Source organism: Shewanella sp. MF05913 (assembly GCF_059758095.1).
The window spans coordinates 1-57,671 of sequence record NZ_JCAYNT010000008.1; the positions used below are offsets into that span (position 1 = coordinate 1).

Below are 57,671 nucleotides of genomic sequence, written 5' to 3' on the forward strand. Positions count from 1 at the left end.
AGTAGTTAGCTAATTGCATTAGGGCTGCGGGTATATAAAACACCCGATTTACAAGCCGGATATATGAAGGCAATGAATTTGTTTATTAACGCTTCGAGATCACTTGCAAAACGGGTGGGTCCATATATGACGGAGTAGGTGGTGTTACTTTTGGCCTTTAGCCGTCATCTTTTTATTCGTCATCCCTGAGTGCTTGTATCAGGGATCCAGGTGTTTCTTTTGAGTATCAAGATTACTCCACCCACACGTCATCTCTTGCGTAAATGCGTATCAATTTTTGTTGAAATCGAGAATATTCAGGTTGATTGGGGGTAAGTTTGAAAGTAGGGCGCTATCATGCCATTTACTTATCTATTCATTAGAGTCGGCAAGAGTGCCTATATCCAATTTCATAATGGTGCAAATTGGTATAAACTTCGCGCCATTAATGAGTAGAGGAAATTGTTATGCGGGTTGCGTTAGGTATTGAATATGATGGAAGTGGTTTTTTCGGTTGGCAACGCCAGGCGGATGTCGATTCAGTGCAAGCTCAGCTTGAAAAAGCGTTAACTTATGTGGCAAATGAACCCATAGAGGTTTTTTGTGCAGGCCGAACCGATTCGGGTGTGCATGGCACAGGCCAGGTAGTGCATTTTGACACTACAGCAGACCGGCCATTAACGGCCTGGACATTGGGTATTAACGCCAATTTACCCGACAGCATTGCCGTGCGCTGGGCAAAAGAAGTCGACGACAGTTTTCATGCACGTTTTAGTGCAACCGCACGCCGTTATCGTTATGTGATTTACAATCACCAACTGCGCCCGGGTATTTTACGCTCAGGTGTGAGTCATTATCACGGCGATATTGATGAAACATTAATGCATCAAGCAGCACAATTACTCTTGGGTGAGCACGACTTTACCAGTTTTCGTGCGGTGCAATGCCAGTCAAATACTCCGTTTCGTAACGTTCACAAAGTCAATGTCACGCGCCAAGGCATGTATGTGATGGTTGATATTCAAGCCAATGCATTTTTACATCATATGGTACGCAATATTGTTGGGTCGTTACTCGAGATTGGTTTAGGTAATCAACCTATCAACTGGATAAGTGAATTATTGGCATTAAAAGATCGTAATCAAGCAGCGGCAACCGCAAAGCCCAATGGTTTGTATTTAGTTGATGTGACATATCCAGAGCAATATCAAATCCCTAAACTGGCTCTTGGGCCATTGTTTATGTTGGATTAAGTTAAGCGTCAGTCAAACAAAGTGAGATGTTATATGTCGGCTATTAATGAAATGCATGTTCCTAACCTGCAATCGAGTTTAGACCAATGGCTAGACTATTTATTGGCTATCCACCCAAGTGAAATTGACATGGGGCTGACTCGTGTTGAACAAGTGGCTAAGCGTTTAGCATTATTAGCATTAGCGCCAACAAAAGTGATTACTGTGGCGGGCACAAACGGCAAGGGCACCAGTTGCGCTATGCTTGAGTCTATTTTGCGCCAATCGGGCTTAACTGTAGGCGTGTATAGCTCGCCACATTTATTGCGTTACAACGAGCGAGTGCGGATTAATCAGCAAGACGCCAGTGATGCATCTCTTATTGAGGCATTTTGTGCCATTGAAGCCGCTAGAGCAGAGATTTCACTGACTTTTTTTGAATACGCGACCTTAGCGGGCTTATATTTATTTAAGGCTGCCAACGTGGATGTGGCCATTCTTGAGGTTGGATTAGGTGGTCGTTTAGACGCAACCAATATTATTGATTCAAATGCTGTAATACTGACCTCAATTGACCTTGATCATCAAGAGTATCTTGGCGACACCCGTGAATTAGTCGGCCGTGAAAAAGCCGGGGTTTTTAGGCCGCATTGCATTGCGGTAGTGGGTGAGCCTGAGTTACCTCAATCAGTTAAAGATTACGCTGAATACATGCAAACGGAACTGTATCGGGTGGGTTTTGAATTTGATTATCATGTTTCTCCAACGGATGCGGCAACATGGCATTTTAAGTCGAAACAACATCATTATGACAACTTACCGGTACCGCGTTTACCGTTACCGAATGCTGCTAGTGTTGTTGCTTTAGTGAGCCAGGTTTGGCCCACTATTACTCAGCAACAAATTAGTGATGGTTTGGTCAATGCGCAACTTGCTGGGCGCTTAGAGCAAGTGAGTCAGCAACCTTTGGTGTTGCTTGACGTTGCCCATAATCCCCACGCAGCTCGGTATTTAGCAAAGCAATTACAGGCTTATCAAGGCCGACGTATTGTGGCATTGTGTGGCATGTTAAAAGACAAAGACATCAAGGCTGTACTGGCACAATTAGCACCACAGATTAACCAGTGGCACTTAGTTGGGTTAGACAACCCTCGTGGTGCGTCAGCTGAGCAGCTATATCAAGCATTACCAGATGATGATAGCCGTGCAACTGCCGTACAATATAACGATATCGCTAGCGCTTGGCAGGGAATACATCAGTCAATATCCAAAGACGATGTGGTTATTGTGTTTGGTTCTTTTTATACTGTTGCAGGTTTTAAGGCTGTGTAAGTCTTTTTAGCTCATTATTGTCAGTTACTGATTAGTGACTACTGACTAGTGAGTTTAAGTTCGATAGAGCATTATTTTAAAAGGGAATTCGCTTTGAATCGTCAATTTCAAAATCGTTTGGTGGGCACCATTGTGCTTGTCGCGTTAGGGGTGATTTTTTTACCCGACTTATTGGATGGTAAAAAAACTCAAGTGGTTGAGGAATTTACTGAAATTCCATTACGGCCATTAGCCAAAAGTCACAATAATTCAAATAACACTCAAGCAACTAAACTGGCCGAAGACACGGTTGAAGAGTTTCAGGTGCTAACCATAGCTGAGCCGCAAGACTTGGGCAGTGATGTGGTTGAGCTCGGTACTGAAGAGCCTGTAGCGGTCGCTAAAAAGGTTGAAAGTAAACCTGTTCAAGCAGTGCCGGCTAAAACTCAACCTAAAACTGAGCCCGTTAAAGTGGTTGCTCAAGCTAAAGCGCCGGTAAAAACCGCCATTACAGCCGGCTTTACTCTACAGCTCGGTGGATTTAACAACGCTGCCAATGTCAGTGCATTGATTGCTCAGTTGCGTAAAGCGGGGTTCACGGCCTACACATTGCCAGCCAAACCTGTCGATGGCAGGTTAACCCGAGTGTTTGTTGGCCCTGAAGTTTCTGAGTCGAAGCTTAAAGCACGCCAAGACCCCATTTTCAAATTAACTGGGTTAAAGGGCAAGATCATTGCCTACAATCCTCAAGAACAATAACTCGTTCAGACGGCAGTAGAGTTGTGTGGTTGAAATTAGCAAATTGATTGTTCGCAATCACGCATGAATAATTTGAACAATCAGGGGTGAGAAACATCTCAGTCTCTGTTAGAATCGCGCCGTCTTGAACCCTATACCGGATCCCCATTTTCATGGTTTGGATTGATTACGCAATTATTATCATTATCGGGTTATCAACTATTATTAGTTTGATCCGCGGATTCGCAAAAGAAGCCATGTCACTTGTGGTTTGGTTTGCCGCTTTCTTTATCGCTAGCCAGTTTTATCTCGATCTTGCCGCGCATTTAACTCAAATGCAGGACGAGTTAGTTAGAAACGGTGTCGCGATTGCCATTCTGTTTGTCGTTACCCTGATCCTAGGGGCATTAGTCAATTATTTATTAGGTCAGTTGGTGTCTAAAACTGGCTTGTCAGGCACAGACCGAATATTAGGTTTGTGCTTTGGTGCCATACGTGGCGCCTTGATAGTTAGTGCATTACTGTTCTTTATGGATGCATTTACTGCATTTCCAGACACCGTTTGGTGGAAAGACTCAGTACTTGTACCCGAATTTGGCGTGGTTATTCAGTGGTTTTTTGACTATCTCGAAAACACCTCAAGCTTTGTACCCAAAATATAATTATAAACATAGAACACCTTACAGTGAGGAACCTTACCCATGTGTGGTATCGTCGGAATAGTAGGAAAATCAACAGTTAACCAAACCATTTATGATGCGCTGACTGTGCTTCAACATCGTGGACAAGATGCTGCAGGTATTGTGACTGTAGACATCAATGCGTTTCGTTTACGTAAAGCGAATGGCTTGGTTAAAGATGTGTTTGAACCTAAACACATGCAACGTTTACAAGGCAATGCTGGCATTGGTCATGTGCGTTATCCTACCGCGGGTAGCTCTAGTGCTTCTGAAGCTCAGCCGTTTTATGTTAACTCGCCGTTTGGTATCTCGTTAGCGCATAACGGTAACTTAACCAACACGATTGAGTTAGCTGAAAGCCTAGTTACAAAACGCCGTCATGTGAACACCACATCTGACTCAGAAATCTTACTCAACTTATTAGCAGACGAACTACAAGAGACGCGTAGCTTGTCATTAAGTGCTGACGAAGTGTTTGATGCCGTAGCCAAAGTCCACGCCCAAACCCGTGGTGCTTATGCGGTAGTCGCAATGATTATTGGCCAGGGCCTAGTTGCGTTTCGTGACCCATTTGGTATTCGTCCTTTAGTGTTGGGTAAACACGAAACGGCGACGGGTACTGAGTACATGGTCGCGTCTGAAAGTGTTGCTTTAGACGCCGTTGGCTTTGAAGTGATGCGCGATGTTGCACCTGGTGAAGCGATTTACATTTCACTTGATGGTCAGTTATTTACTCGCCAATGTGCTGTCGACCCAAGTTATGCACCGTGTATTTTTGAATTTGTGTACTTTGCCCGTCCAGATTCAAGCATCGACAAAGTGTCAGTTTATGCTAGCCGCGTAAACATGGGTGCTAAGTTAGGTGAAAAGATTAAGAAAGAATGGGAAGATCATGATATTGATGTGGTTATTCCTATTCCAGAAACCTCGTGCGATATCGCATTAGAAATCGCACGTTGTATGGACTTGCCGTACCGTCAAGGTTTTGTTAAAAACCGCTATATTGGCCGTACGTTTATTATGCCGGGTCAGCAAGAGCGTAAAAAGTCTGTACGTCGTAAGCTCAACGCGATTAATACCGAATTTAAAGGTAAAAACGTGTTATTAGTCGATGATTCTATTGTGCGTGGTACCACGTCAGAACAGATTATCGAAATGGCACGTGAAGCAGGCGCGAAGAAAGTATACTTTGCATCAGCGGCACCTGAAATTCGTTTCCCGAACGTGTACGGTATCGACATGCCGACTTCTAATGAGCTTATTGCTCATGGTCGTGACGCAGATGAAATTGCTAAAATCATTGGTGCCGACGGCATTATTTTCCAAGACTTAAGCGACTTAATTGAAGCGGTAAGAATGGAGAATCCTGAAATTAAGCGTTTCGAAACGTCAGTATTTGACGGTCACTATATTACCAACGACGTGAATCAAGAATATTTAGACCACTTGACTCAGTTACGTAATGACGACGCCAAAGCCAACCGCAGCAAAGATATCGGCACTAACTTAGAAATGCACAACGAGTGTCATCCATAAGTTAACCCAGATTTTGTGAGCGAACAAACCAGCATGAAAATGCTGGTTTTTTTATGGGTGTTAAAAATTTTAAGTGCTAGAAAGCTAGAAAGCTAGAAAGCTAGAAACCTAAAATGCTAAAACCAAAACCAAAACCAAAACCAAAACCAAAACCAAAACCAAAACCAAAACCAAAACCTAAATCAATAGCAACACCTGGATCCCTGATAAAAGATCTCAGGGATGACGGCATAAAAATACGTCGTCACGGCAGTGCTGTTGAGCCGCGACCAAGATGCTAGTTTCTTTACGTCGTCCCGGCAATGCTGTTGAGCCGGGATCCAGGTGTTGGTTTTTGACTGTTAAGTGAAATCAATAGCAACACCTGGAGCCCTGATAAAAGATCTCAGGGATGACGGCATAAAAATACGTCGTTCCTGCAATGATGAGCCGCAGCCAAGATGCTAGTTTCTTTACGTCGTCCCGGCAATGCTGTTGAGCCGGGATCCAGGTGTTGCTTTTTGGCTGTTAAGTGAAATCAATAGCAACACCTGGATCCCTGATAACAGATCTCAGGGATGACGGCATAAAAATACGTCATTCCTGCAATGATGTTGAGCCGCGGCCAAGATGTTGCTTTTCTACGTCGTCCCGGTAATGCTGTTGAGCCGGGATCCAGGTGTTGCTTTTTGGCTGTTAAGTGAAATCAATAGCAACACTGGATCCCTGATAACAGATCTCAGGGATGACGGCATAAAAATACGTCATTCTTGCAATGATGTTTAGCCGCGACCAAGATGCTAGTTTCTTTACGTCGTCCCGGCAGTGCTGTTGAGCCGGGATCCAGGTGTTGCTTTTCTTTATGTCGCCCCAGTAACAAAGTTGATCAGGACACTTGTGTTAGTTTTAGACTTTTAAGCTACATCAACTCGAATATTTACAAACAAATCGTTTGATAATCATGTAGCGCTTGTGCTGCTTTTTGCGGATTAGACAGACTTATCTTTTGATAATGTGTCAGCACTTTATTTAAATAACGCTGAGCAATATCGCGTTGCGCTTCGGAGCTGCATTGCCACATTTTCCCGCCCACCGGGTTTATTGGCGAGGTTGCCAGGGGCGTTGCTATTGCCGAGTCTATTTTGTTGCGAGATACGTACAATATTTCATAAAAGCGGCGATTTTCTTCAAGCAATTTCTCATCAATTAAGTGGCATTCAAGCTTGATAAGCTGCTGGCGTAATTCGTACTGGTGGTGCACTGGGCAGAGCATAAAATCAATTTGCAGTTCAAGGTTATTTCGGCAAATTGAATTAACAAGCTCGATCATCAAATCTCCACCCACGCCTGCGATAACAACCAGTGGCGTTTCTGGCAGTGGCGTTTCTGAATAATCTGATAAAGGGATCTGTGCGACATCGATACAATGTACATGCCATTGAGGAATGAATTGGCGCGGATAAAAGCGCTGCAACTTGTCTTCTAATTGTTGCATTAAACTTGGCACAATATCGACAAAATGAATCGTCGGTGCCGCCTGTCTTGATAATAACGCCGCACCCAATAAACCATGGTCACAGCAACAATCCCAAATGTGCGCATAGCCTGCTGGGATCATGTCATTGAGCTGAGTTAAGCGCTGGCCAAGTTTCATTATATTATACCAATTCCATTAATTATGTGACCAATCAGAGTCACTCAGATTGTTCAGTTTGAGGCGCATTGTTGAAATAATGGTTATTCCCTTCTAAGACAATGCAACAAAGAAATGAACGGTCTGAGTGTCTCCTGCAAGGCGGGTTTCTGTGCCTTCTATGCTGCTTAATAACATTTTGTCGTACGACTGCATGGATGCAGAAGGTAGAGCAACGCAGGAGCAGTTGCCGAGAGCAACTATGTCTTCAATCCTATTACTTGCCTAGAAGGCACAGAATTCCCGCTGAATGACCAGATAATTAGTGGAATTGGTATTATTCGTTTAGGCAAATAAAACCCGCATTGTAATGATTTTTACGCTCAATACTATGCAATTTGCAGCACGTTAAATTTACAGGTAATCTATACTGTAATTTTATACAGTTAACTGGCGCGATTTATGGTTGTGCTTACTGAATCTTTGCGACCTGATAATGGATTATGATTTTATATATTGCTGAAAAACCCAGTCTGGGCCGAGCTATTGCCGATGTATTGCCAAAACCTCATAAAAAAGGTGATGGTTTTATTACTGCTGCCAACGGGGATTGTGTGTCCTGGTGTATTGGCCATTTGCTCGAACAAGCTGAGCCAGATGCCTATGATGATGCGTTCAAGTCATGGAAACTTGAACATTTACCCATAGTGCCACAAACCTGGAAGCTACAGCCAAAGCCTAAAACCCGTAGCCAATTGACCGTGCTGCGTAAACTAGTCAAGCAAGCATCATCAATCATAAATGCGGGCGATCCAGACAGAGAAGGGCAACTTTTAGTCGATGAAGTGATTTCATATCTAGGCGTAAAAGGCGACAAACTCAATCAAGTTCAGCGATTATTGATTAGCGATTTAAACCCGCAAGCCGTAAAACGCGCGCTAGGGCAGTTACGCAGTAACCGTGAATTTGTGCCGTTATCAACCTCGGCATTAGCACGCAGCCGCGCCGATTGGTTATACGGCATGAACATGACGCGCGCGTATACTATTCAAGGGCGCAAAGTCGGCTATCAAGGTGTGTTGTCGGTTGGCCGAGTTCAAACGCCTTTACTCGGCTTAGTGGTGCGCCGTGATGATGAAATTGCTGATTTTATTCCTAAAGCATTTTATGAAGTGTTAGCCCACTTATTGACCGACCAACAACACGCTTTTACGGCCAAATGGCAACCGAGCGATGCATGCCAACCTTATATGGACGAAGATGGTAGGGTATTAGCCAAAGGGTTAGCCGAAAATGTGGTTGCTCGTATTAATGGCAAACCGGCTGAAGTGACTAAATTAGAAGCCAAAGACAAGCGTCAAAATCCGCCATTGCCTTACAGTTTATCTGCACTGCAAATCGATGCAGCTAAACGTTTCGGCTTGTCAGCTAAAGAAGTGCTAGACACTTGTCAAAGTTTGTATGAGCGCCATAAGCTCATTACTTACCCACGTTCAGACAGCCGTTATTTGCCCAAAGATCAACTTGCATTAGCCCCCAAAGTATTAGATGCCGTGCTTAAAGGGGCTTCTGGGTTAGTTGAAGGCTGCGATGTGCCAAATGCTAAGCTTAAATCTAAAGCCTGGGATGAATCTAAAGTCGATGCTCACCATGCAATCGTGCCTACCGAAAAAGTCGCTAACTTATCAGCATTATCAAGTAACGAAGCTAAGTTGTATCAGCACGTGGCTCGCCAATATCTCGCACAATTTTATCCCGCTTATGTGTATGCAGAAACCGCCGTTGAAGTGACCATTGCTGGCGGCTTATTTACTACCAAAGCGCGCCAAGATAAAACGTTAGGTTGGAAACAATTGTTCAAGCGAACAACTGCAAACCAAAGCAGTAGTCATTCAAACAACAATGACGATGACGACGATAATGTACAGTCGCTACCGCCGCTGGTAAAAGGCCAAATACTCCAATGTGAGCGTGGTGAATTATTAGAAAAAATGACTCAAGCGCCAAAGCATTTTACCGATGCCACCTTATTAGGCGCCATGACGGGCATTAGCCGTTATGTCACAGATAGCAACATTAAAAAAATCCTTAAAGAAACCGATGGTTTAGGCACAGAGGCCACCCGTGCAGGCATAATTGAATTACTGTTTAAGCGCGGGTATTTAGTTCGTCAGGGCAAAGCCATTAAAGCGACGCCAGTGGGCGTTGGCTTAATACGTAGTTTGCCAGACTCGGCCACCACACCCGACATGACCGCATTATGGGAAAACAGCCTCGATGCTATCAGCCAAAAACGCTTAAAGTACGATGCCTTTATGCAGCCATTACTCAGTCAGTTAGATGGTTTAATAACCCAGGCATCGAGCCAGTTACCTTCGGCATTACAAGGTGTCGCGAGTGCGGCACCAAAACGGAGTTTTAAAAAACCGTATAAAAAGAAGACCAAAGCAAAAGCGAAATAATTTAGGGTGTTAATTGGTATGATAAAAGGATTGCACAGTGTCAATGCCAGAGTGAACTTTTATTTCATTAATTACATACTGTAAGTATACAAATATAGATATAGATACAAATTAAAGGAGGGTGTATGAAAAGCACATTATTGTTAACCATCTTGGCCACAAGTTTATTGTCTTATGCGTCTAATGCCACCGCAGATAAAGCCATTTTGGCTGGTGGATGTTTCTGGTGTATGGAGTCTGATTTTGAAAAACTTGATGGTGTTACTGATGTGATTTCAGGATTTACCGGCGGAAACATTAAAGACCCTATCTATAACGGTAACCACCGAGGTCATTATGAAGCAGTTGAGATCACTTATGACCCTAACAAAGTCAGCTACGAACAATTGTTAGCACATTACTGGGTTAACATTGACCCTTTTGATGCACAAGGACAATTTTGCGATAAAGGCTCGAGCTATTTAAGTGCCATTTTTGTGGCAAACGACACTGAAAGAGCGATTGCACAGCAGTCTAAAAGCAAAGTCGAAAAGCAGTTTCCTAATAATAAAGTGGTCACGCCTATTTTAAATGCGTCGATATTTTATCCGATAAAAGGCGATGAGAGTTACCATCAGGATTACTATAAAAACAACCCTATTAGATATAATGCTTACCGCTGGAACTGCGGCAGAGACAAAAGGTTAGCAGAGATTTGGGGTGATAAAGCGACACATTAGGTTTTTTGATGGTCTGTGACTGTTGACCTTTATAGCCACAGACCATGCTGATTGGGTATAAAGATTAATCCAACACGCTTTTATCTAAAATGCCTTTAGCGATTAATTTTTGTAACACCGCGCGGGTTTGCTGCTTGAGCATGTCGCGTAATAATCGAGTGGCAGGGGTGATGGACTGTCTGCTTGGAAATATTAACCACAATTCAGTGGATTTGACCTGGTAGTCTGACATGATGCTAACAAGGTTATTGGCCAGTAAATCATGTGCTAAATCTAAGCATGATTTTGCGGCGATGCCTTTGCCGCTGACACACCAACGCCTGACTAAGTCAGCATCATTGGCGACTCGATTGCCCGATACTTTCACTTTAATACTGTCTTCGCCCTGGTTAAATTCCCATATGTCGTGGGTTAAGTTTTGTAGTTGATACAGTAGTGCATTATGTTCGGCTAAATCTTGCGGGTGTTTAGGTGTGCCATATTGGTCTAAATACGTTTGTGAAGCGCAGATTAACCTTGGCACATTGCAAATTTTAAACCCATATAAATTTGCATCATTAGGTGAACCGTAACGAAGCGCTAAGTCGACAGAATCGCGATAAAAATCAACGTTAGTATCACTAATGCTGACACGTAAGCTCACTTTTGAGTGAGTGTCCATAAAGTCGTCAATCCAGGGGATAACCACATTACGGCCCAAATCGGATGACACCGATAACCGTAAGTCGCCGTCAACAATGTCTAGCTCACCTTTCATATTCTGTTTGGCTTGATCAAGCATCAACATGGCTTGTTCGCATTGCGGAATGTACTTTTCACCAGCACTCGATAAGCGTAACTGACGCGTGGTGCGAATAAACAACTCCGCGCCTAAATGGGCTTCAACTCGCTTTAAAGCCGCACTGGCAGTGGCTGTTCGCATGTCTAAATTGGTTGCAGCAGCGGTAATACTGCGAAACTCAGCCACTTTTATCACCACTTGTAAGTCTTCTAAAAGCATGATTGACCATTTTTAATTGATAATGTTTCAATTATTATGCTGTTTATGTGAGATAAAACAAGCGCTAATATAGTTCCATTCAGTTTGAACATCATTTACCGATTTGTACAACAGGAACCACATTATGAAAGCCATTGGATATAAGCAGTCTTTACCTATCACAAACCCTGAATCATTAATCGATGTCACGTTAGCGCAACCTATTGCTACAGGTTATGACTTATTGGTTAAAGTGAGCGCCATAGCAGTCAATCCTGCCGATTATAAAGTGCGCTTAAACATGCCTCCAGCGGATGGTGAAGTTAAAGTGATTGGTTGGGACGCGGTTGGCGAAGTGATTGCTACAGGTGACAAGACAAGTCAATTTAAACCCGGTGATGTGGTGTATTATGCGGGCGACATTACCCGACCTGGCAGCAATGCTGAATATCAATTAGTTGATGAGCGCTTAGTGGGTATGAAGCCTAAGAGCTTATCAAATGCTGAAGCAGCAGCGTTACCTTTAACAGCTATCACTGCATGGGAGTTATTGTTTGAGCACTTAACCATTAAACAGCAAAGCCCTGGCTTAACTGATAAATCTAACGAAGTAATTTTAGTGGTTGGCGCCGCGGGTGGTGTGGGTTCTATTTTTGTCCAAATTGCGAAAGCCATTACCGGAGCAACTGTTATTGCAACCGCATCACGCCAAAGCTCAAGCGATTGGGTTAAAAAGTTAGGTGCCGATTATGTTGTTGACCACACCAAGCCACTGACGGCGCAAATCGAAGCGTTAAATATTGGGCCAGTTACTCACGTAGCAAGCTTAAACAGCACAGACACTTATTTTGAAAGTTACACTGAAGTGCTTGCACCCTTTGGTAAAATCGCCATGATTGATGATCCTCAAGCGCTGGATGTCACTAAACTTAAGCTTAAGAGTTTGTCATTGCACTGGGAGTTTATGTTTGCTCGTTCAATGTTTAAGGCGGCAGACATGCAAGAGCAAAGTCGTTTACTAAACCGTGTGGCTGATCTTGTTGATCAAGGTTATATTCAAACCACATTAGGCCAACACATGGGCGAAATTAACGCCGCTAACTTACGCGCAGCGCACCAAGCGTTAGAAACAGGCAAATCAATCGGTAAGATTGTACTTGAAGGGTTTTAATTGTTTGCGTTAGATTTGATTGTTTATTTTATATTATTTATTTAAAACAGGATTCAACATGTCTCAGTTAACTGTCGTTGCCAATATTACCGCCAGAGCAGATAAAATCGAGTTAGTGAAAGCCGAATTATTGAAATTGGTTGATGTGACTCGTGCTGAAGAAGGCTGTATTAACTACGATTTACATCAAGATAATGCAAACCCAGCGCATTTTATGTTTTATGAAAACTGGCAGAGCCGTGAATTATGGCAAGTTCACATGGGCAATCAGCATATCGCTAATTTTGTGGCAGCCACTAAAGATTGTATTGTTGAGTCTATGCTTAACGAAATGAGTGTTATCAGTTAGTTTTTTATGTTTGTCCTTTAGCCTCTCTTAGCAGAACGTAAAATGTTCTGCTTTTTTTGTCGATTTTTTTCAGCAACTTGTGAGACACTCAAGTGATGTAAAGTGCAGGTAGCTAGTTTTACACTGCGTTGCATGACTTCGAAAGAGAATAACTATTCATTCAGTCATTCGCCTTGTTTAAGCCCTTTTAAATTCTCGCTGAGAGATCACTTACTAACGCGGAATGGTATTAAGATGGACATTAGATTTACACAACTGCAATGCCGTTCATCGAGTGTCACTCTGGCGATTGATGAATGGCTAATTGCATCACAACAATCGTGGGGTGCATTTAGCACCGAAGGCGATGTTGGGGCAATATTAGGCCAACTATTAACCCACACGCCTCACCATCAACCACTCGATTATTCAGGCAATATTACCGGTGTAGACCCGTCGCAGGTCGCTGTGGTGTCTTTGCTGGCACAACAAGCGCTGCTTGAAGATATTCTTGAGCAAGATGACAGTGAGTCTCTCGGCTACACAGACCCTAAAACCACGGTGTTTGGAGTGATTTATGGCCAGTGCCATGATAACGCCATGACGCACAAGTTGTTACAAGAGCTTGATTTAACCCATTTAAGCCAAAGCAGTTTTACTCAATTATCGACAGGTGAAGGGCGCAGAGTCATGCTGGCTCGCGCCGTTGCCATCCAAGTGCCTTTTTTAGTGCTAGACGAACCTTATGCTGGGCTCGATGTTAATCACCGACACACCTTAACTGAATATTTACGACAGTTGTCGCACAGCATGCAAATCTTAATAGTGGTGTCTCGGGAAGAAGATTTGCCTCAGTGGATTGAGCATGTTGCCTTGTTTAGTCACGGTAAGTTAGACAGTGTGATGAGCAAGCCTGAGTGGGATAACCACCCCGTTATTAACCAGTTAACCGCACAGTCTGGGCAGCAAAGTGAAGAATTATTAGCACTTATTCGACGTCATCGTCACAGTGCCAAGTTTGCCGACCCGGTATTTGAACTGCACAATGGCCGAGTGGCATACAGCGATAAAGTGATTTTCTCTGGGGTGAATTGGCGTATCGATAATGGCGTACACTGGCAAGTAAAAGGCCCTAATGGCTGTGGTAAAAGTACCTTGTTAGGGCTTATTTTTGGTGATCATCCTCAGTGTTACAGCAACGATATCGATATTTTTGGTAAAAAGAGAGGCTCGGGCGAGAGCATTTGGGAAATCAAACAACATATTGGCATGGTGTCGTCAGCATTGCATATGCAATATCGGGTTAATTGCAGTGCGCTAGATGTGATTGTGTCGGGCTTTTATGACTCAATCGGTTTGTACCAAAAGCCTACGCAACAGCAAGTGGCTATCGCAACAGAATGGTTAGCTATGTTACATATGGGACATTTAGCTAAAACCGCATTTAAACAATTAGAGTATGGCCAGCAACGTTTATTGTTAATTGCCAGGGCCATTGTTAAGCAGCCAACCTTGTTGATCCTCGATGAGCCCTACCAGGGTTTAGATTATTTAGGCCGTAGGCTGATTAAAAACTCTCTTGAATTGATAGCCAAAGAACAGTTAAGCCAATTACTTTATGTGTCACATTATCAACAAGATAGCCTTGATAGTATTGAGCACTACATTGAATTTGTGCTAGATGATGCACTGCAAGGCTATCGGGCAGTAGTTAGCGGACCGACGTTAAAATAACCTGATGTGATGGTCACTTAAAAAACAGTCAACTGAGGTTGGCTGTTTTGTTTTGAGCTGTTAATCGGTATGGCTCATATTCTATTATTAATAAAAAATTGAAAATGTTTCAATTTTTACCCTGTATATGCAGATTAAAGATCAGCGTATGATTATGTCATTACAGTATGCCTCGCAGCATAATGTGTTTTATTGGGGTTGTTTTTGTTATTCGGATAGTTCCGAGTACAGTTAAAGGTTAATCGCTATGTTACTTGATACGCCCATTTGTGATTTTGGCTGGAAAGCACCCAACTTCACCTTAAAAACCCCTCTCGGTGACGCGTTTACCATGAGTGAACATTTAGGCGATAAAGGCTTGTTGATTATGTTTATTTGTAATCATTGCCCTTATGTTAAAGCTATTGCGACTCGCTTAGCCGAGGACACCAAACTGTTGATGGCAGAGGGTATTAATGTCCTTGCTGTGATGTCAAATGACTATCATCAAGTTGACTCTGACTCGCCAGAAAACATGCTTCGTTTTGCCGCGCAGCATGGATTTACTTTCCCGTACCTAGTGGATGAAGACCAGCATGTAGGTCAACAATATGGTGCGGTGTGTACTCCGGATTTTTTTGGCTTTAATGCCCAGGGCGAATTGCAATATCGTGGTCGCCTGGATGATGCCAGGTTACAAAATGATCCTAATCGTGTCCCAGAGTTGGTTAATGCCATGCAATTAATTGCTGCCATTGGCAAAGGGCCTAAACAGCAAACCGCCAGTATGGGCTGTTCAATTAAATGGCGTTAATGCCCTTGAAAACACACTGTTAAGCACAATATATGTGAAATACATATCAGCCGAATTTATTGTTAATCATTTAATTTATTGAAAACGTCTTATTTTATCTTTATGGAGCATCACATGACTCACGCTATTATTTCTGATTTAGAAAAACGTTATACCGCAAAACGCTACGATGCGACTAAGCGCGTATCAGCAGCCGACTTAGCTGTTATTTATGATGCAATGGTGTTGTCACCTTCATCAATTAACTCTCAACCATGGAAGTTTATCGTGATTGAAAGTGATGAAGCTAAGCAACGTCTGCATGACTCTTTTGCAAACAAATTTCAGTTTAACCAACCACACGCTAAAGCCGCTTCGCACACAATATTGTTTGCCTATAACCCAAAGTATACTCGTGAAGATTATGCCAAAGTGGTAGATCAGGGTATTACAGATGGCCGTACTAAGCCAGAAGAGCGAGAAGGTGCTTTTGGTGCATATGCGTTTGTTGATTTAAACACTGACGCAGCGGGCAATAACGCTGCCTGGACTAAGTCGCAAACTTATTTAGCACTGGGTAACACCATGCACACGCTAGCACGTCTTGGCATTGACTCTACGCCGATGGAAGGTGTTGATAGTGAAATGTTAGGCCAAATTTTTGCAAAAGAATTAGACGGTTATGTCTGTGATGTGGCGCTAGCCTTTGGCTATCACCACTCAGATGAAGACTATAACGCTAAACTGCCTAAGTCTCGCCTAGCTGCTGAGCTGGTATTGCAAGTATTGTAATGGCTATATCGTTGTAGAGCGATTCGATCCCATTAAAAAAGGGGCATAAGATTTTGTCTTATGCCCCTTTTTTATTCTTTCTTCTTTCTTATTTCTTATCAGATATTAACGCAAACAATGGCCACGATTAAGGCTAATGAGTTTGTCTAACACTCGCTCGCCGTCCATGCGAATACCGTTGTGTTCATACTCTGAGGTGAGCCAATATTTAAGATGGCCCACTTGCTTGGCTGTTTCTAAGCTGTACTGCATTTCGACAAACATATCTTCGCTGTATATCGCCGCGGCAACGGGCACTTTATTGGCGGCAAGTTGCTCCAGGTTGTATAAGGCTGGCCAATCTTTTTTCGCGGCGATTAAATTGGCCGCTTGTTGCAGTGGTTCAAGTTGTTCAAATTGAGAAAACATCCATGGGTACACCATTTCGCCGGTAAAGAATAAGGATTTACCTGGGCTGTAGTTAAATTGGTTGTATTGCGCACGCACTCTATGCGCAGCCCAGGCGGATGCTTGTTGCTGGCAGTAAATTGACTCATGCATTAATGCGAAAATGGGGTTGGTGTTGTAATCAAGAAATTGACTAAATTGATGCAAAAACAACGGGTTTACATCAACACCATGAGGCGTGTCTATTAAGGCCTGTTCCAGTAAATAATAAACAGATTCGGGCCCTTGTTCCATGCCCAGGTTAATGCCTAATAGCTGGAGCATTTCTACGGTTAATAACTCACCCGTATCAAGGTAGACTTTATTGTCGAACAGGTATTTAGCCAGTGTATCGACTAAGACTCTTGCATCGCTAAAACGGGTGAAAAAATCATTGTTTTTGGCGATAACACGCTGATAAGTGGCCTGGTAAACCTCATCTGCAGGACGGGTTAATGAGGGGATCCCCCCTGTGATGTAGGCTTCTTTTAAACCTTCTGGTGCGGCAGATAAATAATGTAATACACAAAAGCCGCCAAAGCTTTGGCCTAAAATACTCCAAGGCTCACCTGGAGATAATTTAGTGCGAATATACTCAGCATCGCGAATAATGTTGTCGGCACGGAAAAAGCTTAAATAGTCGGCCTGATCGGTGGCGCTCATGTAACTTAAACTAGTGGCATTAACGGGAGTCGATAACCCTGTGCCACGTTGGTCTAGTAGCAGTACCCGATATTCTTTTAGTGCGCGTTTAATCCAACCACTATTACTCAGAGGTCTTACTGCGCCAAAGCCCGGGCCTCCCTGGAAAAAGACTAAGTAAGGCAGTTGCTTGTGTTGGTTTTCAACGCTAACTAACTCTCGGGCAAATACGGTAATTTGCTTGCTGGGACTTTGTTGGTAATCAAGTGGCACCGAGAAAAAATGTTTACGAGCTTTGATGTCTGATAAAGTCATATCAATGTGCATACATATCCTACTAAGTCTGTGGGAAGCATTACGAGTCGCTTTGAACTGCGCGATTATTGTTAGTTCGGTTCAGTTAATTAAGTGCTTAGCACTGAGCAAGCGGCTCGTTAATAACCCATGGGTGATTAAATTGGGCGCTATCGCATTTATAGATTGTACATCAACAATGCAAAGCTTGATGGGTATCACATTAAAAAGCTATCTAGATCAATACTGCCTAGGTAAAATTAACGGATAATCAACATATGAGCATAAGCGTGAGGTTGTCGATGAAGTATCAAATTATCCCCGTTACTCCTTTCCAGCAAAACTGTAGTGTTATTTGGTGCGAAAAAACCTTAAAGGCCGCGGTGGTTGATCCTGGTGGTGATATTGAAAGGATAATGGCTGAGATCACTAAGTTGGGTTTGAGCGTGGAGAAAATTTTACTGACTCATGGGCATATCGATCATGTTGGCGGTGCGGCGAGTTTAGCGGCAACATTATCAGTACCAATCATTGGTCCGCATGAAGCCGATAAATTTTGGTTAGATAACCTCGTTAAGCAAAGTCAGAACTTTGGCTTTGCGCGGGCTGAAGCATTTGAACCAACGCAATACCTTAATGAAGGAGATGAGGTGACTATTGGCGAGCAGACCCTCAGAGTGTTGCATTGCCCAGGTCATACTCCCGGGCATATTGTGTTTTATAATGCCCAAGCTAAGTTAGCCTGGGTTGGTGATGTGTTATTTAGAGGCTCTATTGGCCGCACCGACTTTTCGCAGTCTAATCATCAAGACTTACTGCATTCCATTACCACTAAATTGTGGCCTTTAGGGCAAGACGTCAGCTTTATTCCTGGCCATGGGCCGATGTCGACCTTTGCTGATGAGCGCCAGCATAATCCGTTTGTCGCGGATCAGTTATTTGATTGAAAACTGCGTTAACATTATGCCAGTAGTTTGGTTAAGTCATTGTTAAAATTACTTACTTTTTAACCTTTACGTGTATTTATACATAAATTGAAACTAATGATTCTTTGCATTGTAAAGGCAGTCTGTTAGCTTAGTAGGCTGCGTTTATTAAGATGGACAGTTTTCATGGTTCAACACCTTGTTGATTTACTCGATACCTGGTTACCTACATATCAAGAAGATTGGGTTTTAGCGGTTTTAACTCAAGTGCAAGGGTCTTCTTACCGTAAGCCCGGCGCTATCATGTTATTTCATCCCATGGGGAAAAGCCTGGGCATGCTCAGTGGCGGTTGCCTTGAGGCTGATCTTCGCCGCCATGCTCAACGTGCGATTCAAACCCAACAAGTTCTGCAATTAACCTACGATGCCACAGACGAGTCTGATACCAGTTATCAGCTAGGTTGTGGAGGCATTGTCAATATTATGATGGTGTCGCTGAATAAAGCGAATAATTACCTCGGGCTCGTTAAAGTTCATGACGCGCTAATGCGTGGTGATAGTGGTACTTATCAGCTCAATATTGCCGAGGATGGTGCGTCAAGCCACGCGGTGTCGGGATTGTTTGTTGAACAACAAAGTGGCTCGCCAACCGCGATTACCCTAAACACTAAAACTCAAAAAGTGCAGCAACAGCACAATACTGTATTGAATATCCCTCTTAGACCGCCGGTGCATATCGGTATTTTTGGTGGTGGATTAGATGCTCAACCCATAGCGCAAATGGCACAAACTATGGGTTGGAAAGTGTCGGTATTTGATGAGCGCACCGCTTATGCCCGTACTTATGACTTCCCTGGTTGCCAAATTATTAAACATCCAACGCCAAGTATTTCGCAAGATGTACTCAAGGGGTTAGATGCGGCTTTTGTGATGAGCCATAATCTGCAAATTGATGCCAAAACCTTAAAAGCGTTGCAACCGTTGGGATTGGCGTATATTTCGTTATTAGGACCGGTTCATCGGCGCGATAAAGTGCTCGATATCGCTGAGCTAAGTGTTGATTACTTTAGTGGTTATTTCTCTGCACCAGCAGGTTTAGCATTAGGTGGTGAATTACCCGGTTCAGTCGCCTTAAGTATTTTATCTCAGTGTCATGGTGTGTTGTATCACAGCAAATTGACCAGCCTTGATTGCGTGATGCTGTAAGGATGACTATCTCGTCATCGCCTCATATTGTGAGTGTCATTTTAGCCGCAGGTGCGAGCAGTCGCTTTAACGGCAGTAAAATCACCGCTAAAATTCAAGACGATCAAAGCGTGCTATCCCATAGTATCGCCACGCTTAATCAACTCAGTACAACGGCCAATATCGCTGCGCCCGTGGTGATATTGGGCGCGCATATTAGTGATGAGGTGATGGCGATTACCGCCGATACCCCGCGGATAATTAATCCACATTGGCAGTTAGGCTTATCAAGCTCGGTTAAACAAGCTGTGGCCTATGCGATTGAGGCAAAAGCCGATGCATTATTGTTGGTGTTAGCCGACCAGGTTGCCTTAACGGTGGATGATTATATGGGCTTGATTGAGGCTTATCAGCACAATGGCCACACTAGCTGCAGTTTTTATCATCAAGATGTCGGTGTACCGGCTATTTTTATTGCTGACGACTTTACTGGCTTACTGTCGATTGACGGCGATAAGGGCGCTAAGAGCGTGTTAAAACGCCATGCCGAAAAGAATAGTTTAAATATATTGCCCATGGAAAATGCCCAATTTGATATTGATACACCTGCCGATTTAGCCTTGTGGTTGCATCAACAATAATTCGTTTAACTGAACTTGAGCTAGTTCAGTTAAGTTTAATCTAATTCAAGTAACGTTAATAAACCTGTTTATGACGATATCTGCAAGCGGTTGCCACAAATACAAGCTATTTCAATAAATACAAGTAACTGCATTTTTGTTCTTAAGTTTATACCCAATCAACTTGAAGATCCGTGTTTCAGAGCTTCACCGTGTTTTCAATACTAGGCGCGTTAATGCAGTAATGTAGGTACCTTATAAATTAGCGCAACAACGTAGTGGGAACACGGTGAAACTCCCAAAGGGCAAGTTTTACACGCGTTTATGCTGCGTTATTGATTTTGGAAAGGGAACGACCATTACCTGCAATCAATGCCTTGCCTAAACACGTGTAAATTCTTGCTGAAATCGAGCATCTTCAGGCTGATTGGGTATATATCAGTAAGACTTTTGACTAATTAAGGAGTGATTATGACAACCACAACACAAAAACTACTGGTCAACGGTAAAGACTTTACCCTTGATGCCGACCCAAATATGCCCGTTTTATGGGCTTTGCGTGACATCCTAGGTTTTACCGGTACCAAGTTTGGTTGCGGCGCGGGCTTATGTGGTGCGTGTACTATCCACGTAGATGGCAGCCCCATGCGCGGTTGTTTAACCAGTCTTAAGCAAGTACAGGGCAAACAAGTTACCACCATTGAAGGTCTAGAGGCTCAAAAACTCAAGGATGCGTGGTTACAGCACAATGTGCCTCAATGTGGCTTCTGTCAGGCAGGGCAATTAATGTCTGCTGCTGCACTGTTAAAAACCACGGCTAAGCCTACCGACGCACAAATTGATGATGCGATGTCGGGCAATATTTGTCGTTGTGGGACTTATCCTCGCATCAAAGCGGCGATCAAATCAGTGACGGAGGCATAATCATGACGACATTTACCGCAGTTGAAAATATCAGCCGTCGTAACGTGCTTAAATTGTTTGGTGCCGTTGGCGGTGGTTTAGTCCTTGGTAGTACCAGTTTGGCCTGGAGCCCAATGGCGCTAGCGCAAGACAAGCAAGCCACGATGAATTTGTTTGTTGCCATTGGCGAAGACGACAAGGTGTATTTAACATGCCATCGCTCTGAAATGGGCCAGGGTATTCGTACCGGTATTCCACAAGTATTGGCCGATGAATTAGAAGCCGATTGGGACAAAATTGTTGTTGTTCAAGGCTTAGGCGACAAAGCTTACGGCGATCAAAATACTGATGGTAGCCGAAGCATTCGTAAGCAATATCACAAAATGCGTCAAATGGGCGCCATGGCCAGAACCATGCTTGAGCAAGCAGCGGCCAATAAATGGAATGTGCCGTTAACTGAGGTGTATGCTAAGCAAAATCGCGTGTATCACAAAGGTTCTAGCAAAAGCTTACGTTTTGGCGAGTTAGCAGTAGCAGCATCGGCCATTAACGTGCCAGATGTTGAAACACTGACCTTCAAGCCAGACAGTGAATTTAATTTTATTGGTAAGCCCAAAACTATCGTTGATATGGATGACATATTAGCGGGTACAGCTATGTTTGGTTATGACATTAAAGTTGACGGCATGGTGTATGCCAGCATCACTCGCCCGCCTGTACTTGGCAGCGATGTGGCCACTTTAGATGATAGCGCGGCACGTAAAGTCGCGGGCGTGTTGGATATTATTCAATTACCGGTACCTAAAGGCGCACCCTTATTTCAGGCTTTGGGCGGTGTGGCCGTTATTGCCAGCAACACCTGGAGTGCGATGGAAGGGCGTAAAGCGCTGAAAATCACCTGGACAAAATCTGTCAATGATAGCCACGATACCACTCAGTATTTGGCCGATTTAGTTGAACGAGTTAAACAGCCTGGCAAAGTGATGCGCCAGTTAGGTGCTAGCGTTGATTCATGGCCTGCAGAGTCGACAATTAATGCGGTTTATACTGTGCCGTATTTAGCTCATGCCATGATGGAGCCGCCCGTGGCCACCGCGAGTGTGACCGCGGACGGATGCGAAATTTGGGCATCAACTCAAACCCCACAAAGCACTCAGAAAAATGTCGCCGCTGTACTTGGTCTTGCTGAAGAAAAAGTGAAAGTGAATGTGACACTGTTAGGTGGCGGATTTGGACGTAAATCCAAACCCGATTTTAGCGTAGAAGCGGCCATGTTATCCCAAAAGCTTAATAAGCCGGTTAAAGTGTCGTGGACCCGAGAAGATGAAATACAAAATGGTTATTACCATGCGATTAGTGCGCAATTTTATCAGGCTAAGCTCGATAACAGCAATCAACCTCAAGCCATATTAGCCCGTACTGGGTTTCCATCTATTAGTTCTACTTTTGCTGAAGGGGTCGATTTACCCTCTGCTGGTGAACTTGATTTAGGCTTTGTTGATGTGCCATTAGCGTTGCCACAAATACAGCTCGAAGCAGTAAAAGCTACCGCCCATACTCGTATTGGTTGGATGCGTTCGGTGTGTAATATTCAGCACGCGTTTGGCATTGGCAGTTTTGTGGATGAATTGGCCGTTAAAGCCAATAAGCCTTGCCTGCAAATGTGGCGTGAAATGCTCGGTGAAGCCAGAAAAGAAACCTTAGCAGATCAAGGTTTCGAGTACGGTAATTACGGCGAAACACTTGAAGACCATCCTATTGATGTTGGCCGTTATCATAATGTGCTAGATATCATGGAGGCCAAACTGGCTAAGCAAGCTCCACTGTTGAAAAATCAAGGTTGGGGTTTTGCTATTCATCGCAGTTTTACAACTTATGTAGCCGTAGCAACGTTAGTGGAAGTGAAAGATGACAACCTTAAAGTGCTTAAAAGTATCGCCGCGATTGATGCAGGTTTAGTGGTAAATCCAGACCGATTGAAGTCGCAAACAGAAGGGGCGATTATTTTCGGCTTAAGTTTAGCCATGATGGGTGAAATTAGCTTTAAAGATGGCCAGGTGCAGCAATCGAACTTTCATGATTATCCATTACTGCGTTTTCCACAAAGCCCTGAAATAGAAGTCATTCATATCCAGTCTACTGCTAACCCTGCCGGTGTCGGTGAGCCTGGTGTTCCGCCTGTTGCGCCAAGCTTAACCAATGCAATATTTGCCGCTACTGGCAAAAGGTATCGTGATTTACCGCTAAACAAGGTGTTATCGGTATAAGTTTAATCGATAAAAATTGTGAGCGTTAGCACTTAAGTTTTACACGCTTAAGTCGATAATAATAAAGCTAAATGCCTAAGTGTGTTGCACTTAGGCATTTTATTTTTTTAGCCGCTGTTCATCATTGAACAGATTCACTCAGCTATACTATTTATGTTTGATATAAATTGCCTTAGGAAGCGTAAAGATGAAGCAAATCCAGTTTAGAAAGATTGACGCAATCATGATTAAGTTCAGCCTAAACGGCAAATTTTGGATAGTGTGTTCAATGGTCGCTGCGATAACCAGCGTAATTGCACTACTCAATTATCAACAAGCGAACGATTTTATCGCACAGGCATCTCAAGAGAGAGTGAAAGCCAGTGTGCAAAGTTTTGCGACAGTGGCTAATAATCAAAGTTTAGCTGACGCGCAGCTGCAACAATTTGCTTCAGATAACCAATTGCAAGTCTCTGCGCGTGATAATACCGGGCGTAATGGCGATACCGTAATAGCGTCAGCCAATGTCGGTAATCAATATTTAAGCCAAAGCCAGAATGTGACGCCATGGGAGCAAGATGCAAAAGACGATGCTCAGTTTATGTTGATCATTGCATTAGTGGGTTTGTTGCCTTTGTTTCAACTCAGTTACTGGATTTCAACCTCATTAGGTGGCGGCCTGTGGGAAATGTACATGGCCATCAAGCGTTTGGCCGATGGTGACTTAAGCTTTAGGCTTAACTTTTTTGGCACTGATGATTTCAGTTTAATCGCAACCGACATTGACCGCTGCGCTGATAACATGAGTGAAATGGTTAAGGCCATTCGCGATAATGCTCGCACCTTGTCTGCTGCGGCTGATGAGTTTAATAGTCAGGCGAACACCAATAAAGATCTTATCGACCAACAACATCATTTTTTAGATGCGGTATCTCATGCGATGGAGCAAATGACTTCTGCCATTGCTGATGTGTCGCATCATGCCGGTGAAACCTCATCGCATACCCAACAAAATGCTAAGCAAATGGACCAAAGTCAGCACAAAATTGCCGATGCAGTGCAAAGGGTTCGCTATTTATCAGAACGAATTGCAGAATCATTTTCGTCGGTTGAGCAATTGTCTCGTGATGCCACCCAAATTAATGATGCGGTGACCACTATTGAAAGCATATCGCAGCAAACCAATCTGTTAGCACTGAATGCAGCGATTGAAGCGGCAAGGGCAGGCGAACAAGGTCGAGGCTTTGCGGTAGTGGCAGATGAAGTGCGTACGTTAGCGGGCCGAACTCAAGAAGCGACAGTGCAAATTCAAAAAATGATTGAAGGCCTACAAAAAGGCACTAAAAATCTTACCGGCATTACCAATGTGATAGTTGAGCAAGCTGATCAAGGCAGCGCCAGCATTAAAGCCGTGGGTGATGATATTACTCAAATGGCAGGGTCGATTAACTCGGTATTTGATATGAGCAGCCAAATTGCCGCTTCTGCTGAGCAGCAAAGCATGTCTGCTGGGGATATTTCATCGCAAATTAATCATATTCGTCAACAATCTGAAATCATCAGCAACACCGCAAAACAGTCTAGCGTGTTAGCAAAAGAGCTCAATGACTCATCAAAAGGATTAGCTGCAATGCTAAGCCAATATAAAATTTAAGATGGGTGAAATAAAACAGCTTTTGGTGAGGTCTTGTAGAGGTACTTAGGCAATATTGCTGATTAACATGCTAACAATAGGAGTGTAGATGATTGGTGTAAGCCGAAATCGTGACAAGAAAAAGATGAGCTTAAGGTCGCTGCTAAGTCTAACCACTTTGCTGTTATTGACTCAACTCGCCAGTCAATTATTTGCTCAAAGTGTCAGCGCTCAGGAGTTTTTGATACTTAATCAACAAGGCCAGGCTGCGGTCAATGTGGTGGTGTATTTACAACCCAACAACGCGGATAATCGGGTAGTAACAGCGCAGCCTGCCAAAGCTGAAGTGCATCAAAAAGACAAACAGTTTTCACCTTATATTACCGTGGTGCAAAAAGGCCAAGAGGTCGCTTTTGTTAATGAAGATGATATAACCCATCATATTTATTCTGCATTAGGCCCGAAACGATTTTCATTTAAGTTGCGCCACGAACAAGCGCAACAGTTAATCATGTTTGAAACAGCGGGTCATGTGTCGATGGGCTGTAATATTCATGACTGGATGTCGGGACATTTGCTGGTGGTTGATACACCGTTTTATGCCATCACAGATAACCAAGGCAAAGTAGTGTTTAACGCATTACCTGAAGATGACTTTACTGTGAGTGTCTGGCACCCGCAATTAAAGCTTAACGATAACCAGCAATTACAGACGTTTCATTTACCGAATAAGCAGCCAATAGTGATCACTTTAGAGGCTGAATTTGATAGTATTCCTCAACAACAAAGTTTAGATGAATTTGAATTCCTAGAAGGATACTAATATTGGTATTGTTTAATCGTCTGCAGACACGGATTTTTGCGTTTTTTGTACTGGTTATTATTGCGGTACTGGCCTTGTCTTTCTGGCTGTCATATCAATCCAATCAACGCCTCGAACAGCAATATGTCGCTAACCAACTCGAGGTGGCAAGTTTAGTCTTTGAGTCACAATACGATAATCGTAACTATTATTTGGCGGCATTTGCATCTACTGCGGCTAAAGACTTTGCTTTAAAAGATATTTTTATCGATGGTGATAACCGCAGTTTTTTAGTGGCACTCAATAATCATCGTGGCCGTATCAACGCTTCACTCGCGATGGCTGTGTCGGGTGACGGTAAAGTGATTGGCCAATTGGTGGCCTCACAAGATGAACTCGGTCAAGAAGTGGTGGCGCTTGGTTCGGAACAACATGCACCTTTTCGTTATAAACTCGACACTGAGTTTGATCAAATAAGTCCTTTCTATCTGCTCGATGACAAATTATATCAAATTAAGTTTTCCCCGCTAACCAGTGGTGGAAATAGTGTGATTGGCTGGGTGGGTTTTGGTTTTCTCATTGGCGATTCACTAGCAAACTCTCTGCAAAAACTCACCGGATTAAACAGCGGTTTTATGTTGTTAGAAAAAGAGGTGATTACCCCAGTGGGTCACTCTGGTTTTCCGCTCGAGCGCCATGAAACGCAATTAGTGACCCAATATATTGTTGCAGACCAAGCAGACAGCGACTTTATTTTATGGAAACAATTTTTAGGTCATGTAGATGATAAATCCTTGCATGCTTATATGTATAAGTCGCGTTCAGATTTATTAGCATCAATCGAATCTCAGTGGTTACAGCAAGTGGCGGTGTTATTGTTAATGTTACCGGTATCATTGCTGTTGGCATTTTGGATTTCGGGCAGTATTACCCGGCCAATTAAACAATTAATAGAACAAGCCCGCTTTATCGCCAAAGGCAATTACCATTCTCATGTGAGCGTAGATTCAAGCGTTGAGTTACAACAACTCGCCAGTGAATTTACCTCGATGCAACAAGCTATTGTGGCCCGTGAAAAAGCCATTGAACATCAGGCGTTTCATGATCCGCTCACCAATTTAGCCAATCGTAACCATTTACAACGAGTCTGTGAGCCTTGGCTCGTTGAAGGTTCAACCATGGCGATTTGTTTAATCAATATCCGCCGCATGACCGAGGTGAATGTCACGTTAGGCCATGCTGTTGGCGATGAAGTGATTAAAGAGGTGGCTAAGCGGCTTTGTCATATCAACCCGAACGCCTTGGCGTGTCGTTTGTCTGGCGATGAGTTTGTGTTGGCGTTTAAAGAATATGAACATGAATCATTTGAAGTGTTCTTGACTATGTTACAAGCAAAAATTGGCCAAGATTATCACTACCAAGATATTTTACTGCATTTACAATTTACCGCAGGAGTCAGCTTTTATCAGCCGGGTATTGATATTGTGACCTTGTTACGCCAGGCCGATACCGCGTTGCAACACGCTAAAATGAATAAGCGTGATTATCAAATTTATGATGCCAATATAGATAAAAATAGCATTGAGCGTTTTCAATTAATTAACGAATTAAAAGTCGCTATTGAGCAAAATCAATTGGTGCTTTATTACCAGCCGAAACTGAATTTAGCGAAACAAAAAATTACTCACGTTGAAGCATTAGTGCGCTGGAACCATCCTGCTCGAGGGATTATTCCGCCAGATACGTTTATTCCTATTGCTGAAAAAACCATGCAAATGGATGCTTTGACTCGTTGGGTTATTACCGAGGCTATGGCGCAATATCATCGTTGGCAAGCACAAGGTATAGACATGTGCATAGCGGTGAATATTTCAGCCGAAAATTTAAAAGATGAGCAGTTTTGCTACTGGGTGATCGATACCTTGGCACAACATAATGTCCCAGTGTCGGCGATGACGCTTGAGATCACCGAAGATGCCGTGGTGTCAGACCCTGATCTGGCGGTTAAGCAACTGACTTTATTGCGTCAAAATGGCTTAACCTTGTCTATTGATGATTATGGCACGGGCTATTCATCATTAGCGCAATTAAAACAATTACCTGTCGATGAACTCAAAATTGATAAGTCATTTGTGCAAAAGTTACTGCAGACAAATGCAGACCAAATTATTGTGCAATCAACCTTACAATTAGCCCATAACCTTGGCCTTAAAGTCGTTGCAGAAGGTATTGAAGATAAAGAAACCTTACAATGGCTCACTGAGCGCGGCTGTGAAATGGGCCAGGGCTTTTATTTGTCACGGCCGCTGCCAGAGTTTCAGTTTAACGATTGGTTAAGCCAGTCTGCTTATGTATAGGAGTGATGATTATTGACCGTTTAATATTTCGCTGTATCTGTTTATCGGTGTTAACTGTTCACTCAAGCGCCCAGTCGATGGAGTGGAGTGAGGTTGAGCATCATGTCAGTGGCGTAGTTGATACTCGAATAGGGTATGCCGACAGCAGCGATTCATATTTAAGCGGCGGGCTAGGTAAATTTAGTGCCAATAATGGTTCGCAGATAGCGTTGTCGCAATTAGGACTCGGTTATCAGACGCAATGGGGCGACGCGTGGTCTAGTCGTATTGTCGCGAATGGCTATATTGATGGCATCAATAATGGCCTTGGTTTAACCGAGGCACTAGTGCGTTATCGCGACATTCCAAGCGAGTCGGGTATTCGTCTCGATGTTGAATTTGGCTTAATGTATCCCAAAATATCATTAGAAAACGTCGCCACCGCGTGGGCATCGCCTTATAGCTTAACCTATTCGACCATTAACAGTTGGCTTGCTGAAGAAGTCCGGCATATTGGTTTATCAACCACGATAGAGTCTTTAGGCAAATACCGTCAATCGGCGCATGACTTTTCATTAACCGCCGAAGCGTTTATGTTTAATGACACCACGGGAGCCATGCTCGCGTGGCATGGTTGGACGCAAACATCGAGGCAGACTCTTCTACAAGAAACCCTTCCTATTACGACCATACCCGCAATGCAACCTGACGGTATGCTCGCAGAGCAAGCGGCCAACTCAGATCCCTTTACCGAACTTGATGACCGTATTGGTGCCCATGTTGTGGCTAAGTGGACGTGGCGAAATAAAGGTAGCGTACAGGCTGGATACTATGACAATAACGCCAACACGCTTATTGTGAAGCAAGGGCAATATGTGTGGTTAACCCAATTTGGTCATATAGGTGCCAAATGGTTGTTACCCAATGGCGTTAGCTTCATCAGTCAGTATATGCAAGGCAATACCTTAATGACCAATACCGACGGTTTGCCTGTGGTCGATAATGATTTTCACTCGGGTTATGTCATGGTGAGTAAACGTTGGTCGCAGCACCGTGTAAGCTTGCGTGTAGAAGACTTTTCAGTGACAGATAACGACGATACCCCAGAGGATGATAACAACGAGGATGGTCAGTCGTTGACTGTGGCTTATCAATATCAGCTGGATAAACCCTGGTTTATTCAACTTGAATACAATGTCATTGATTCGACTCGCCCAGCCAGGCGTTATATCAATCAACCTATCGATCAGGTTGAGCAGCAATGGCAAGTTTCCAGCCGCTACTTTTTTTAGGTCCAATAAAAAATGCTACACCAATAATGGCGTAGCATTTTTTGTTGAATAAGCTCTAGCTAGACTGTCTGAGTCACAAGACTGCTTAACTTAATGTGGTCCAGATTGGCGCATGATCAGACGGCTTTTCAATACCGCGTAAATCATAATCCACATCAGATTCAACAAGGCGAGCTACCATAGGTTGAGTGACTAAAATAACATCAATGCGCAGACCGCGGTTATCATCAAAACCTTTGCTGCGATAATCAAACCACGAATAACGCTCAGTGCGAGTTGGGTGTAAATGACGGAAACTGTCAACAAATCCCCATTGCTGCAGACGCGCTAACCATTCACGCTCTTCAGGCTGAAAGCTGCATTTACCGCTTTTTAACCAACGCTTTGCATTCACATCGCCAATGCCGATATCTAAATCAGTGGGTGAAATATTAATATCACCAATAATCGCGATGTCTTCATCTGCTTGATGGTGCTTTTCTAGGTGCAGCATCAAATCTTGATAAAACTTACGCTTAGCAGGGTATTTTGTTTCGTGATGAATGCTTTCACCCTGCGGGAAATAACCATTGAACACGGTTAACGTACGGCCATTATCTTGCTTGAATTTACCAATGATTAAGCGGCGCTGGGCATCTTCATCGTCGGTTTCAAAGCCTTTAATAATGTTAAGCGGCTCTGCTTTTGACAACATCGCCACACCATAATGAGCTTTGCCACCATGATAATGCACCTTGTAACCCATGGCTTCAACATCGGCCAGTGGAAAAGCCTCGTCGTGCACTTTGGTTTCTTGTAGGCCAATAATATCAGGCGAGTGACTGTCGATAAGCGCTTGCAATTGATGCAAGCGTGCGCGAAGACCGTTAATGTTAAATGAGACAATCTTCATTAAGGCAATACTCGCTTAAATGGCTTAACGATAACGCTTTTGTAAACACCCGCGGCAATATAAGGATCAACATCGGCCCAGGCTTGTGCTGCTTCTAAAGACGGGAACTCAGCAACCACCAGTGAACCGGTAAAGCCTGCTTCACCTGGGTTTTCATTGTCAATCGCTGGATGCGGTCCAGCCGTTAATAAGCGACCTTCATCAGCTAGAGCTTGTAAGCGAGCTAAATGGTCTGCACGAACTGATAAACGCTTTTCTAGGCTATTTTCTACGTCTTGAGATGAAATCATGTACCACATATTGACGGCTTCCTTGTTGAAATACGAATTGATGATCACTGACCATCTTCTGGTTTAATCGGCTCTTCTTGCATATTTTTATAAAGATATACAACGGTAATGACAGTATTCATTAACGTGAGGGCGGTGAGGCCAAACACTTTGAAGTTCACCCATGTTTCAAGTGGTAAACTAAAGGCAACATAAATATTGGCAATGCCACATAATACAAAAAAACTGACCCAATACCATGTGACCTGAGTCCAGATTTTGTCGTCTACGGTCATTTCTTTTCCTAACATGCTTTTCAGCGCAGGTTTTCCCATGACTTGTGACACAATTAATCCAATCGCAAATAAAGCGTAAACGATGGTGACTTTCCATTTGATGAAGGCGTCATCATGGAAAAATAAGGTTAACGACCCAAATACGGTCACCATTGCAAAGGTGGCTAGGTGCATCTTTTCAATGTGTTTATACAATAAATAGGTGACGACCAATTGAATAGCCGTTGCCGCGATTAATACGCCCGTTGCGGTGTAAATATCGTAAAACTTATACACGGCAAAAAAGATCACTAAAGGTAAAAAATCTAACAGTTGCTTCATAAATATCTCAGGCAAGGAAAAAGGAGAACGATTGTCGCTAGTTTATTAATGGCAGATTGTACATGACGGGCAGATTTTTTTGAACCATTACACAAGGAGGATTAGGTGAATCTCTCTTCATACTCATCTCATGAGGTAACGGTGATGTTCAACGCTCATTATGCCTCGTTAGATCTTGTCTAAATATGACAACATGGATGCATAAGTTAGAGTCAGGTTAGGAGCTCCACTATCAACCTTTCCATTCGCCTCACTATTAATACCAATTCCATTAATTATGTGACCAATCAGAGTCACTCAGACTGTTCAGTTTGAGGCGCATTGTTGTAATAATGGTTATTCCCTTCTAAGACGATGCAACAAAGAAATGAACGGTCTGAGTGCCTCCTGCAAGGCGGGTTTCTGTGCCTTCTATGCTGCATAATAGCATTTTGACGTAGAGCAACTATGCCTACAATTCTATTATTTGCCTAGAAGGCACAGAACTCCCGCTGAATGACCAGATAATTAATGGAATTGGTATAATTTAACTGTTCGTTTCACATCTGCCTTACCGACAGCACGTGGCACGCTAGCTGATAAATCACATTATCGTTATTTGCAGTCTGCATAATAAAAATCAGGAATACCGAGGTACTCCTGATTTTTTAAAACGCGTACAACTGGGCGTAAACGGTTACGTTAAGTTGCCGCTTTCATCGCGTGGGTAAATTCAGCAAGCTTAGCCAACAGTGTGGCCTCGTCATGTTGATGCGCTTCAATGATTTTTACCACAGCAGACCCTGAAATTGCACCAGCAGCACCCGCGCTGATAGCGGCACGCACTTGCTCAGGCTCTGCAATACCAAAACCGAGCAACGGCGGTGGGGCATTAAATTCAGCAAGCTGGGCTAAAATATTTTCAATTGGTTGGCCTGCTTTTGATTCAGTACCCGTTACGCCCGCGCGTGATAGCAAATAGGTGTAACCTTCGCCGCGCTCACTCACCAGTTTTAACGTGTCGGCGTCGGCATTAGGCGGAGCAATAAAAATCGGTGCTATGCCATGTGCTTTAGCCGCTTGACTAAAAGGTGCTGACTCTTCAACGGGCACGTCGGCAATTAATACTGAATCAACGCCAGCAGCTTCTGCTTTGGCGTAAAATGCATCAATACCATTAGCAAATACAAGATTGGCGTACAGTAATAATCCAATAGGTAAATCTGGATGTTGTGCACGGACTTTGGCGATTAGCTCAAAGCAATCATCAGGTTTAGTGCCTGCGGCTAATGAACGTAAATTTGCGCCTTGAATGACGGGCCCGTCAGCAAGTGGGTCTGAAAACGGAAAGCCTAATTCAAGGGCGTCTGCGCCGCTATCTACCAAGGTTTGAATAATTTTTAATGACAACTCAAGGCCAGGGTCGCCAATGGTGACAAACGGAACGAACGCGCCTTTTTGTTGGGCTTTAAGGGCTGCAAATGTTGCCTGATAACGGTTACTCATTGCCGCTCTCCTTTTGTTTGGCTTCTAGAATATCTGCCACGGTGAAAATATCTTTATCACCACGTCCCGATAAGTTAACCACGAGTATCGTTTCTTTGGTGGCTTCTCTTGCCATACGAACGGCATACGCCAGTGCGTGAGCTGATTCTAATGCAGGAATAATCCCTTCGCAGCGTGCCAAAGTTTGGAACATTTCTAGCGCTTCATCATCGGTGGCTGACTCGTAACGAGCACGGCCAATGGCGTTTAAATGCGCATGCTGTGGTCCCACTGACGGGAAATCAAGCCCTGCAGACACTGAATACGATTCTTCAATTTGGCCTGAACTGTCTTGCATTAACGGTGACTTCATACCAAAGAATATACCGGTCTTACCGTGCTTAAGCGGCGCGCCGTGCATTGGGGTGTCGATGCCTTTGCCGGCAGGTTCTACACCAATCAACTCAACTGATGGCTCGTCAATAAAGTCTGCAAACATGCCAATGGCGTTTGAGCCTCCACCGACACAGGCGATAACGGCATCTGGCAAGCGGCCTTCTTTTTCAAGAATTTGCTTTTTAGTTTCTTCGCCAATCATACGCTGGAACTCACGCACAATTGTTGGGAATGGGTGTGGACCCGCGGCGGTACCTAATAAGTAATGGGCTTTGTCGTAGCTGGCAGACCAGTCGCGCATGGCTTCGTTACAGGCATCTTTTAGGGTTGATGAGCCAGAGGTAACAGGGATAACTTCAGCGCCCATTAGCTTCATGCGAAATACGTTTGGCGACTGGCGTTCAATGTCTTTCGCGCCCATGTAGACTTTACACTTTAAACCTAAGAGCGCGCAGGCTAGGGCGGTTGCGACACCGTGTTGACCTGCGCCGGTTTCAGCAATAATTTCTTTTTTACCCATGCGTTTAGCCAATAATGCCTGGCCTAATACCTGGTTAGTCTTGTGCGCGCCGCCGTGGAGTAAGTCTTCACGCTTGAGGTAAATTTTTACCATTGGGTTCGGACTTAAGTTACGAGTTAAGGTCAATGCTGTTGGGCGACCCGCATAGTTCTTCAATAAGTCGGTAAATTCAGCTTGAAAGCTTTCGTCTTGCTGCGCGTCAACAAAGGCGGATTCAAGTTGCTTTAATGCTGGCACTAGAATTTGTGGTACGTACATACCACCGTATTCGCCGAAATAAGGGTTAAGCTTGAGCTCGGTCATAAATGTTCCCTTCGAGTAATCGTATTATCGCTAAAAATTGTGTCGTAATGTGCAAACTAGTTACGGCGTAATTGGGTGAATGCTTCAATCAGTTTTTGATGGTCTTTATGGCCAGGTGCTGATTCTACACCAGAGTTGATGTCTACCCCATAAAAGCCTTGCTGGCTGGCGCGGTAAACGTTATCTGGTGTTAAGCCGCCGGCCAACATGGCATCGGCTTTATTGTCGATGTCAGCTTGCCAGTTAAACGTATGGCCTGTGCCGCCAAATTGCTCGGCCGATTTGCTGTCATACAAATATCGGTCAGCACCTTGCGGTTTGTTTGCCACTGCACCGGTTTGACTGTCGATAGCAACCGCTTTCCAAATTTGTGTGCTGAGCTGCTTTTGCGACAACAGTGCGCGCAGGGCATCAATTTCAAGTTCAGTTTCATTGCCGTGTAATTGCACTGCAAATAGCTTGAGTGTTTGCGCTAAACTGGCAATGGTTTCAACCTGTTCGTTAACAAACACCCCGACCATATTAAGTGCGATGTGTTGTTGCTGCATTTGGGCAATGAGTTCGGCGGCGGTTTCTGCGCTGACGGCTCGTGGCGATTTAGGATGGAAGATTAATCCGCCAAATACGGCCCCCGCCTCAGCTGCGGCTGCAATGTCATCAATACGCGTTAAACCACAGACTTTGTTATTGCCATAAATCAATTGTCTGCAAGCCAGGTCAATATCATCTTGTGCCATGATTGAACTGCCAACAAGGTAGCCATCCACTAACGGGTTAAGGCGACGTGTTTGCTGGTGGTTATAAATGCCTGATTCACTAATCACCACGCGATCCGCTGGGATTTGCGGCGCTAAAAGTTCGGTGGTGGCTAAATCGGTGCTTAAGTCGCGCAGGTTGCGATTATTAATACCAATAATCGGCGCATTAAGATCAATCGCGCGTATGAGTTCTGGCTGATTACTGACTTCCGTTAAAGTATCGAGTTGATACTTAGCGGCTTCGTCGGCGAGTAGGCGATATTGCTTATCGTCGAGCACCGACAGCATTAATAAAATGGCATCAGCGCCTTGATGGGCAGCAAGCTTCACTTGATATGGGTCGACAAAGAAATCTTTACAGATGATAGGTTGAGTCACTCGAGCGCGAACCTGCGGAATGTAATCCATGTCGCCTTGGAAGAATTCTTCATCTGTTAACACCGAAATACCCGCAGCATAATGATTGTAAATATCGGCAATGGCTTCGACGTTAAAATCGGGGCGGATAAGTCCTTTAGACGGACTGGCTTTTTTACATTCTAAAATAAACTGTGCATTTGGCGCTTTAAGCGCCGCGTATAAACTGCGATCTGATATTTTAGGCTGCAAACTGGCTTCAGGAAAGCGCAGTTTAAGGGCAGCAATATGGGCAACTTTAGTATCAACAATGCGTGTTAATACATTACTTTCTGGGTTACTCATTGTTTTCTCCAGCTTGGCTAGCAGCGGCTAAATCGGTTAAAAGTGTGTAGGCTTTGCCTGTGGCTAAGGTGGCTAACGCGAGCTGTGTGCCTTGTGCAACAGAGTCGCAAATTCCACTGACATAAAGGGCGCAACCCGCATTGATGGCCACCGCATCACGATGGGCGCTCTGGCCTTGTCCTTGTAAAATGGCTTGAGTAATCAGCGCATTGTCACTAGGCTCGCCGCCGGTTAGCGCGGTGATATCAGCACGCGTGACCCCAAGGTCTTCTGGCGTGAGCTGATAAGTACGTACCGCGCCGTCTTTTAGTTCTGCTACATGAGTAATGTCATGTAATGCCACTTCATCTAAGCCGCTACCATACACAACCATGGCGCGTTTTACCCCAAGCGCATTGAGCACTTGAGCAATCGGTTCAATCAATTCGAGCGAGTAAACCCCAAGTAGCATTGACTCAGGCTTAGCTGGATTAATTAATGGCCCAAGCACGTTGAAAATAGTGCGGGTTTTTAATGCTGCTCTAACCGGTACCGCATGTTTTACACCACCATGATAGTGCGGTGCAAATAAGAAACATAATCCAAGATCATCCAAACATTGGCTTGCGGCTTCTGGTGCCATCGTGAGCGCGATACCACAATGAGACAGCAAATCAGATGAGCCCGATTTACTCGACACACTGCGGTTGCCGTGTTTGGCCACTTTAGCGCCAGCAGCTGCGGCTACAAACGCTGCAGTAGTAGAAATATTAATGGTGTTATAACCATCACCGCCAGTACCGACAATATCGACAATCCCAGTCTCTATCGATGCTTTAGAGCGAGGGAACGCCTTAGCAGCGTGTCTTAATGCATCTGCTGCACCGGTGATTTCGTCAATGGTTTCGCCGCGCATTTTAAGAGCCACTAACATTCCAGCCATAGTGGCCGGTTCCATGTCACCTTGAATAATGGTGCTAAACAACGTTGATGTTTGTTCACGGCTGAGGTGTTGACCTTGATAGAGTTGGTCGAATAAAGGTTGTAAATTAGCCATTATGCGCCTCCTGTTGCCGTATTGTCTTGGGTTAAATAAGCCAGTGTTTGCGTTAACAATTGGCTACCCAAGGTGGTTAAAATTGACTCTGGATGAAACTGAAATCCAATAGCTTGATGTTGTGGGTGTAATATTGCCATCGGCATGTCATCTGTCGTGGCGATAACCTCGAGGCAATCCGGCACGCGAGTGGCCACTAAGCTGTGGTAACGGGCAACAGGCAGCGGAGACGGTAAGTTAGCAAACACGCCCTGGCCGTTGTGAAACGTTGGGCTGGCTTTGCCGTGTACTACAAAGGGGGCGCGCTCAACTTTACCGCCGTAATATTCCGCCATCGCCTGATGACCTAAACAAATGCCTAGCATAGGCACTTTGCCGGCAACCTTACCGATAAGTTCCATCATGCAGCCTGCTTCGTGTGGCGCGCCAGGTCCTGGTGATAGTACTAAGGCCGCTTTGCCCGTTTCATTAATCAGTTTTTCAGCCAAATAATCGGCGCTAACATCGTTACGATAAATCAATACTTCACAGCCTAAACTGCGGAATTGATCAACGAGGTTGTAGGTAAACGAGTCGAAGTTATCGAGTAAGTATAATTTCATTTTAGCGCTCGCTAATGGGTTCGTGTTGCTCATAGGCCACCTCCCATTTTAATGGCAGAAATCACCGCCTGGGCTTTTTGACGAGTTTCATCGGCTTCGGCTTGTGGGTCTGAGTCAAACACTACGCCTGCACCGGCTTGAATGTAAGCAACGTCATTTTTAACAAACGCTGAACGGATAACAATGCAGGTATCCATGTCACCTAAACCGTTAACATAGCCTACAGCGCCACCATAACTGCCACGACGAGCTTGTTCTGCTTCACGCACCAATTGCGATGCACGTACTTTGGGCGCACCCACTAGGGTGCCCATGTTCATACAGGCTTGATAAGCGTGCAGGGCATCTAAATCACTGCGTAACTGGCCAGTAACACGACTCACAAGGTGCATTACGTGTGAGTAACGGTCAACTTTAAGTAATTCGGCCACTTTACGGCTACCGCTTTGGCTAATACGGGCAATGTCGTTACGGGCTAAGTCGACCAGCATTAAATGCTCAGACAACTCTTTTTTGTCTAAACGCAGCTCAAGTTCGATACGGCTGTCTAAATCAAAGTCGATTTCGCCTTGGGCGTTTTTACCGCGCTGACGAGTCCCGGCAATCGGATACACTTCTACCTGATTGCTTGCAGCATCGTATTTCAAGGCACTTTCTGGTGATGCACCAAATAAGGTGAAATCCGGGCCGCGGAAATAAAACATGTACGGGCTAGGATTCGTAAGTCTTAGCGCGCGGTATGCTCCTAATGTATTAGGGCAAGGCAAGCTGAAACAACGAGACGGCACGACCTGGAAAATATCGCCAGCAACAATATGTTCCTTTAAATCAATGACCGTTTTTTTGAATTGCTCGTCGCTGATGTTCACTTCAGCCTCAGCGTCAATCGGTGCTAATGCAGCGACATCGCCCAAAGTCTTACATTGCTGACTAACCGTGTCGATTTGTGTTTGCAGCTGCGCTTTAATGGCTGGGTCTTGATTAAATTGATGACTGACAATGTCAGCTTGCTGAGTTTGATGATCAATTAATATCAAGGTTTCAGCTAGATAGAACAAATAATCTGGGCAGTCGTTATTGGCATTAGGCGCAGAAGGAAGCGGCTCTACGGTGTCAATTAAGTCATATGCCAGTACGCCACCTAAAAATAAGTCTTCAAACTTAACTGCATGGTTAGTGTGAATGTGCTGTACAAACATCCGTAAACCATCAAGCGGTGAGGTCGATTTTAAGCGCGCATCTTCATCTTGTAACTCGGTGGCTTTTTGTAATGTAACGATTAATTGATTTGGCTGACGCTGTAAATCGGCGTGACTGAAGAACGTGGCAATCGGCTCTATTAAGCTCGCACCGTTTTCGGTTAATGCACTAAAAGTCAGTTGATAACCGTCACAGCGGATCATCATGGCGGCATGGGTTAACACGATGCTTTTAAGATGATCTTTACTTTCGACCTCCGCAGATTCTAGCAGCATAGTATGCGACGCATTTTGGGTAACATGCTGATACAGATTTAACGGATCAGTATGGTAGGTTAACGCTTGTTTTTGCGTGCTAACCTGAGCGAGTTGGTTTGGTGTGATCACTGTAGTCGTCACTATGCTGCCGCTCCTTGTGTATTAATGTTTATCATCTGGTCACCTTAACTGCTGTTTAACCCGAGTAATCCTATGGGCCAAATAACAAGAAAGCCCACATCTCTGCGGGCTTTCTGGTAAAATCTTGTCTCTTAAAAATGAGCACAACGCTTCACACCACCCGTTAATTTGGGAAGTGCCACCACCAAGTAATGTGTAATGAAGCTAATGAGTGTGTCATTGTTAATCGCTATATTGAGTTCTGTATTTCGTGCCTATAGGAAAACCCAGCTGGGCTATAAAGTCAATTGAATATTACTCAAAAACACTGAAAAATGTATCCAGTGGTGTCTATTGTTGATTTATTGAACGCAAAGCGTTGCTTCCCGCTAAAAATAGTTATTATTTGACACAATTAATTCACTAATCCCAGCAGTATTTTTATTGGTATTCTTGTACAATAAACAGATGATTACAGAGACTCTATTGGCCGATCTTCACAGCCACACGACCGCATCAGACGGTCAACTTACACCAACTCAATTAATTTCTCGCGCCATTGAAAAGGGCGTAGAGATGTTTGCGATTACCGACCACGATACCGTTGGCGGTTTAGCAGAAGCACACATTGCCAACCTTGCGCATGCAACGCCATTGAAGCTTATCAACGGTTGTGAAATCTCGACGCGTTGGAACAGTTTTGATATTCATATTGTGGGCCTTAACGTCGATATTACCCATACGGGCTTATTAGATTTTTTAACTCAACAACGCGAATTACGTGAAGTGCGCGCCCAAGAAATTGGCGAGCGTTTAGCCAAAGCAGGTATTGAAGGGGCTTATGAAGGCGCCAAAGCCATTGCTGGCGATGCGGCATTAAGTCGTGGCCACTATGCAAGATGGTTAGCCGATCATGGCCATGCGACAGATATGCCCAGTGTGTTTAAAAAGTATTTAGCCCGCGGAAAAACCGGCTATGTGCCCAATAATTGGGGCGACATGGCCAATGCCATTGAACATATTCATCAAGCGGGCGGTGTTGCGGTGCTTGCCCACCCAAGTGGTTATAAATTGTCGGCAAAGTGGCTTAAGCGCTTAGTGCGCGAATATGCAGAAGCGGGCGGCGATGCGATGGAAGTTATTTTGGGGCAGCAAACGCTGGACGACCGAAACAATCTTATTGCACTGAGTAAACTTAATAACCTGCTTGCGTCTGTGGGCAGTGATTTTCATTTTCCTAGTAATTGGATTGAACTAGGCAAAAACTTATACCAACCCCAAGGTGTTGAGTGGGTTTGGCAATCTCAAAATTGGATGGAACGGACATGAGTCAATTTTTCTATATTCACGATGAAAACCCACAAGCGCGGTTAATAAACCAAGCCGTGGCGATTCTTAAACAAGGTGGGGTGATTGTGTACCCTACCGACTCGGGTTACGCATTGGGTTGTATGATTGGCGACAAAAACGCCATGACACGCATGGTGCGTATCCGTAAGATTGAAAACGACAATAACTTTTCGCTAATGTGCCGTGATTTATCTGAGCTGGCCAACTTTGCTCGCGTAGACAACCAGGCGTACCGCTTACTTAAAAGCTGCACACCAGGGCCCTATACCTTTATTTTTAAAGCGACCAAAGAAGTGCCGCGCCGTTTGCAGTGCGATAAGAAACGCACCATTGGTATCCGTGTGCCGAACAACTTAATTGCACTTGCTTTACTTGAAGCCCTCGATGAGCCAATGATGACCACCAGTTTGGTGATGCCAAACGAGCAAACAGCAGAGTCAGATCCTGAGCATATCCGCGATATTTTAGAACACCAAGTTGATGGCATTATTCACGGCGGTTATTTACCCGAGAAGCAAACCACCGTCATTGATATGTCAGAAGATGAAGTGGTTATTTTGCGTTACGGCGCAGGCGATACCAGTGCATTTGAATAAGCTCGCGATTTGTTTGAGTCCAAAGGGATAACCATGCAGGGCATTCAACAGAGCCTTCCACTAGCGGTGGTGCGCGGTCAAGCGATGGACAGCATGCCACTCGACTTGTTTATCCCGCCTGAGGCACTTGAAGTCTTTTTAGAAACCTTCGAGGGGCCTCTGGATTTACTGCTGTACTTAATCCGTAAGCAAAAGCTGGATGTGGTTGATTTACCTATTCAGCAAATTACGCAACAATATTTAATTTATATTGAGATATTGACCGAGGCACGGATTGAATTAGCCGCTGACTACCTGGTTATGGCCGCGACCTTAGCTGAAATTAAATCACGCTTATTGTTGCCCAAAATGGCGCATGAAGACGATGAGGAAGAAGATCCTCGCGTGGTTCTTATTCGCCAATTAAAAGCCTACGAGGTGATTAAGCAAGCCGCAGCAGATTTAGATGAACTGCCGCGAATTGAGCGTGATGTGTTTCAAGCCTCTGTGGTTGCAGCCCCAGGTATTAAGCCAGTCGTTGTGCCACCCGAAGTGTCGTTAGCCGATATAGCCCGCGCTTTTGGCGAAGTGTTAAAACGCATAGATGCTAACGAAGACCATCATGTTAAGCGCGAACAATTATCAACCCGTGAGCGCATGAGCCAAATTTTAGCAAAGCTGTCTAGCACTGAATATCTTGGTTTTGAGCATTTGTTTGATGTCAGTGAAGGTCGTGCCGGTGTGGTTGTCAGCTTTTTAGCGTTAATGGAACTGGTGAAAGAGTTGCTGGTGGAATTAGTGCAAAATGAACCGTTTTCGCCTATCTATGTAAAAGCTTTTTAGCGTTTATCTTAATGAGTCATTAGCACTATGAATCAAATCAATGCTATCCAGCTTAAACAATTAATTGAAGCCAGTTTATTTGTACTGGGTAAACCACTATCAATCAAAGTCTTAAAAGAAACCGTATTGGCTGACTTTAACGTGTCACGGGTGCGCATTCAAGAAACCCTCGATGAACTTCAGCTCGATTATCAAGATCGCGGCGTACAACTGGTTAAAGTTGCCAGCGGTTATCGTTTTCAAACCCAAGAAATCCTCAGTCCATTCTTACAACCGCTATGGCAAGAAAAAGCCCCTAAATACTCGCGTGCCACCATGGAAACCCTTGCGGTTATTGCCTATAGGCAGCCGGTGACCCGTGGTGATATTGAGCAAATCCGTGGTGTAGCCATCAGCACTCATATCATTAAAAGTTTGCTTGATCGCAATTGGATTAAGGCTGTTGGTCATAAAGAAGTACCGGGACGTCCCGCGCTGTACGCGACTACTCATCAATTTTTAGATTACTTTGGTTTAAAAAAATTGGCCGATCTACCTGCTTTAACGGATGTTGCATCGTTACAAGCACTTTTTGATAAAGCCAGTATAGCCTTGGATAACTCTGAAGATGATAGCAGCGATAATGATACAGAAACGCGCATTGATAATAATGACAGTGACACCATTGAAAACGCTAGCAATGAGCACGACACTGAAGTTAATCAGTTAAATGATGACTCAAATGATAACTCAAATGATGACTCAAACAATGGCTTAGATAATGACTTAGACAATGGCTTAAGCAATGACTCAAGCGATGACACTGTCGATCCAAGTGATAACCACTTTACGCATTAGGCTAGCACGTAAACTTACTATCTCTCCTTAAGGTTTATTGATTAAATGAATTTTATGTCCACACTTTATTATTGATGATAGCAGCCTTACTGGTTTGAACGGGCATTTCAGTTAGCATGTAATCGATTAATCGTTGTCCCGTTAAGCTTAAAAAGCGCCTGGATGGATAGACTAAAAACACCACACCAACATATGGTTGTAACTCGTTAAATAACCGAATTAATTTGCCTTGTTCAACATCCTCAACACAGATCCCATACGGTAAGTAACCAATACCTCGACCTAGGCGAGTGGCTTCATACGCCAGTTGAATACTGTTGGTGCATAAATTGCCTTTTACCGCCTGCAGCACATCATTGGCTAATGGTACTTCGCTAAAGGTTTTACCATTGGGGAAACGAAACAAAATTGAATTGTGTTGTTCAATATCGCTTATGCTCTTTGGCGTGCCCGCTTTTGCAAGATACTCAGGACTGGCAAAGAAACACATTTCTTCATAAAGCACTGGTTTTGCCACCATATCGAGCTCGGTAAATGTTTCATTTACCATAAACGCGATATCAATATTATTACGCACCATATCCAAAGGCTCGGTGCTGGTAATAATTTCAATGGTGAACTTAGGATTTTCATCCATAAAGGCAAATATTTTGTTCACAATTTGCATTATCTGCGGCACCGGAAACATCAAAATGCGTAAATGGCCGGTGAGCTCAGCTTTATTGTCTGTTATATCGGCGATGGTTTGATCAAGCTCAGCTAACATCACTAAGGTTTTTTCGTAAAACTGGCTGCCGGCAGAGGTGAGCGATATCGCGCGGCTTAAGCGATGGAACAGCTTGATATTTAATGATTCTTCAAGCGACAGTAACCTTCGGCTTACCGTTGATTTAGGCAAATTCAGCAAATTAGCGGCTTCCAATATACTGCCTGTTTCTACAATTCGATGAAACAAGGTAATGTCTTCGGTTTTCATAGTAATTACTCGCAGATTAATCGTTAAGTCAAACTCAAATAATGGGATTGATGTTCCCAAACAAACCCATTTATTGCAACCATAAATCAGCGTATCGTTTACCTATTATTGTCAGAATTAATTATCAAACATTTAATACCATTCTTTTATGTCTGTTATCTGCCTAACTCCAAGGATTTATCGATGAAATATCACTCAATGTTACCGTTAACATTGCTTGCTACTGTGCTTATTGCTGGCTGTTCTCAAGCAGAAAAGACCGTAGAGAAAGAAGTCATTCGCCCAGTAAAGTTATTTGAAATCACTGAGTCAGCCGCTAATCAAGTGCATAAGTTTCCTGCGAAAGTGACAGCCAATAGCCGTGCAGAGTTGTCGTTTCGAGTCTCCGGTCAATTGGTGAATCTTGACCTTGTTGAAGGGGAAGTGGTTAAACAAGGTTTTTTACTCGCTAAATTGGATGATCGCGATGCGAAAAACAACTTAATGACCAGTGAAGCAAATTACGAGTTTTTATCGGCAGAGTTTACCCGTAACCAGGCAATGTTTAGTCGCCAACTGATATCTCAGGCCGAGTTTGACAGCAGTAAAGCGCAATTGAAAACCGCTAAAGCGGCATTAGAAGCCGCGAAGGATCAACTCAGCTACACCCGTTTAGAAGCGCCATTCAGTGGCACTATTGCGAAACGTATGGTCGACAATCATCAAATCGTCCAAGCTAATCAAGGCGTGTTAACTCTGCAAAATAATCACTTACTCGACATCAGCATTCAAGTGCCTGAAGCGATAGTGGCCAAGTATGCCCAAACGGTCACTCATGCTTTAAAAGCGAAAGTGCGTTTTAGCGCCATGAACGACAGAGTTTTTGATGCCTATTTTAAAGAATATTCTACCCAGGTAACCCCTGGTACACAGGCTTACGAAGTGGTGTTTTCATTAGAACAACCGCAAGATGTGCAATTGCTGCCGGGCATGAGCGCTGAACTTATCATTGCACAAACAACCCATGACCAAAGCGTATTTACCGCAGTGGTACCGATGACCGCAGTGGATAAAGATGACACTAACGCCAATGTTGTGGTGTGGAAGTATGATCCACAAAGTGGTGAAGTGAGCCCGGTAAATGTGACTCTCGGGCGTGTGAGTAATGAAGGTGTAGAAGTGTTAACGGGTATACAAAAAGGCGATCTTCTTGTGGCTGCTGGTTTATCACAACTGTCTGTTGGCCTAAAAGTAAAACCATTACGCTGGCAGCGAGGAGTATAAGCGATGAGTGTTGCTGAGTACTCTATTAACAATAAAGTCATTAGTTGGATGTTTACCCTGTTACTGCTTATTGGTGGCAGCGTTGCCTTTACCGGTTTAGGTCAGCTTGAATTTCCAGAATTTACCATTAAACAAGCATTGGTGATTACAGCTTATCCGGGAGCCTCACCTGAGCAAGTGGAAGAAGAGGTCACTTTACCGCTTGAAAATGCATTACAACAACTTGATGGGGTAAAACACATTACCTCAATCAACAGTGCAGGCTTATCACAAATTCAAATTGAGATTAAAGACAGTTACGACAAACAGCGTTTACCACAGGTGTGGGACGAAATGCGTCGTAAAGTGAGTGATACTCAAGGGCAATTACCGCCAGGTTCGTCTTCTTCGCAAGTGATAGATGACTTTGGCGATGTGTACGGTATTTTGCTTAACTTATCGGGTGATGATTTCAGTAACCGTGAACTGAGCAATTATGCTGATTATTTACGCCGTGAACTGGTATTGGTTCCCGGTGTAAAGAAAGTGTCAGTTATCGGCAATATTACTGAGCAAGTTGTCATTGAAATATCACAACAAAAATTGTCTGCTTTAGGGTTAGATCAAAATTACATATACAGCTTAGTGAACAACCAAAACGTGGTGTCTAATGCAGGCAGCATCGTGATTGGTGACAATCGGATTCGACTGCACCCCACAGGCGAATTTAATTCGGTTAACGCATTGTCTCGTTTAGTGGTGAGTTCACCTGGCAGTACTGAGCTGATTTACTTAGGTGACATTGCTCGTATAGCTAAAGAGTTTGATGAAACCCCAAGTGTGATTTATCACAACCGTGGGCAATTGGCATTGAGCTTGGGGATTTCATTCTCAGGCGGCGTCAACGTGGTTGATGTGGGTGAAAAAGTCACCGAACGTCTTGAGCAGTTGGAATCACAGCGCCCTATTGGCATGGCGTTAGATACGGTATACAACCAAAGTCATGAAGTGGATAGCACGGTTCAAGGTTTCTTAATTAACTTGCTTGAATCGATTGCGATTGTTATCGCTGTATTGTTGTTATTTATGGGCTTGCGTTCGGGCTTATTAATGGGACTTATCCTGTTACTGACCATTTTAGGTACTTTCATTATGATGAAGGTGCTGGGTATCGAACTACAGCTTATTTCACTAGGGGCATTAATTATTGCGCTGGGGATGTTGGTCGATAACGCGATTGTGATTACCGAAGGGGTATTGATTGGTCTGCAGCGTGGCAAAACGCGCTTAGCCGCCGCAAAGCTTATTGTGTCGCAAACTCAGTGGCCATTACTCGGTGCAACAGTGATTGCCATTATTGCTTTTGCCCCTATTGGTTTGTCGCAAAATGCCGCCGGTGAGTTTTGTCGCTCGTTATTCCAGGTGTTGATGATTTCGTTGTTCATTAGCTGGATCACGGCCATTACCTTAACGCCATTCTTTTGTAATGTGTTGTTTAAAGATGCAGAGCCCACTGACGAAGAAGTTGATCCCTACAAAGGGTGGTTATTTACCGCATACCGCGGCACATTATCCATTGTACTGCGATACAGAATAGCGACCTTGCTGTTAGTGCTGGTGATGTTGGCGTCGGCGGTATTTGGCTTTGGCTATATTAAGAATGTGTTTTTCCCTGCGTCGAATACACCTATTTTCTTTGTCGATGTGTGGATGCCAGAAGGTACAGACATTAAAGCCACTGAGCGTTTTGTGACTAAAATTGAGCACAAGCTTATTGCAGAAGATAAGCAAAATGGCACGGGTATGGTGCATTTGTCGAGCGTGATAGGTCAAGGTGCACAACGATTTGTTTTACCTTACCAGCCTGAAAAAGGTTATGCCGCGTTTGCACAGATCATCATTGAAATGGAAGATTTAGATGCGGTTAGAGCGTATATGCCTGAGGTTGAGCGTTTTTTAGCGCAGAACTTCCCGCAAGCGCAATATCGTATGAAGATGATGGAGAATGGCCCGTCGCCAGCCGCAAAAATTGAAGCGCGCTTTTATGGTGAAGACCCACAAGTGTTACGTGCGTTAGCAACCCAGGCCAAAGAGATTTTCAATAACGAACCGGCAATGGACAGTGTTCGCCATGATTGGCGCAATCAAGTGCCGGTGATCCGCCCACAATTATTGAATGCGCAAGCACGTGAAACCGGTATCAGTAAACAAGATCTGGATAACGCCTTATTGCTTAACTTTAGCGGTAAGCAGATAGGCTTATATCGTGAAACCAGTCACTTACTGCCTATTGTTGCCCGGGCGCCGGCAGAAGAGCGTTTACAAGCTGATAGCTTGTGGAAAATGCAAATCTGGAGTGCCGAGAACAATACGTTTGTCCCCGCGACTCAAGTGGTCAGTGAGTTTACCACTGACTGGGAAAACCCGTTGGTGATGCGCCGCGACAGAATTCGCATGTTAGCCGTATTAGGCGATCCTAAATTGGGTTCAGACGAAACGGCAGACTCGGTGCATCGTAAAGTGAAAGCGAAAGTCGAGGCCATTGAACTTCCTGCAGGTTATCGCTTTGAGTGGGGCGGCGAGTATGAATCTGCTGGTGAAGCACAAACGGCGGTATTCAGTTCTATTCCGCTCGGTTATTTAGCGATGTTTTTAATTACCGTATTGCTGTTTAACTCGGTAAGGCAACCGTTAGTGATTTGGTTTACCGTGCCACTTGCTGTCATTGGTGTCTCAGCCGGCTTACTGCTGTTTGACGCGCCATTTAGTTTTATGGCTTTACTTGGCTTACTGAGCTTGTCAGGTATGGTGATTAAAAACGGTATTGTATTGGTTGAGCAAATTAACCTCGAGCTTCATGATGGCGCAGCACCGACGAATGCATTAGTGCATTCTTGTGTCAGCCGTGTTCGCCCTGTCATGATGGCGGCCATCACCACCATGTTGGGGATGATCCCGTTAATCAGCGATGCCTTCTTTGGCTCAATGGCTATTACTATTATCTTTGGTCTTGGCTTTGCGTCATTGCTGACTCTAGTGGTATTGCCTGTGATGTACAGCTTATTGTTTAACATCCGTTTTGACCGCCAAGATATTACTGCACATTAGTTTATCGTTGGGCTCATGATAAAACCGCTGACACATTTAACCGTGTCGGCGGTTTTTTTTGCTCGTTTGTCACATTCAGCGTATAATCTTGGCACTTTTCTAATTGTATGCGTCACAGGCGGGTACAATCCTAAAAAGACAATAAAGTAAAAGTAATTAACCTTTTGCTTTCTATCGAATTTCTTTAAAGAGTCCCCGCTAATGAGTGAAAAATTGCAGAAAGTCTTGGCCCGTGCAGGCCATGGCTCCCGTCGTGAGATGGAGGCATGGATTGCTGCAGGCCGAGTTAGTGTTGACGGTGAAATTGCTGGTTTAGGCGATCGTGTTGAGGCTGATGCCAAAATACGTATTGATGGCCGTGCCGTTTCATTAAAGTCAGCTGACGACATCGTTTGTCGTGTGTTGGCTTATCATAAACCTGAAGGTGAAATTTGTTCGCGCAAAGATCCTGAAGGTCGTACGACTGTGTTCGAACGTTTACCTAAAGTGCGTGATGCTCGCTGGGTTGCGGTAGGTCGTTTAGATATTAATACCTCTGGTTTATTGCTGTTTACCTGTGATGGTGAACTCGCTAACCGTTTGATGCACCCATCAAACGAAGTTGAGCGTGAATACGCTGTGCGTACTTTTGGTGAAGTACCAGAAGCGGCGGTACAACGTTTACGCACCGGCGTAACCTTAGAAGATGGTCCTGCGCAGTTTGACAGCATCAAAGCGGCTGGCGGCGAAGGCATTAACCAATGGTGGCACGTGACATTACGTGAAGGACGCAATCGTGAAGTGCGTCGTTTATGGGAATCACAAGAAGTGCAGGTGAGCCGTTTGATCCGTGTGCGTTATGGTCAAGTTGAGTTACCAAAAACGTTGCCACGTGGCGGTTGGATTGAATTGCCAATTGACCAGGTTAACTATTTACGTCAACTTGCAGGACTTGAGCCTGAAACACGTTCATTATTGGGTTCTGACAAACACAGTGTCGCTCGCTCTAAAGTGAAAAGTGCTAAAATTCGTCGTGCGGTACGTAAACACAAAGTGGGTTCAAACCACGGAAAACCAACACGTCAACGTGATTAATCACATGATGTCGGTTTTACCTCTAAAGGTCGCGAAAGCGGCCTTTTTTATTGACTGTAATTTTATGTAATTCTGCTTGTTTAAAGTCCAATCTCAGATATGATCCGCACCATTAATTAAAACGTTCCGCGCAAGCTCTTTATGGGGCTTCGGTATTATTGTGAGTCATTGAACATGATGAAGAAATTGTTTGCTGGTTTATTGGTGTTATTTGTTGTTGGTTGTGCATCAGCGCCAAGCTGGGAAGGCATGTCAGAGCGTGAAATTAGCCAGTGGAAATCGATTGGTTTTGATGCCACTCAAGCTCAAAATTGGCGCGTTCGAGGTTTTGGTGCAACGGAAGCTGATGGTTGGGTTCAAGCTAACTTCAGTTTAGATACCGCAACTATTTGGGCTAAAGAGTCTTTTAATGTAGAAGAAGCACAAGTGTGGTCTGAAGCGGGCTTTGAAATTGAAGATGCAGTGACCAATCGCAGTAAAGGCTTAACACCGGTTAGAGCTAATTAATCTTACTGTTTATTCCGTATTTTTTGGTATTTTTTGTGAGTATTAAGCATGAGTGGGTTGCTGTTAACTCACTCAGTTTGCTGTAATTTAAATCGAATTGACGAATTTTGAAGCGTTCGGTTCGCTCAAGTAAATATTTTTGTTGCTTGAGGTCAAAAAAACAGTAAAGTATGCACCAAGTTAAACGGGACGTGAAAAACGCACCAGATTAACGTAGTGAAAATCAAAATTTAGTGCCTTGATATTTGATATCAAAACACAACAAGTTTTGCCCGAGTGGTGGAATCGGTAGACACAAGGGATTTAAAATCCCTCGCTGAATAAGCGTGCCAGTTCAAGTCTGGCCTCGGGTACCATTATAATCTCTAGCAATAGAGAGTGGTGTAAAAAAGCCTCAACATTAGTTGGGGCTTTTTTATGTCTGAAATTTGGGTTTTATCGTTAAGGTTTAAAATTCAAATCTAAATCCAAATTAAAGTCAAAAAAATCCCTCGCGCTCTGGTTGAACATCAGGCGTGCAAGCGCAAGTCTGGCCTCGGATACCATTATTGATATACGAGCTGCTAGCAATAGAGAGTGGTGTAAAAAAGCCTCAACATTAGTTGGGGCTTTTTTATATCTGAAATTTGGGTTTTATCGTTAAGATTTAAAGCCCAAAGCAGCTCTGCTTGAACATCAGGCGTGCAAGCGCAAGTCTGGCCTCGGGTACCATTATTGATATACGAGCAGCTAGCAATAGAGAGTGGTGTAAAAAAGCCTCAACATTAGTTGGGGCTTTTTTATGTCTGAAATTTGGGTTTTATCGTTAAGGTTTAAAGCCCAAGGCAGCTCTGGTTGAACATCAGGCGTGCAAGCGCAAGTCTGAACTCGGGTACCATTATAATCTCTATTTATAGAGAATTGTTTTGCGCTAAAATACGTTGACGCTGTTAATCAAAGGCCAGTTGCTTATGCTGCTGGTCTTTTTTATGTCTGATATTTGGAGTTTTGAACGGTAACGAGCGATGAGAGATAATGAGTCCAGATGCTAGGGTGGACGTTTTCCTGCGAGTTCGCTACACGGCTATAAGGGCGAGTTATTTCAGTTATTCGAAGTAAGGCAGGATAGCCGCAGTAATAGTCACTAGCAGCGAAGCGCTCTAGCCGCTAGTGTTTATTACATTTAGTGTCTCGGCTAATCGTTTATCAATGCTTTTAATGCTGGTGAAGCTTTAAAGCTGGGCTGATTAAATCCTGCTATTTCCATCGCTTCACCCGTTTGAGGGTTTCGGCCTGTTTTAGGTAAATAGAAGCGTAATTCAAATGTACCAAATTGTGGGATATAAATTTTCTCGCCTTCCGCTAAGCCTTGATGAATAACACGTAATATCTGTTCGAGATGCTGTTTCGTCTCAACTTGAGAGGTGTCCATTTTTTGTGCCATGGATTGGATGAGTTGCTTTTTATTCATAGGGATCTCTACTGCTTGAATGCGTCAAGCGCTCCTTATAACAATTCGAGATCTGTGTTCCTAGTTGTCTGTAGATAATTTAATGTTAACTGACTATTTTTTATATAAATGATTGAAAATTGAACGTTGAAGTAACGCTTTGGTATTAACTTTTGTTGTTAAAATGTTTCTGTCATCCAAAGTAGGCCATTATTTGCAATAATGATTATATTCGTTTCACTGCAAGGGTAAACGTGACAATATTGAGGTGTCGAAGGCTATGGGGAACAGCATGTTGAGTCAAGCTGCGCGATCTATTCATATCAGTATCATCGGTGTATTACTCTTGTGTATATCGCCATCTTCTTTGGCGAGTGAGCCACATCATTACGACAATCTCATCCAGCATCTGCAATTACAATATTTGGCTGAACCTACAGCGCAGCGAGCACAATACTTAGCGATATTACAATCGGGAACAGATGCAGAACAGCTAGAATACATCGACAGTATTCAACAAAGCGTCGCCACATTTTGGCATCAAAAACAGGTTCCATTGGCCTATGATACTTTAGACGATAGCGCGTCTGTTATTGCTAAAAATATTGCCCTCGAACCTGCCGTTGAAGACTACCTTGGCGTGATTAATTATCTACGAAAATTAATGTGGCTAACCCAAACACAAGACTGGGATGCGATTGAGCCCGGTGGATTGTTGCGTCCTGGAGATGGCCATCCGAGTATTAAGCAAATTAACCAGCGTTTATGGTTACTTGGTGATGGCAATGAATACCTTGCCGATGAAGTGTTGTATTTACCTGCGTTAGCGCAAAGCGTGAAGCGTTTTCAGTCCAGGCATGGGTTAACCTCTGACGCCGTCATTGGGCCTAAAACCTTATTTTGGCTCAATCAAACCCCACTACAAAGAGCAACATTACTCGCTAAAAGCTTTGTCGAAAAAACCACCTATTTAAGCCAATTACCGCAACCCTATTTATTGATTAATATTCCGGCGTTTCAAATGGTATTAGTCGAGAACAATCAAGTGGTGTTGGCGTCAAAAGTGATTGTCGGTAAATCTTATCGACAAACGCCGGTTATGACAGGGCAAATCTCTAATATCATTATTAACCCAACATGGACTGTGCCGAGGCAACTGCTACGCCAAGATATTTTGCCGCAAATCCAATCAAATGGTCATTACTTTAATGACAGACATTTTGATGTGTTTGATTTTGACGGTAATAGAGTCGATAAAACCCCACAACAATGGCAACAGGCGGCAGTAGGGCGTTTTCCTTACCGTGTGGTGCAACGCCCTGGTGGTGATAATGCATTAGGCCGTTATAAATTCCATTTTAATAATGACCAAAGTATTTATTTACATGACACGCCAAGCAAATCACTGTTTTCAAGATCCGACAGAGATTTGTCGTCAGGTTGTGTACGGATTGAAAAAGTACAACAACTTGCCGATTGGTTTGCTAACCATTTAGTTATTGATAAGCGTACCTGGAGCCGATTGCAGAACAATTACACCAAAACACAATGGTTTGCTTTATCGGACACATTACCAGTGCACATGGTGTATTGGCGCGCTTGGGTGGATGATGAACATATTGCACAATACCGCGATGATATTTACCAATTAGCTCCGGTTACTCCCGTGAATTTATTAAGTCAAAAAACGCAACCTCAAGCACGAGTTCAATAATGCGTCTTCATTGTGAAATCACATAAAACCCTAGCTGATGAAGTAAAGTTAATTATTGTCTATTTTACTCATAAGCACTTGAGGCACATCACACTCCTGCATTTTTACTGTGTGTTTATTGCACAGTAAAAAATATCCCCACTTGCATTTATAGTCATTAATGTTTAATTTACTGGTCAGTTGGATAAAAAACCAACAATGGTGCTTATGCCCATTGTGAAGATGAAATCGTGCTTTAATACCAATTCCATTAATTATGTGACCAATCAGAGTCACTCAGATTGTTCAGTTTGAGGCGCATTGTTGAAATAATGGTTATTCCCTTTTAAGGCAATGCAACAAAGAAATGAACGGTCTGAGTGTCTCCTGCAAGGCGGGTTTCTGTGCCTTCTATGCTGCTTAATAGCATTTTGACGTACGACTGCATGGATGCAGGAGGTAGAGCAATGCAGGAGCTGTTGCCGAGAGCAACTATGCCTACAATTCTATTACTTGCCTAGAAGACACAGAACTCCCGCTGAATGACCAGATAATTAATGGAATTGGTATAAGCCGATAAATTATGTAAATCGATAAATTAAGTGGTGTAAAAATGACAATTGAGTGCCTAACTCGTCGACAAATTTTATTAGGCTTAAGCGGTGTCGCTGTAGCAACAATGCTACCTAACACCGCGCAAGCAAGCCGTTCTACTCATGGTGTTAAAGACCTTCATTTTTTTAATCGCCATACTGGTGAAAGAAGTCAAGGTAGCTTTTGGATTGATGGCCAATATCAAGCTGAAACGTTGACTGATTTTAATCAAGTATTACGCGACCATCGGCAAAATGTGGCGGCACCGATTGATAAACGATTATTTGAGTATTTGTATAAATTACAGCTTACCTTAGATAATCAAGACGAAATCCATGTAATCTCTGCTTATCGTTCACCAAAAACGAATCAAATGCTGGCATCGAAAAGTAACGGTGTCGCTAAAAAGAGTTATCACATGAAAGGCATGGCAATGGACATTGCTATTCCGGGTGTGAGCACTAAAAACCTTCGTGATGCCGCAGCTTCATTAAAATTAGGTGGAGTGGGGTTTTATCCTCGAGATGGTTTTATTCATGTTGATTGTGGTCCCGTAAGGCGTTGGGGTTAATAGTCTTTATATCTTCTTGTGAGATGTAGGTAGCTATGGTAATATCCGCGCGCTTTATTTGAGTCATCGTTGGTCGAAAATGATGACGCCTTTATACTTTATTATTTATTAAGTGAGTGACTAATGTCTTACACAATCAACGCACAAACCCGCACTGAAATCGGGAAAGGTTCGAGCCGCCGCCTACGTCATGCTGGTCAAGTGCCTGCTGTAATCTATGGCCCAAGCAATGAGCCTGTATCAATCAAGTTTGAACACAAAGACATCATTAACATCCAGTTAAACGATGACTTCTACACTACTGATTTAACTATCGCTGTAGAAGGTAAAGAAATCAAAGTACGTGTACAAGCTGTACAGCGTCACGCTTTCAAGCCAATGATTGAACACATTGACTTCAAATTTGCTTAATCGCTAATTTGAAAAAAAGCGCCTAAGGGCGCTTTTTTTGTGTCTTAATTTTATGCTGGCACCTGGCACCTGGCACCTGGCACCTGACACCTAACACTTAAAGCAACACCTGGATCCCCAATATAAGCATTTTGGGACGGGGTCTAGAACCTTTAGTCGATTTCGAAGCTGTAATAGATGTCTAACGACTGGCTTAAGGTGCTCGATACACTCTCTAAATACAGCTGCGATAACAAGTAGTAACGCACCGTCATTTCATAACCTGGGTTAAAGACGCCCACACCGTATTTGATCATGAGATCTTCGCCAATATAACCACTAACAGCCACTTTACCGTCATCGTTAGTATCAAGCTGTACATTAGAAAACCCAAACTTTTCAATCAACTCTGTCGCAGTGCTGCCTATGCTATTCATGGCGCCACCGTCAAATTGGGCTCCTAAGCTAAGTGCCGCACCCATCATTAGTGAGTTACTTTGCTCGCTTGAGGTAGAGGTGAAACCTTTACCAGTGAGAATGTAAGATAACACCTCGGCCTGTTCTTTGGCGGGATTAGAGAACAGCGTTACGACAGGACGCATTGGGGTACCCGTTACCCTAACACCCGCGGTGATGTCTTCATCTTTAATGTCTCGAGTGGCTTCAATATTAAGATTAGGCACACTTGTTGGGCCAACAAACTGCACTTCACCGGTATCAATGGTGAGAGTTTGCCCCATAAATTTATAGGTCCCTTTAGTCACCTTAATATCACCAAATAACATAGGCGGTTTAAAAGCCTGCTGCTTTAGCGCTAAGTTACCTTGCAGCTTACCCTTTAAGCCCATGCCATCGATAGTGAGGTTTTTACCCACATTAACATTGATGTCTGCGGTAATGGCATAAGGACTGGTTTTAACGATTTGTTCAGAAATCGAATCATTAAAGACCACATCGTTTGACACCGCGACGCCACCTTCTGCGAGTGGCACAATCTTAATTTGCCCAGAAGGCACATTGACTTGACCTTTAACGGCAAACAATTGTTGATCAAATGTCATATTAATGTCCGGGGAGACATTTAAAATGGCCATCGGTGGCTGAATAACCGCTAAATTACTGCCTTTAATGTTGATGTCGCCGCTAAAGTTGCCTTGCGGCCAGGCGAGGGTCCCTTGTGTTGCCACTTCGCCATCGCCCATATGCCATTGGCCGTTTAGTTGGCCTTGCTGGCCCTCAAGTGCTAAAGATAAGTACAACTTATCGATGAGTGTGGGATTGCTCGACAATGCAAAAGCACCGTCACTTAATTTAATATTACCCGAAACACTTGGGTCCATTAACGAACCGGCAAGTGTTAGTCGGCTCGATAATAACCCCTCTAACGTAGCAAGCCGCGGGAAAAACTCACCAAAGGGGGCAAGATTTAACTCATTAATATTAATATCCCCTTGCAAGGTTCTGTCTGGTGTAATGTTCACACTCAGCTGGCTTTGCCAGTTTGCAATACCAGAGGAATCAAAGCTCAACGTGCTCGTGACCTGTTTTTCATCCAGTGTGGCTCGCAGTAATAGTTGTTGATAATCGATACTCACGGGCTTGGTCTTTGCTCGAGTTAAGGTAATGTTGCCAGGCATTAAAGTAAATTGTAAATCGGCAGTTGGTTTTTTACCCTTAGCCCAATTGATTTGACTGGTTAACGCTGCTTGCCCATCCCAGGTGATTTTTTTAGACAGAACAGGTGCCACTAATTGCCCAGGATTGCCACTGAAGTTAATGTTGGCTTGGCCTGTGCTGCCTAAGCTAATGTCGTTTACCAGACAGAGTTTATTGTGTGGGTGCACTAAACAAAAACGGCTAATATTACCGCGTTGTTTTACTTGGTCCCAATCAAAGGTAATCGGGGTGTCTTGTTGCCATGCTCCGAGCACATTTGACAGGTTGAGTTGGGTAAACTTACCATTAAATTGTTGCTTGTCGAGATTGCTGTTAGTCGCTAATTGCGTGTTGATTACCACGTCACCTTGGGTGGTTAAGGTGGTTTGTTGTTGCTGTTGGTCACCTTCGCTCACGAGGGTTAATTGACTCAACTTATTATTGTTCCAAAATAATAAGCTGTTTTTGAGTGCTACTCGATAGCGGTGCTGCTCAAATGGACGGTAGTTTGCTACTAGCGTGGTATTGTCTATTTTACTGCCGTTATAGCTGAATTTATTAACTTGAGCATCAACATCGACAATCGGATTGGCGCTATTGCCACTGACATCAACCTTAGCAAAAATATTACCTCGACCGCCCGGCAGCCATTGGCTTAAATCAGGCACACTCAGTTCAGCGTCAATATCCCAAAGGGTATCGGCAGTACCGTTAATCAGTAAGTTAGCACCAAGTGCGTTGGCTTGAAGATTGTCTGCATTAATGGCAAATGCCTGATTAATGGCAATATTACCTTGTAAATTTAACGGGTAGCCATTGAGCCTGCCGGTTAAGTTTGCCTGTTCAATGGCGACTTTCCAGTCTTTAGCGCCAATATTGCCCTGGCTGGAAAAGGTACCACTGAATTGACTTTTGAGCGGGTTAAATTGAGTCAGATAGTCAATATGCTGCAATTGAATATTATCGGTGCGCACATTGGCTTGCCACACAACATTATCTTTATAAGAAAGTTGTCCATCTAAGTCGATATTGCCCGCAATAGATTGAATATTAAGCGTCTTAATGGTTAATTGTTGTTGGCGGTTATCAATGTCGGCACGAACAATAAGGTTAGGGTTAAAAGGTGTTGTCAGTTGGCCCTCAAGTTTAGCCACTTGATCGCTTAGGTTGCCATTACTGGTAAATTGCTTGATTTGCGCAATGTATTCAGGTTTTTGTAATGGCCATTGCAAATAAGCATCATTTAAGCTGACTTGATAAGCGAGTTGCTTAGACGTTAAGTCGATGGTTGACGCTAATGTAAAAGCGTTGCTGCCTTTTGCTATTGCATTGATATTGAGTTGGCTTAAGTCTTGAGTTAAATCGAGTCTTAATGTTTGCTTGGCAAGCCCTGGGACCTCTGTCACATGGTCAATATTTGCTTGCAGCTTTAACGTCAGCGGGTAATGGTCTAAAAAGGCAATATCGCCAATCACATTCACATCACCATAGTCATGTTGAATATCAAGTTGGGTGATACCTAATTGATATTGACGAAAACTTGCCGCTAACACGATATGGCTAAAATTATCTTGGCGCTCAGCGATATTCAGTTGCGTGTCAACGGCTTCAAATTGTTTCACTTTTATCGGAAAAGGCATAAAGATGGCCGGTAACTTTGCTAAAGGCCAATCATTATTTGTTTCAGCTGTCTGTGTATCGGGACTGTCGTTCTTTGTGGTGGGAATGTTAACCACCAACCCCTGGCTGGTTAAGGTTTCTATTTGCAGGCCACTGTCATTCCAAATGGCTTCTGTGGCAAGTTGGTCTGCGTGATAACTCATGTGGTTAACGGTGACGTCAACTCGGCTAAACTGGGCTTTATTAAGGCTAATACTTATCGGCAGCGTCAGTTCTTGCGGGGTCTCATCCGCGATTTCTGGTGCGCTTGGCTCACTGGCTGGAATGTTGTCCGTGACAATATCTACTTTGAGTTTGCTTGCCGATAGATTCGTGACACAAATTTGCTGGTTGATAAGGCAGGTGGGTACCCAATCAAGCTCAACACCCTTAGCTTCGACTTGAATGCCTTTCATTGCCCATGATAGGCGATGTAATTTGAGGTCATTGTTAAGGGTACCAGATTGATATTCTAAGCCGATATCGCTGACTAATTTATCAACCAACATCACCGTGATTTTACTGCCAAACGGTGTGCCTATCGACACCGCTACGAGCATTAAGATGATTAAAGGCACATAGATTAAAATACGGGTATAGAGCTTAAAATTGCGCCACAGTTTAGCTTGAATACTCAAGGGGGCAGGTGGTATTTTGGCCGAATTAGCTTGTGCTTTAGGC

At 43.7% G+C, this 57,671-nt stretch carries 47 protein-coding genes, 1 tRNA gene and 1 pseudogene (1 of these 49 running past the window's edge); 33 read left to right on the top strand and 16 right to left on the bottom strand.

Annotated elements, in window-relative coordinates:
- Positions 1-446 precede the first annotated feature (446 nt).
- The 5 genes from truA (at position 447) to purF (ending at position 5,476) form a co-directional block, all read left to right on the top strand.
- Positions 447-1,232, top strand: a complete 786-nt coding sequence (gene truA / locus AC19MV_RS11255) for a tRNA pseudouridine(38-40) synthase TruA (RefSeq protein WP_432401255.1) — start codon at positions 447-449, stop codon at positions 1,230-1,232.
- A gap of 33 nt (positions 1,233-1,265) precedes the next feature.
- Positions 1,266-2,543, top strand: a complete 1,278-nt coding sequence (folC, locus tag AC19MV_RS11260) for a bifunctional tetrahydrofolate synthase/dihydrofolate synthase (RefSeq protein WP_498307615.1) — start codon at positions 1,266-1,268, stop codon at positions 2,541-2,543.
- A 93-nt stretch (positions 2,544-2,636) separates the two neighbouring features.
- Complete coding sequence (gene dedD / locus AC19MV_RS11265) at positions 2,637-3,281, top strand: cell division protein DedD (protein ID WP_498307616.1); 645 nt, start codon at positions 2,637-2,639, stop codon at positions 3,279-3,281.
- Positions 3,282-3,433: 152 nt separating this feature from the next.
- A complete protein-coding gene (locus AC19MV_RS11270) occupies positions 3,434-3,922 on the top strand; it encodes a CvpA family protein (protein WP_498307617.1) in 489 nt (162 codons plus the stop codon).
- A 39-nt stretch (positions 3,923-3,961) separates the two neighbouring features.
- Entirely contained in the window at positions 3,962-5,476 is a 1,515-nt protein-coding gene (gene purF / locus AC19MV_RS11275) for an amidophosphoribosyltransferase (RefSeq protein ID WP_498296215.1), read from the top strand.
- 100 nt (positions 5,477-5,576) lie between these two features.
- Here the strand turns inward: purF and AC19MV_RS11280 are convergent, their stop codons facing one another.
- Positions 5,577-5,708 (bottom strand): hypothetical protein, encoded by a 132-nt coding sequence (locus AC19MV_RS11280; protein ID WP_498307618.1) that lies wholly within the window; start codon positions 5,706-5,708, stop codon positions 5,577-5,579.
- Positions 5,709-6,392: 684 nt separating this feature from the next.
- The gene (locus AC19MV_RS11285) at positions 6,393-7,109 is read right to left on the bottom strand and encodes a tRNA (adenine(22)-N(1))-methyltransferase (protein WP_498307620.1); all 717 of its coding nucleotides are present in this window, start codon (positions 7,107-7,109) and stop codon (positions 6,393-6,395) included.
- A gap of 482 nt (positions 7,110-7,591) precedes the next feature.
- On the opposite strand from AC19MV_RS11285, the gene AC19MV_RS11290 reads away from it, so the two are divergent.
- Both AC19MV_RS11290 and msrA read left to right on the top strand, forming a co-directional pair.
- Positions 7,592-9,550 (top strand): DNA topoisomerase III, encoded by a 1,959-nt coding sequence (locus AC19MV_RS11290; RefSeq protein WP_498307622.1) that lies wholly within the window; start codon positions 7,592-7,594, stop codon positions 9,548-9,550.
- A gap of 125 nt (positions 9,551-9,675) precedes the next feature.
- On the top strand, positions 9,676-10,269 hold the full coding sequence (msrA, locus tag AC19MV_RS11295) for a peptide-methionine (S)-S-oxide reductase MsrA (RefSeq protein WP_498307624.1): 594 nt from the start codon (positions 9,676-9,678) through the stop codon (positions 10,267-10,269).
- Between the two features lie 64 nt (positions 10,270-10,333).
- On the opposite strand, the gene AC19MV_RS11300 is transcribed toward msrA, so the two are convergent.
- Positions 10,334-11,269 carry a LysR family transcriptional regulator gene (locus tag AC19MV_RS11300; protein WP_498307626.1) on the bottom strand — a complete coding sequence of 312 codons (936 nt, stop codon included), beginning with the start codon at positions 11,267-11,269 and terminating at the stop codon, positions 10,334-10,336.
- 124 nt (positions 11,270-11,393) lie between these two features.
- Here AC19MV_RS11300 and AC19MV_RS11305 point away from each other — a divergent pair, with 124 nt between their 5' ends.
- From AC19MV_RS11305 to AC19MV_RS11325, 5 genes are all read left to right on the top strand, one after another.
- Positions 11,394-12,419 (top strand): zinc-binding alcohol dehydrogenase family protein, encoded by a 1,026-nt coding sequence (locus tag AC19MV_RS11305; RefSeq protein WP_498307627.1) that lies wholly within the window; start codon positions 11,394-11,396, stop codon positions 12,417-12,419.
- Between the two features lie 58 nt (positions 12,420-12,477).
- Entirely contained in the window at positions 12,478-12,768 is a 291-nt protein-coding gene (locus AC19MV_RS11310; protein WP_498307629.1) for a putative quinol monooxygenase, read from the top strand.
- A 234-nt stretch (positions 12,769-13,002) separates the two neighbouring features.
- Positions 13,003-14,481: an ATP-binding cassette domain-containing protein gene (locus AC19MV_RS11315; protein WP_498307631.1), complete on the top strand. Its 1,479-nt coding sequence runs from the start codon at positions 13,003-13,005 to the stop codon at positions 14,479-14,481.
- A gap of 247 nt (positions 14,482-14,728) precedes the next feature.
- The gene (locus AC19MV_RS11320; RefSeq protein WP_498307633.1) at positions 14,729-15,274 is read left to right on the top strand and encodes a thioredoxin family protein; all 546 of its coding nucleotides are present in this window, start codon (positions 14,729-14,731) and stop codon (positions 15,272-15,274) included.
- Between the two features lie 114 nt (positions 15,275-15,388).
- A complete protein-coding gene (locus AC19MV_RS11325; protein ID WP_498307635.1) occupies positions 15,389-16,045 on the top strand; it encodes a nitroreductase family protein in 657 nt (218 codons plus the stop codon).
- A gap of 105 nt (positions 16,046-16,150) precedes the next feature.
- Here the strand turns inward: AC19MV_RS11325 and AC19MV_RS11330 are convergent, their stop codons facing one another.
- Positions 16,151-17,440 carry an alpha/beta fold hydrolase gene (locus AC19MV_RS11330; RefSeq protein ID WP_498307637.1) on the bottom strand — a complete coding sequence of 430 codons (1,290 nt, stop codon included), beginning with the start codon at positions 17,438-17,440 and terminating at the stop codon, positions 16,151-16,153.
- A gap of 269 nt (positions 17,441-17,709) precedes the next feature.
- Between AC19MV_RS11330 and AC19MV_RS11335 the strand changes: the two genes are divergently transcribed.
- The 9 genes from AC19MV_RS11335 (at position 17,710) to AC19MV_RS11375 (ending at position 29,350) form a co-directional block, all read left to right on the top strand.
- On the top strand, positions 17,710-18,354 hold the full coding sequence (locus AC19MV_RS11335; RefSeq protein WP_498307639.1) for an MBL fold metallo-hydrolase: 645 nt from the start codon (positions 17,710-17,712) through the stop codon (positions 18,352-18,354).
- Between the two features lie 165 nt (positions 18,355-18,519).
- Entirely contained in the window at positions 18,520-19,539 is a 1,020-nt protein-coding gene (locus AC19MV_RS11340; RefSeq protein WP_498307640.1) for an XdhC family protein, read from the top strand.
- 2 nt (positions 19,540-19,541) lie between these two features.
- Positions 19,542-20,159, top strand: a complete 618-nt coding sequence (locus AC19MV_RS11345) for a nucleotidyltransferase family protein (RefSeq protein WP_498307642.1) — start codon at positions 19,542-19,544, stop codon at positions 20,157-20,159.
- A gap of 450 nt (positions 20,160-20,609) precedes the next feature.
- Positions 20,610-21,062 carry a (2Fe-2S)-binding protein gene (locus AC19MV_RS11350; protein ID WP_432401219.1) on the top strand — a complete coding sequence of 151 codons (453 nt, stop codon included), beginning with the start codon at positions 20,610-20,612 and terminating at the stop codon, positions 21,060-21,062.
- Between the two features lie 2 nt (positions 21,063-21,064).
- On the top strand, positions 21,065-23,308 hold the full coding sequence (locus AC19MV_RS11355) for a xanthine dehydrogenase family protein molybdopterin-binding subunit (protein ID WP_498307644.1): 2,244 nt from the start codon (positions 21,065-21,067) through the stop codon (positions 23,306-23,308).
- 187 nt (positions 23,309-23,495) lie between these two features.
- Positions 23,496-24,941, top strand: coding sequence for a methyl-accepting chemotaxis protein (locus AC19MV_RS11360; protein WP_498307646.1), 1,446 nt, complete (start codon positions 23,496-23,498; stop codon positions 24,939-24,941).
- A gap of 88 nt (positions 24,942-25,029) precedes the next feature.
- Positions 25,030-25,743, top strand: coding sequence for a cupredoxin domain-containing protein (locus AC19MV_RS11365; protein WP_498307648.1), 714 nt, complete (start codon positions 25,030-25,032; stop codon positions 25,741-25,743).
- 2 nt (positions 25,744-25,745) lie between these two features.
- Positions 25,746-28,079 (top strand): bifunctional diguanylate cyclase/phosphodiesterase, encoded by a 2,334-nt coding sequence (locus tag AC19MV_RS11370; protein WP_498307650.1) that lies wholly within the window; start codon positions 25,746-25,748, stop codon positions 28,077-28,079.
- Between the two features lie 5 nt (positions 28,080-28,084).
- Positions 28,085-29,350, top strand: a complete 1,266-nt coding sequence (locus AC19MV_RS11375; protein ID WP_498307652.1) for a hypothetical protein — start codon at positions 28,085-28,087, stop codon at positions 29,348-29,350.
- 85 nt (positions 29,351-29,435) lie between these two features.
- On the opposite strand, the gene xthA is transcribed toward AC19MV_RS11375, so the two are convergent.
- From xthA to AC19MV_RS11420, 9 genes are all read right to left on the bottom strand, one after another.
- Positions 29,436-30,242, bottom strand: a complete 807-nt coding sequence (gene xthA / locus AC19MV_RS11380) for an exodeoxyribonuclease III (protein WP_498307654.1) — start codon at positions 30,240-30,242, stop codon at positions 29,436-29,438.
- Positions 30,242-30,541, bottom strand: a complete 300-nt coding sequence (locus AC19MV_RS11385) for a YciI family protein (RefSeq protein WP_432401205.1) — start codon at positions 30,539-30,541, stop codon at positions 30,242-30,244. The genes xthA and AC19MV_RS11385 overlap by 1 nt, the downstream gene beginning before the upstream one ends.
- 35 nt (positions 30,542-30,576) lie before the next feature.
- Positions 30,577-31,128: a septation protein A gene (locus AC19MV_RS11390; protein ID WP_498307656.1), complete on the bottom strand. Its 552-nt coding sequence runs from the start codon at positions 31,126-31,128 to the stop codon at positions 30,577-30,579.
- Positions 31,129-31,809: 681 nt separating this feature from the next.
- Entirely contained in the window at positions 31,810-32,613 is an 804-nt protein-coding gene (gene trpA, locus AC19MV_RS11395; RefSeq protein WP_498307658.1) for a tryptophan synthase subunit alpha, read from the bottom strand.
- On the bottom strand, positions 32,606-33,811 hold the full coding sequence (trpB, locus tag AC19MV_RS11400; RefSeq protein WP_498307660.1) for a tryptophan synthase subunit beta: 1,206 nt from the start codon (positions 33,809-33,811) through the stop codon (positions 32,606-32,608). Before trpB ends, trpA begins: the two co-directional genes overlap by 8 nt.
- A 56-nt stretch (positions 33,812-33,867) precedes the next feature.
- A complete protein-coding gene (gene trpCF, locus AC19MV_RS11405; RefSeq protein ID WP_498307662.1) occupies positions 33,868-35,271 on the bottom strand; it encodes a bifunctional indole-3-glycerol-phosphate synthase TrpC/phosphoribosylanthranilate isomerase TrpF in 1,404 nt (467 codons plus the stop codon).
- Positions 35,264-36,307 carry an anthranilate phosphoribosyltransferase gene (gene trpD, locus AC19MV_RS11410; protein ID WP_498307664.1) on the bottom strand — a complete coding sequence of 348 codons (1,044 nt, stop codon included), beginning with the start codon at positions 36,305-36,307 and terminating at the stop codon, positions 35,264-35,266. The genes trpCF and trpD overlap by 8 nt, the downstream gene beginning before the upstream one ends.
- Complete coding sequence (locus AC19MV_RS11415; protein ID WP_188957056.1) at positions 36,307-36,909, bottom strand: aminodeoxychorismate/anthranilate synthase component II; 603 nt, start codon at positions 36,907-36,909, stop codon at positions 36,307-36,309. The genes trpD and AC19MV_RS11415 overlap by 1 nt, the downstream gene beginning before the upstream one ends.
- A gap of 29 nt (positions 36,910-36,938) precedes the next feature.
- Positions 36,939-38,510, bottom strand: a complete 1,572-nt coding sequence (locus AC19MV_RS11420) for an anthranilate synthase component 1 (RefSeq protein WP_498307787.1) — start codon at positions 38,508-38,510, stop codon at positions 36,939-36,941.
- A gap of 444 nt (positions 38,511-38,954) precedes the next feature.
- On the opposite strand from AC19MV_RS11420, the gene rnm reads away from it, so the two are divergent.
- The 4 genes and pseudogenes from rnm to scpB all read left to right on the top strand — a co-directional run.
- The gene (gene rnm, locus AC19MV_RS11425) at positions 38,955-39,815 is read left to right on the top strand and encodes an RNase RNM (protein WP_432401193.1); all 861 of its coding nucleotides are present in this window, start codon (positions 38,955-38,957) and stop codon (positions 39,813-39,815) included.
- Positions 39,812-40,432, top strand: coding sequence for an L-threonylcarbamoyladenylate synthase (locus tag AC19MV_RS11430; RefSeq protein ID WP_498307666.1), 621 nt, complete (start codon positions 39,812-39,814; stop codon positions 40,430-40,432). The genes rnm and AC19MV_RS11430 overlap by 4 nt, the downstream gene beginning before the upstream one ends.
- 33 nt (positions 40,433-40,465) lie before the next feature.
- Entirely contained in the window at positions 40,466-41,254 is a 789-nt protein-coding gene (locus AC19MV_RS11435) for a segregation and condensation protein A (protein ID WP_432401188.1), read from the top strand.
- Between the two features lie 27 nt (positions 41,255-41,281).
- Positions 41,282-41,875 (top strand): annotated as a pseudogene (gene scpB, locus AC19MV_RS11440) (SMC-Scp complex subunit ScpB); the annotation flags it as partial.
- A 268-nt stretch (positions 41,876-42,143) separates the two neighbouring features.
- Here the strand turns inward: scpB and AC19MV_RS11445 are convergent.
- Positions 42,144-43,127: a LysR family transcriptional regulator gene (locus AC19MV_RS11445; protein ID WP_498307668.1), complete on the bottom strand. Its 984-nt coding sequence runs from the start codon at positions 43,125-43,127 to the stop codon at positions 42,144-42,146.
- Positions 43,128-43,250: 123 nt separating this feature from the next.
- On the opposite strand from AC19MV_RS11445, the gene AC19MV_RS11450 reads away from it, so the two are divergent.
- The 5 genes from AC19MV_RS11450 (at position 43,251) to AC19MV_RS11470 (ending at position 49,354) form a co-directional block, all read left to right on the top strand.
- Positions 43,251-44,330 (top strand): efflux RND transporter periplasmic adaptor subunit, encoded by a 1,080-nt coding sequence (locus AC19MV_RS11450; RefSeq protein WP_498307670.1) that lies wholly within the window; start codon positions 43,251-43,253, stop codon positions 44,328-44,330.
- 3 nt (positions 44,331-44,333) lie between these two features.
- Positions 44,334-47,417 (top strand): efflux RND transporter permease subunit, encoded by a 3,084-nt coding sequence (locus AC19MV_RS11455; protein ID WP_432401182.1) that lies wholly within the window; start codon positions 44,334-44,336, stop codon positions 47,415-47,417.
- A 201-nt stretch (positions 47,418-47,618) separates the two neighbouring features.
- Positions 47,619-48,491: a 23S rRNA pseudouridine(2605) synthase RluB gene (gene rluB, locus AC19MV_RS11460; protein WP_432401180.1), complete on the top strand. Its 873-nt coding sequence runs from the start codon at positions 47,619-47,621 to the stop codon at positions 48,489-48,491.
- Positions 48,492-48,665: 174 nt separating this feature from the next.
- Positions 48,666-48,998 carry a hypothetical protein gene (locus AC19MV_RS11465; protein WP_498296179.1) on the top strand — a complete coding sequence of 111 codons (333 nt, stop codon included), beginning with the start codon at positions 48,666-48,668 and terminating at the stop codon, positions 48,996-48,998.
- 270 nt (positions 48,999-49,268) lie between these two features.
- Positions 49,269-49,354, top strand: a tRNA-Leu gene (locus AC19MV_RS11470).
- A gap of 818 nt (positions 49,355-50,172) precedes the next feature.
- Here the strand turns inward: AC19MV_RS11470 and AC19MV_RS11475 are convergent.
- Positions 50,173-50,448: an HU family DNA-binding protein gene (locus AC19MV_RS11475; RefSeq protein ID WP_498307672.1), complete on the bottom strand. Its 276-nt coding sequence runs from the start codon at positions 50,446-50,448 to the stop codon at positions 50,173-50,175.
- 271 nt (positions 50,449-50,719) lie between these two features.
- Here AC19MV_RS11475 and AC19MV_RS11480 point away from each other — a divergent pair, with 271 nt between their 5' ends.
- The 3 genes from AC19MV_RS11480 (at position 50,720) to rplY (ending at position 53,696) form a co-directional block, all read left to right on the top strand.
- Complete coding sequence (locus tag AC19MV_RS11480; RefSeq protein ID WP_498307674.1) at positions 50,720-52,141, top strand: L,D-transpeptidase family protein; 1,422 nt, start codon at positions 50,720-50,722, stop codon at positions 52,139-52,141.
- 592 nt (positions 52,142-52,733) lie between these two features.
- Positions 52,734-53,285, top strand: coding sequence for a peptidoglycan L,D-endopeptidase MepK (gene mepK, locus AC19MV_RS11485; RefSeq protein ID WP_432402642.1), 552 nt, complete (start codon positions 52,734-52,736; stop codon positions 53,283-53,285).
- A 123-nt stretch (positions 53,286-53,408) separates the two neighbouring features.
- Positions 53,409-53,696 (top strand): 50S ribosomal protein L25, encoded by a 288-nt coding sequence (gene rplY, locus AC19MV_RS11490; protein WP_432402644.1) that lies wholly within the window; start codon positions 53,409-53,411, stop codon positions 53,694-53,696.
- A 152-nt stretch (positions 53,697-53,848) separates the two neighbouring features.
- Here rplY and tamB read toward each other — a convergent pair whose 3' ends face one another.
- Positions 53,849-57,671, bottom strand: the 3' portion of a protein-coding gene (gene tamB / locus AC19MV_RS11495; protein ID WP_498307676.1) for an autotransporter assembly complex protein TamB. Its footprint extends 44 nt past the window's final position; 3,823 of the gene's 3,867 nt are visible here — the last part of the coding sequence; its start codon lies beyond the right edge, outside the window; it ends in the stop codon at positions 53,849-53,851.

Excerpts from the sequence above, each read along its gene's own strand:
- truA (WP_432401255.1), top strand. The coding sequence starts at position 447 with ATGCGGGTTGCGTTAGGTATTGAATATGATGGAAGTGGTTTTTTCGGT.
- AC19MV_RS11435 (WP_432401188.1), top strand. The coding sequence starts at position 40,466 with ATGCAGGGCATTCAACAGAGCCTTCCACTAGCGGTGGTGCGCGGTCAA.
- AC19MV_RS11335 (WP_498307639.1), top strand. The coding sequence starts at position 17,710 with ATGAAGTATCAAATTATCCCCGTTACTCCTTTCCAGCAAAACTGTAGT.
- AC19MV_RS11455 (WP_432401182.1), top strand. The coding sequence starts at position 44,334 with ATGAGTGTTGCTGAGTACTCTATTAACAATAAAGTCATTAGTTGGATG.
- AC19MV_RS11375 (WP_498307652.1), top strand. The coding sequence starts at position 28,085 with ATGATTATTGACCGTTTAATATTTCGCTGTATCTGTTTATCGGTGTTA.
- trpD (WP_498307664.1), bottom strand. The coding sequence starts at position 36,307 with ATGGCTAATTTACAACCTTTATTCGACCAACTCTATCAAGGTCAACAC.
- AC19MV_RS11355 (WP_498307644.1), top strand. The coding sequence starts at position 21,065 with ATGACGACATTTACCGCAGTTGAAAATATCAGCCGTCGTAACGTGCTT.
- AC19MV_RS11450 (WP_498307670.1), top strand. The coding sequence starts at position 43,251 with ATGAAATATCACTCAATGTTACCGTTAACATTGCTTGCTACTGTGCTT.
- rluB (WP_432401180.1), top strand. The coding sequence starts at position 47,619 with ATGAGTGAAAAATTGCAGAAAGTCTTGGCCCGTGCAGGCCATGGCTCC.
- AC19MV_RS11280 (WP_498307618.1), bottom strand. The coding sequence starts at position 5,708 with ATGCCGTCATCCCTGAGATCTTTTATCAGGGATCCAGGTGTTGCTATT.
- AC19MV_RS11350 (WP_432401219.1), top strand. The coding sequence starts at position 20,610 with ATGACAACCACAACACAAAAACTACTGGTCAACGGTAAAGACTTTACC.
- AC19MV_RS11385 (WP_432401205.1), bottom strand. The coding sequence starts at position 30,541 with ATGTGGTACATGATTTCATCTCAAGACGTAGAAAATAGCCTAGAAAAG.
- trpA (WP_498307658.1), bottom strand. The coding sequence starts at position 32,613 with ATGAGTAACCGTTATCAGGCAACATTTGCAGCCCTTAAAGCCCAACAA.
- xthA (WP_498307654.1), bottom strand. The coding sequence starts at position 30,242 with ATGAAGATTGTCTCATTTAACATTAACGGTCTTCGCGCACGCTTGCAT.
- purF (WP_498296215.1), top strand. The coding sequence starts at position 3,962 with ATGTGTGGTATCGTCGGAATAGTAGGAAAATCAACAGTTAACCAAACC.
- AC19MV_RS11480 (WP_498307674.1), top strand. The coding sequence starts at position 50,720 with ATGTTGAGTCAAGCTGCGCGATCTATTCATATCAGTATCATCGGTGTA.
- msrA (WP_498307624.1), top strand. The coding sequence starts at position 9,676 with ATGAAAAGCACATTATTGTTAACCATCTTGGCCACAAGTTTATTGTCT.
- mepK (WP_432402642.1), top strand. The coding sequence starts at position 52,734 with ATGACAATTGAGTGCCTAACTCGTCGACAAATTTTATTAGGCTTAAGC.
- folC (WP_498307615.1), top strand. The coding sequence starts at position 1,266 with ATGTCGGCTATTAATGAAATGCATGTTCCTAACCTGCAATCGAGTTTA.
- AC19MV_RS11320 (WP_498307633.1), top strand. The coding sequence starts at position 14,729 with ATGTTACTTGATACGCCCATTTGTGATTTTGGCTGGAAAGCACCCAAC.
- trpCF (WP_498307662.1), bottom strand. The coding sequence starts at position 35,271 with ATGAGTAACCCAGAAAGTAATGTATTAACACGCATTGTTGATACTAAA.
- AC19MV_RS11430 (WP_498307666.1), top strand. The coding sequence starts at position 39,812 with ATGAGTCAATTTTTCTATATTCACGATGAAAACCCACAAGCGCGGTTA.
- AC19MV_RS11345 (WP_498307642.1), top strand. The coding sequence starts at position 19,542 with ATGACTATCTCGTCATCGCCTCATATTGTGAGTGTCATTTTAGCCGCA.
- AC19MV_RS11475 (WP_498307672.1), bottom strand. The coding sequence starts at position 50,448 with ATGAATAAAAAGCAACTCATCCAATCCATGGCACAAAAAATGGACACC.
- AC19MV_RS11310 (WP_498307629.1), top strand. The coding sequence starts at position 12,478 with ATGTCTCAGTTAACTGTCGTTGCCAATATTACCGCCAGAGCAGATAAA.
- AC19MV_RS11315 (WP_498307631.1), top strand. The coding sequence starts at position 13,003 with ATGGACATTAGATTTACACAACTGCAATGCCGTTCATCGAGTGTCACT.
- trpB (WP_498307660.1), bottom strand. The coding sequence starts at position 33,811 with ATGACCGAGCTCAAGCTTAACCCTTATTTCGGCGAATACGGTGGTATG.
- rnm (WP_432401193.1), top strand. The coding sequence starts at position 38,955 with ATGATTACAGAGACTCTATTGGCCGATCTTCACAGCCACACGACCGCA.
- AC19MV_RS11285 (WP_498307620.1), bottom strand. The coding sequence starts at position 7,109 with ATGAAACTTGGCCAGCGCTTAACTCAGCTCAATGACATGATCCCAGCA.
- AC19MV_RS11390 (WP_498307656.1), bottom strand. The coding sequence starts at position 31,128 with ATGAAGCAACTGTTAGATTTTTTACCTTTAGTGATCTTTTTTGCCGTG.
- AC19MV_RS11365 (WP_498307648.1), top strand. The coding sequence starts at position 25,030 with ATGATTGGTGTAAGCCGAAATCGTGACAAGAAAAAGATGAGCTTAAGG.
- AC19MV_RS11270 (WP_498307617.1), top strand. The coding sequence starts at position 3,434 with ATGGTTTGGATTGATTACGCAATTATTATCATTATCGGGTTATCAACT.
- AC19MV_RS11290 (WP_498307622.1), top strand. The coding sequence starts at position 7,592 with ATGATTTTATATATTGCTGAAAAACCCAGTCTGGGCCGAGCTATTGCC.
- AC19MV_RS11330 (WP_498307637.1), bottom strand. The coding sequence starts at position 17,440 with ATGCACATTGATATGACTTTATCAGACATCAAAGCTCGTAAACATTTT.
- AC19MV_RS11415 (WP_188957056.1), bottom strand. The coding sequence starts at position 36,909 with ATGAAATTATACTTACTCGATAACTTCGACTCGTTTACCTACAACCTC.
- AC19MV_RS11305 (WP_498307627.1), top strand. The coding sequence starts at position 11,394 with ATGAAAGCCATTGGATATAAGCAGTCTTTACCTATCACAAACCCTGAA.
- AC19MV_RS11325 (WP_498307635.1), top strand. The coding sequence starts at position 15,389 with ATGACTCACGCTATTATTTCTGATTTAGAAAAACGTTATACCGCAAAA.
- rplY (WP_432402644.1), top strand. The coding sequence starts at position 53,409 with ATGTCTTACACAATCAACGCACAAACCCGCACTGAAATCGGGAAAGGT.
- AC19MV_RS11360 (WP_498307646.1), top strand. The coding sequence starts at position 23,496 with ATGAAGCAAATCCAGTTTAGAAAGATTGACGCAATCATGATTAAGTTC.
- AC19MV_RS11300 (WP_498307626.1), bottom strand. The coding sequence starts at position 11,269 with ATGCTTTTAGAAGACTTACAAGTGGTGATAAAAGTGGCTGAGTTTCGC.
- AC19MV_RS11465 (WP_498296179.1), top strand. The coding sequence starts at position 48,666 with ATGATGAAGAAATTGTTTGCTGGTTTATTGGTGTTATTTGTTGTTGGT.
- AC19MV_RS11340 (WP_498307640.1), top strand. The coding sequence starts at position 18,520 with ATGGTTCAACACCTTGTTGATTTACTCGATACCTGGTTACCTACATAT.